The following is a 57,671-nucleotide window of genomic DNA, read 5'->3' as shown; positions in this document are numbered from 1 at the left end:
GATTATCGTTCCGTCGAACGAACTAGGTGGATTTTTACATACATCGCAATTTCCACAATCTTCTTCCAGATGCTCTCCAAAATAGCTTAAAAGTATTTTTCTGCGACAATTCTGCGCATCACAAAATTGCTGTATCCGCTCCAGCTTAGCCTGCGACACCTCCTTCAGCGCTGATTCTTCAATAAATCGCTGATGAACAATCACGTCGGAATAGCTATAAAATAACAATGTGTCGGCTTTAGCACCATCTCTTCCTGCCCTTCCAATCTCCTGATAATAGGACTCGATATTACGTGGTAAATTGTAATGGATTACCCATCGAACATTAGATTTGTCTATTCCCATTCCAAAGGCTATGGTTGCACAGATAATAGGAACTTCATCAGTAATGAAATCCTCCTGGCGTTTGGCTCGTTCCTCTGCACTTAATCCTGCATGATAATATGCAGCATTTACACCGGCATTCTTCAATTTTTCGGATAAGCCTTCGGTGGCTTTTCTGCTCAAACAATAGATAATACCCGATTGATGTGGTCGCTGGCGGATAAAGCCTAATATACTTTTAAATTTATCTTTTCCAGGAGCTACATTCAAACTAAGATTTGGACGATCGAAGGAAGATATAAACACTTTAGGTTCTACCAAACCCAACTGATTCACAATATCTTTTTGGGTTAGTTTATCAGCAGTGGCGGTTAATGCAATTACCGGAACATGAGGAAACTGTTTTTTGAGGTAAGCCATTTTGGTGTATTCCGGACGAAAATCATGTCCCCAAACCGAAATACAATGTGCCTCATCAATGGCAAAAAGATTGATCTTTAATTGCAAAAGCAGATAATAAAATTCCTGACTGAGCAGCTTTTCCGGTGATACATAAAGCAAATTTATCTCTCCCTGATTGATTCTTTCGAGAACAGCAGCCTGTTGTTTTTGACTTTGAGAACTATTTAGATATTCAGCTTCAACTCCATTGGCATGCAAGCCTTCCACCTGATCTTTCATCAATGCAATTAATGGGGATACCACAATTGCTAAACCATCCATTATCAATGCCGGAATTTGGTAGCAAATGGATTTTCCTCCACCAGTTGGCATGATAACAATAGCATCTTCTCCTTGCAAAACACTTTGTATTACCTGATCCTGCAAAGGACGAAACTGATCGTATCCAAAATACCTTTTTAGTGCTTTTTTTGCTGCCGACATGAATAAAAATTAATTGGGAAGACAAAGCTAGCACAATTGCCCGAAAGATTAAAGAAGTTTTTGAGAACAAGGATTTCTTCTCTCTTCTATCCGTCCTAAAATGCACCTAAATAAAAACATGTATTTGAAACATGTTAAAGTGAACTTAAAACTGATAAATATCATAAAAATACATGCTTGTGTAAGCCAACAATATTCTACATTTGCTGCGATTTTAAACAACAAAATACAATCGAATAAAATGAATGCAATCAAGTCAATAAAAGAGACTGATTTTCTGAAGAAAAGAAGATACGAGGCAGTAATGTTCCTGCTTACCTTTTTTGGTGTTTTTGGATATATAGGACACACGATGGGTGTCGCAAATATGCTGAATACAATCATGAATACGGCATGGGATTTATTAATGAATACCGTCTTTTATATCATGGGAATCACCGTTCTGTCAGGAGCTTTGGGAAAGCTTTTGATAGAATTTGGAGTAGTGCGATTATTGGAGAAAATTCTGGCTCCTTTAATGAAACCACTATTTAATTTACCTGGTGTAGGAGCTTTGGCTGGTGTATTAACTTTTTTATCAGATAATCCTGCTATCATCAGTCTTGCCAATGATAAAAATTTCAGTAAATATTTTAAAAATTACCAACTGGTATCCCTAACTAATTTCGGAACTGCCTTTGGAATGGGACTAATTGTATTGACTTTTATGTCGACCCTAACAATTCCAGGTAGTAGCGAGAATCTATTTATTCCGGCACTGATTGGATTAGCTGGCGCTTTAATGGGAGCCATTGTTTCTACTCGTTTGATGCAGCGGTTGATAAAAGGACATATTCCTATACGAAAAGATAATGATTTTGATGGCGCTACGGAGAAAATCAGTTTCAAATCGGAAGGTGGTATTTTTCTTCGTTTTCTGAATTCTATTTTAGATGGAGGAAAATCAGGTGTTGACTTGGGTTTAGCAATAATCCCCGGAGTTTTGATTATTTCAACCATGGTAATGATGCTAACCTTTGGACCAAAAGATATTGCTTTAGGTTATCAGGGACTTCCGTATGAAGGAGTTCCAATCTTACCAAAGCTGGCAGGTTATATTTGGTGGTTGTTCGAAGGATTATTCGGATTTAAATATCCGGAGCTAATTGCTTTTCCTGTAACTTCGTTAGGAGCTGTTGGTGCAGCCTTATCGCTGGTAAAAGCATTTATTGCAAAAGGAATTATAGATGGAAATGTAATTGCAGTTTTTACCGCTATGGGTATGTGCTGGAGTGGTTATTTAAGCACACATACAGCTATGCTGGATACGCTTAATTACCGCGAATTAACTTCTAAAGCATTACTATCTCATACTATTGGGGGTATTGTTGCCGGTACTTTTGCCCACTATCTGTATCTGCTCCTGAGTAACTTTCTCTAGATATAAATTACACCTATTCTTAAAATGCCATCTGTAAAAGGATGGTATTTTTTTATGCCAAATCTGTAAAACAAATTAATAATTTTCACCTCCTTGTTAATTATTAATTAATCGACACATTAATGCTTCCTACCTATATTTACTTCTTTCACCATCTTATTCTACAAACAAATGACAATTCTAAAAAAGCTAATTTTTGTGATGATGCTCTCCTTCCTTTTCGGATGTAATAATGGAGAATCCGGAAATACTAATCCTTCGGATGAAAAACCAACAACTCCTCTGAAAGACAAATATTCTGCAATTTTTGGTGGAGGCCCTTTTTATTCCGGCGGCATGGAGGTAATCGATGATTTAAAAAATTCGGGATTTACTACCGTGATATTATGGACTATCCACATTGGAGAAGATGGGAGCATGAATTTTAATGATAAGACCATAATTGATGCACAGGGAAATTATATTGGTGATGTGGAATGGGAAACCCGACTTTCGGCACTCCTGCAATCCCCAACATCGGTTGACCGAATTGAGATAGGAGTTGGTGCCTGGGGTGCAAAATCATGGGATAATATCAAAACATTAATAGCCAAAGAGGGAACTGGAGAACAGACAAAACTTTATAAGGCTTTTCAATTATTGATGGAAATAACCGGAGCTACAGCCATTAACTTCGACGATGAAGTAACCTATGATGTAGCGTCAACGGTACAGTTTAGTTTGATGTTAGCTGATATGGGGTATAAAATCAGCTTGTGTCCGTTCAACGAGGCGGACTATTGGAAAGCTGTTTACAATCAGGTAGAATCTGCCCAAGCCGGAACCATCGACAGAGTATACCTTCAATGCTACGGCGGTGGTTATGCAAATAAAACCTATCAGTGGAATGCACTCTTCGGAGATTTGAAGGTTTCGAAAGGTTTGTGGTGCAGGAATGGTAGCAACTGTAATAATGGCAATAGTCCTTCGGATATTGAAACAAACCTTACGAAGGAAGCCAATAATATCTCAGGGGGTTTCATCTGGTTGTACGATGATATTCAAAAATGTGCTGCATACGGCAATACTGCTTCCTATGCCAAGGCAATTTCGAAGGGATTACAATAGTTTTTCACAAGAAACATGCATCGCCGCCAGAAAAATTTACTTTTATTTTCGATAAAGCTTGCTCTCCAATGGTGTTGCTTATTTTATCAAGGTTAAAATGAGTAAGTCCAACGACTTGCTCGTTTTACCAAGGCTAAAAACGGGAAACTTCGACAACTTACTCGTTTTACTAAGACTAAAAACGGGGAAGTCCAACGACTTACTCATTTTACAAGACAAAAAACGGGGAACCCCAACGACTTACTCGTTTTACTAAGGCTGAAAACGAAGAACACCAACGGTTTACTAGTTTTTCGAAAGCCAAAAACGAAGAACACCAACGGTTCTGCATATTTCTAATATTCTATAATGAAGACCTCCGAGAGTAGTATTCATTTTTAAATTAGTAAAACGATCAACACCAGTAGTCTTACTCGTTTTATCAAAAAAACATATCGGAAGTTGCTTCAAGCAAGGAATTTTTCAAATTCCCCTACTCCATACGAACCACCGTAATGCCGGAACCTCCCATTTGAATCTTTTCATCGCGGAAGGATTGTACCAAGTCAACGGTTTGCAAATAATCGCGTATCAACTGACGCAGGATTCCATGACCTGTGCCGTGCAATATTCTAAATTCTCTAACTTCCAGCATTATTGCTTCATCCACATGATCCATTACCAGTTGCAAAGCTTCATCGCCCCGCATGCCTCGCACATCAATATCGGGTCTGAAATTCAATTTGCGTTTGGAAATTCGCTCCTGCACCAAAGCGGAAGTCTGATTGTAGGTTTTCTCCTGCTTTTTAAGTTGCGACTTGCTGGCTTTTGATAATCGAGCCGTTTTCACGGATGTGAGAATACTTCCGAAGGCTACTACAGCGGTTTTTTTATTGATTTCGATTACCTCACCAATAGCATTCTGATTGTCCAAACGAACCATATCACCTTTAGTAATTTCAGCACTTTCTTCTTTTTTTGCCGGCTGTTCTTGCTTGTTATCTAAACCTGATTTATCGATAGATATCTGCTCTTCTTTACTCCTTTTTCCTATTCGATTCTGTCTATTCTTGAGTTTTTGAATTTTCCGATTAATTCGCTCCTCTTCTTCCAGTTCCGATTGCGTTAACTTCTCCTTTGTTTGCTCAAATTGCTTACGAGCACTTCGGGTTTTTTCTTTATCAGCTTTGCTTTCCTTTATTTCCCGTATGGTTCGTTCAATAGTTCTATTGGCATTTTTTAATAATTGCTGTGCTTCTTCTTGTGCTTTAGCAATAATATCCTTGCGTAATTTGCTAGCCTCCTTCAACTCCTGATCATACTGCTCCACCAAATGATCTAGCTTCTTCTCATTTTTTCTGATTTTATCGCGCTTGGTTTCCCAATATCGCTTATCGCGAACAATATCACGCAAGTGTTTGTCGAAATTAATATGATCTGTCCCTATTTTTTCGGTTGCCGCTTTAAGTATTTCTTCAGGTAATCCTATTTTACGGGCAATCTCAAATGCAAACGAAGAACCGGGCTTTCCTACCTGAAGCTGAAACAATGGCTGCATCTGATGCGAATCGTATAACATCGCTCCATTCTCAACCCCCTCGGCTTCCGAAGCAAAGTGCTTTAAACCGGAATAGTGCGTTGTAATTACTCCTCGTACCTTTTTACGATTTAATTTATCTAATATCGATTCGGCAATTGCTCCCCCCAAAGCGGGTTCTGTTCCTGTTCCAAACTCATCAATTAAAATAAGTGTTTCGGGATTCGACTGTCGCAAGAAATGCTTCATGTTCATCAAGTGAGAACTGTAAGTACTCAAATCGTTCTCAATAGATTGCTCGTCGCCTATATCAATAAAAATGCGATCGAAAATTCCAATTTTTGATTCTTCTTCCATCGAAACCAACATACCGCACTGAAACATATATTGCAGCAAACCTACCGTTTGAAGACAAACAGATTTTCCTCCGGCATTCGGACCCGAAATCAATATGATTCTCTGTTCCTCTTTTACTTCCAGACTTAAGGGAATTACTTTTCGACCTTCGTTTTGCAAGCTCAAAAACAACAAAGGATGTACTGCTTTCTCCCAAAGCAAGCTTGCTGTTTTCTCCATTTTTGGCAATACAGCGTTTACATGAATGGCAAACATGGCTTTCGCCCGGATAAAATCGATCTTGGCCAAAAATTCATAAGCCAAAAACAAATCATCAATGTAGGGGCGTATTTGAGCAGTAAACTCCTGAAGAATATGTATAATCTCGCGGCGTTCCGCATACTCCAGTTCCCTTATTTCATTATTGGTCTCGACAATTTCCGCTGGTTCAATATAACTGGTCTTCCCGGTAGCTGATTCATCGTGTACAATACCATTGATTTTACGCTTATAAGCCGATGTCACAGGAATCACAATTCTTCCATCGCGAACCGACAAAGCCACATCCTGATCTACCCAACCCTCTTTTTGTGCAGCACGCATTAAAGACTGCATGCGTTTTGAGATGGTGGATTGCTTTTGAATTAAACTACTTCTGATTTGCTGTAACTCGGGAGAGGCGTTATCTTTTATCCTTCCATTCTTAGTAATAATTCCATTAATGCGATCGAAAATGTACGGATACATCTTTACATTACCGGTCAATTTCATCAGATAAGGATAATCTTCTGGTTCCTGTTTTTGAAAAAAGCGTAAGATTGCGGAAACAGATTCTAAAGAGCGTTTCAAATTATACAGTTCTTCCAACTCCAGATAAGTTCCCTCCACCCGCACTTTGTGAAGGCTTTCCCGAACATCAATAAAATATCCTAAGGGAAAATTCTCTTCTTCCATGCAAATGGTTTTAAATTCGTTGGTCTCATTCACCATCCTATTTACGGTTTTATAGGAATTCGAAAAACGAATGGCATCTACCAAATCGCGTCCCAACGAACTTAAACATTGTTTCTTAACCAGTTCTCTTACTTTATCGAACCGTAGCTTTGTTTCAAAATTTTCAGGATATATCACTTGCTAATTTTCAATCTTTGTTTATGCTGCAAAATTAGTAAAAGAGATGAAGTGGCAAAAGGACTGCGAAAGAGGAAAACTTTATTCTTAATAAAAGATAAGCTCGTATCCTCTCCGAAACAATCGCATTTATGAAATATGAATAAGACAAATTTCTAGTCTCATTTAAAAATTATCCTTTATATTAGAGAGATTTTCAAAAAAACACAGATTAACCCTTTATTACAAAGCCCTATTTTATGCACAGAATAAATGATTTTTTAGCTGGTATCGAAATCTATTTAGGGGGTAGCCTTTGGTTTACCCTCTTGTTATTAGGAACAGGTATTTTCTTCACCCTTTACCTGGGATTCCCTCAATTTAGATTCTTCGGGCATGCACTAAAAGTGGTAACCGGGAAATACGATAAACCCGGAGAAAAAGGAGATGCTTCCCATTTTCAAGCTTTAACAACTGCCCTTTCGGGAACTGTAGGAACTGGTAATATTGCAGGTGTTGCTTTTGCAATCTTTCTGGGTGGTCCTGCCGCTCTATTCTGGATGTTGGTGACTGCCTTTTTGGGAATGACAACGAAATTTGTCGAGGTAACCCTTTCACACAAGTATCGCGAAACAGATGAAAAAGGATTTATATCCGGAGGACCGATGTATTACATGAAGAACAAGTTACACATGCCTTGGCTTGCTGCTACTTTTGCTGCCATGACTATATTCTCCTCATTTGGAACCGGTAGCCTTCCACAAATAAATTCCATATCCAGCTCCTTATACTCTACTTTTGGGGTGGATAAAATGCTTTCGGGAGGTATCTTAACCGTCCTGCTCGCCTTTGTGATTTTAGGTGGTATTAAAAGAATAGCGAAAGTAACCGAAAAACTGGTGCCTGCTATGGCAATCATTTATTTTGTAGGTGCCTTATCTGTAATCCTATATAATTACGAAAATATCATTCCCTCTTTTATCTCCATCTTCTCGAATGTATTTACAGGTACAGCTGCAACAGGTGGTTTTTTAGGCGCCGGTTTTGCATATGCCTTTAATCGCGGAGTAAACAGAGGCTTATTTAGTAATGAAGCCGGACAAGGATCTGCTCCTATTGCCCATGCTGCTGCTCGTACCGAAGAGCCAGTTTCAGAAGGCATGGTAGCTATACTCGAACCTTTTGTGGATACTATTATTATCTGTTCCCTTACCGGATTAGTGATTCTATCCTCCGGAGTATGGAAGGAAAAATTACCCAATCGATTTCAGGATACCGATATGACCATACTTACCGGCACATATAATGATACGGTAAAAGCAGATCAATCGAAGCTATTTAATTTTTTGAGCGGTAAAAGTGAAATCCCTTTATTCTCTGGCAATTTGCAAGTAAAGGAAGGTATGATTCAAAACAAGGTATCGGTTATAAATGCCCGATCGCTTGCCGAAGATGTAAAAGTTTACGATGAAGAAGGAAAGCTATTCACAGGAATAGTGGCGGTAGAAAATGGAAAGAATGAAGATGAAAATGGAGTTTATTTTAAGGGAGAATCCTTGATGCACTCCGCTCCACTAACTGCGGAAGCATTCACACGTAGCTTTTTAGGTGACTGGGGACGATGGATTGTATCGATTGGATTATTACTTTTCGCATTTTCTACTGCAATAGCCTGGGCTTATTATGGCGATAGATCGGTAACCTATCTGTTTGGAGCAAAAGGCGTATTGCCGTATCGTATTATTTATTGTATTGCTTTTTTTATTGCCTCCTTTGCGGATACGACAATTATATGGACTCTTTCCGGAATTACCATCGTACTCATGGCTTTACCAAACCTTTTGGGTATTCTGATGCTACACAAGGATATGAAAACAACGCTTAACACCTATTGGGATAAATTTAAAAAAGAACATCCGAAAAAAGCATAAGCTCTTACGTTAAAGAAAGGCTGTCTTTTTCAAACAAGACAGCCTTTCTTTTTTTATTCTATATCAATATTATACCGATCCAGTAATCCGGCAATATCTGTTAAGGAAAATTTTGCTTTTCGAATATAATTGGTTTCGGGATGAATGGAATAATTTCCCGAAGTTCTAAAATCTGCCTGCTCCAATTTAGTATGATCAAAAACAGCTCCGCTTAACTCACATTGTTCCCAAATTGATCGACTAAAATCAGCTTCGGCAAAATCGACTTCCTGTAGATTGCAATTCTTAAACTTTGTGCCCTTCAGCTGTAATTGATAGAACGAAGCCAAATTCATCTGACAATTCTCAAAATCGAAACTTAACAGCAAGTGATTACAATCCTGAAATGCAAGTCCCAATAATTTACAATTCTTAAATATTACTTCCCGAAAGGTAGTATTATGAAGCTTTGTCATGCTTAAATCACATTGTTCAAACTCACATGCTATAAAAATACTCCCCGACAAATCAGCATTTGCAAAAGAACAATTAACGAATTTACAATCCTCATATTCTCCCTTAGACAATGGCTTCGCATTAAAATCTAACTTTTTAAAGGTCTGATTCTCTATATATTCTTTCGACATTCTTAGCTTTCTTTATTGTTACAATCTGTAATAACAATTTTTTTTATTTACTGGCATTTAAAGCATATATCGCAAAAGTTCCCAGCCAATGACTTCCTTCATAGGAATCTCCTATCACATTAGGTAATGAGTACTGAATATGCTTATCAGCAATCGGCAACAAGTGCTGATATTCGGGTAATGTATGGGCAATTCCGTACAAACACCATGCTCGGCTAAAATTCAAACCATCTAAATGTACTAAATGCCCGTCCTTACGATCGCTCACTACTCCGAGCTGCAATGTAAATGCAGGATTGGACAATTGAGGCAAAAACTGCTTTAACCATTTGGCAAACTCTTCTTTTGACAATGCTTTACGCATGATATCCACTTCCTCAAAGCAAGGCGATAAAAAATCTGTTCCATTAGGTTCCCAACTCAATGGCCCATTCTCATCATTTAAAAAGTAATCTTTTGCTCTGTTTACAATTACAGTTTTTAATTCCGAGTTAGCCACAGTATTTGCATAATCAAGCGCAAAAGACATTCCAAATGCCGTATTCACATGTGTTCCCACTCGGATTGGATAATGTAATTTCGGCAAAAATGTTTCAAATCGCTCCACAACAAGATTAGTGAGTGGCTGCAAATTAACTTCCAATTTTCTGGCTAAAGGAGAATCCCAGGTATGTAATTCTTCCGCCAACTTCAGTAACCAAGCCCAACCATAGGTTCGCTCAAAGGAGCTTTCCTGTTCCAGCTTAAAATACTTTACTTCCGTCAGAATATTTTCTTTGGACAAATGTTCCAGAAGAGCATATTCTATTGTTTCAGACTCCTTCAAACCAGGGAATTCTTTCAATAATTTCACCAAAGACCAATGCCCGTGAACTGCGGAATGCCAGTCAAAACATCCGTAAAAAGCAGGATGTAATTCTTTAGGAGTTTTTAAATCTGTATCAGCAGTTAATACTTGTCCCAATTTATTGGGATATTCCGTATCAATCCCATGCAAGGGTAAGCGTACCAATTTCTCCGCTTGCAGTAAACTTAATTCAGGAATAGTCCTCCTTTTATTGGTTATTGATTCATTAGCTTTTCCATTATTGGAGTTAGGTGTACAAGCCAATAAAAATATAAGAAGTAGATATAGATTTCGCATATGTAATTGGATTCTTAGTGTTCGTTTTATTTCTGATCAGAATTAGGCAGGAAAATTTCTCCAACGCTATAAGTTATTGCTTGTCCTGCTATAGAAACCCGTTCTCCTTCATCTTTACAATACAAAACTCCCTTTCTTTCTGACACTTGAAAGGCGAGTTGTTCTTTTTTACCATTCTTTTTACTCCAAAATGGAATCAAACTACAATGTGCCGATCCTGTTACCGGATCTTCAAAAATACTTGCCCCAGGAGTAAAAAAACGAGATATAAAATCCGATTTAGTTCCAGCTGCTGTGCAAATAATTCCACCATGTCCCAAATCAATTTGTTTCAACTTATTTTCATCCAATTTTAAAGTCGAAATTTCTTCTTCCGACTCATAAAGCAACACATAATCACGAGAGAGAAAAACCTCACTCGGTTGAATATTAAGACTTTCTTTAATTATCTGTGGCAGTTCTGCCTTTACTGGTATTCTCGAAGGAAAATCCAATACATATTTATCACCTTCGAAACTAACCTGTAAATCTCCACTTGCCGATTGGAAATAAATAATATCCTTCTTATAATGTAAATGTTCACGAATAACATGAGCACTCGCCAGACTTGCGTGTCCGCATAAATCCATCTCTACTTCGGGAGTGAACCAGCGGATATGAAATCCATCATCAATAGGAATAAAAAAAGCCGTTTCAGCCAGATTATTCTCTTTGGTAATTTGGAATAAAATGTCATCTGGCAGCCATTTCTGCAAAGGAATTACACACGCAGGGTTTCCTCCAAAAAGGCGATCCGTAAAAGCATCAACATGATATTTTTGAATTTTCATCTTTGTTATGATTTAAGTATTACTCCTTTATTCTACGATAGCTAGATTCCATATACAACTCCAGTACTTTTCCATTTTTCAAATTTGCAATCTGATATTTATAGGTATCCTCATCCTCAAAAATCCAACTCTCCCGAAGTTGCTCCTGATGATAATTGTATTCATAAATCAGATTTTTATCTTTAAAATAACACACTCCGGATGTAATTCCTCCAAAAACATCGAACTCCCAGAATTGAATCACGGAATCCTTCATATTCCAGGCTCTCATGCCTTTGTTTCTTAAGCCATATTCATTCGTTTTCCTATTAATTGTGCCATAGGTTTTCACCTCAACCAATTTGTGGTTCAAATTCCAGCTAAACTGCACTTCTTGTTTAAAAGGATTTCCATTAGACCACTTTCCTTCTGTCAACCATTTTCCTTGAACAAAACGATCAAATGCTTCCAATGGGGATTGCTGTTGTGCGCTCAACAAACCTGAGAAAAGGAGACAGAGTAATATTAAATATCTTATATATTTCATTTTCTCTGAATTAATGTGCTTTTACCAATAATACTTTCAATTTCAGGTTTAGAATATAAATCAGACTTAATTACCTTTCCATCATGTCGGTATAATGGATTCCCATTTTCATCTAATTTACTCATATTACTTCTATGTACTTCCTTGAAAATTTCGGCATATAAATCCTTCAATCCAAATTCCAGTACAGTCCCCATTAATACATAGTGAATATCAGCTAATGCATCAGCTACCTCAATCAGATCTCCTGACTCCCATGCATTTTTAAGTTCATTCACTTCTTCCTGCAAAATATTTTGTCTTAGCTCACATCTGGTAGCAGATGGGATTATTGGATTTTCTTCTACCGGAACACCAAATGCCCGATGAAATGCTTTCACTTTATCTAATTCTATCATCTTAAATATCTTTTAAAAGTAGGATTCTTCCAATCAGAATTAGAAGAAATTTAAATATCACCAAATCTTTTGAAACAGCAGAGAAGAAAGCATAAAAAAAGACTGCCAATAGCAGCCTTTTCAACGAATCCATTCGAACCAATTACAAACTTACTGCAAAGGTTAAAAATAAGCGTTCTGTTGCAGGATTTACAGTTATTCCTACGCAAACCGACAGACTAAATTTATCGGTTATATTAAGCTGATCGTACATACTCATATTTACATTTATGACATTCAGATGATCGTCATAAAATCCTTTATAGGGAGTAATTCCTACTACCCATGAAAACTTTTTCCCTCCAATAAAACGAGAATAACCAAATTCTATATAACTGGAATATTGCGGATTCTGATCTTCATCCCAATCCATTTGACCGTGAAAAAGAACTGATGCCATTATTGATATTGGAAACTTATCATTGACTTTAAACTTTACCAATGCGTCAAATAAATATACACTGCGTTGACTATCAAGATTGAAAAATCTGGAATTACTAAAATCTGTGGTAGAACAATAAAAATCATATAATGCAAACTGAAAAAAAGGTGTATTGTATTGTAAATACAAATCAACTTCCTGCTAACTCTCATCTATAGAATAGGCACCCCAGGTTCCTATGGTAAATTTGCCTGATTGAATCTCAAGAGTTGATCCCAGAGTTGGTTCTGTTCCACTATTATATCCGCGCCAAAGATGCCTACTCACAATATCAAGACTTGTATTTACGCTAGTTTTTGAAAGAAGGTTTTCCGCCTGAGCACCAATGCTAATAAAGATTATTCCAATCCAAAAGATTGATCTCTTTAGGTTCATTTGTAAAAAGGTTTTAAGCGTTGTCGTTTTTCGTATGAGTTAACAAAACTGAATTATGTATTTAGATAACTAACTCCTTTTCTAAATCGCAGCAAGAATAGACGAAAAGCATTCATTAAAACCTGATAAGTATTAATATTTGATCTGTTCTAAAACACAAAAAACAAGCTCTGATTATAGTATTTATTTCTCTTTTATTATGGATATAAAAAAAAGGAGAAAACTTGGTTTTCTCCTTTTTATGCAATATTGTAATCGACTCTTAATAATCAAGATAATCTGGCATTACCATCCAAAGTACAAGATAAACTAATAAGCCTGGGAAACCAGCACTGAATATAGATAATAGTACATATATCACCCGAACTGCAGTTATATCCCAACCCAAATATTCTGCGATTCCCGCGCATACACCAGCAATCATCTTATCTGATGATCTTTTTAATCTTCTTGCCATGATTCAATTTTTTACATCAGTAATGAAAACAACTTATAATTAGTTGTTTCAGTTGATGTTCAAACTTTAATTTAATCGTCGAATTCTTCGTCGTAAAGGTCTTCTTGATTTTCTAACTCGTCATTGAAGAAAGTCTCCGCTTCATCCAATATATCTTCAACCAAATTTTGATCATCTGGAGTTCTATCTAACCAATAAACTGTTTGGTTCGAATTAAAATCCTCTACATCACATTCGATAATACATTTTGGGCTACGAGTATGAACGATGAATATCGTGTCTGGTAATTCTTGCGAATTGTCTGCTAATAAAAACTTTGGGAGCATGTTTTTTAATTTAATAATGTGGTGTAAATATAGGAAGAGATTGAACTATCACCAACAAAATTTGTCTTAACCATTCAATTTTTTATAAAAATAAGTTAATCAATGGCTGAATACCCTTTTTATGTCTCCTCCATATTTTCCTCCTCTTCTAAATGCAGGCTATAATCATAGTCCATATCCACCTTTACCAGGCAGTTACAATCATCAGTTGTTAAAGGGAATGCATAAATAGTTTTATCATGGCCTAATAAATATCTTTTGATATCATCCTCAAATCCGAAAGGGTAATCTTCATTAATTTTTCTAACTAATTCAGTATCTAACTTTCTCAAGTTGACAATTCTATTTTTCTTTGACATGACCTTGTCTTATTATTTCATTTTCAAGTAAAATAAGTCGAATCACTATTTTGAAATTTACCTCCCCCTATTTATTTTTATTTCCAAATAATTCCCTTGCTGTAATTATACACATTTTCATACTTGCAAAAATCGCCACAGATATGATTTTTTCGAAACCTTAGCTTATTTTTTATTAGTTTTAGTCTAAGTAAATGCAAACGTTTGTTTGTCGGCAAACCATATTCATCCAGAAAACTTTTCCAATCAGAAGGTTGCATTAATCAATTTATCTTTCTAAACTTGTATCTGATTAACAGATCTATTTATCTGTTATAAAAAAAACAAACAATGAACAGTTTCTTTCTTCACAAAATGATGTCTTATAATGCATTTACAACTTGTTGTATGTGTATGAATGATATTGCCCAGCAAGAAGGAACTGAATAGAAGAAAATAAATTCGATTCAAGATAGATAAGCCTTTTTGCACTAGCATTAAGGCTTTTTTTTATCTGTATCATGAGCTATTTAAACCAGAAGAATAATATTACATCAAGTGTTTATTATAAAAAAAACCAAGAATATACACATCCAAGTTTTATTCAACAATTCACTTTGTTGTTGTATGTGCATGTTGTTAAAACCTCCCTGGTAGAATTTGTGATATACCTGACTAATACAGCATATCGAGTCTTTCTGCAAAGCAGAAAGACTCTTTTTTTTATTTGTAAGTGAACTGAAATGAATGATAAAACCTACAGAAGCATAGTAAAACCCATTTCGTGGAGAACAGTAGGAACCATTGATACTGTTTTAATTTCCTGGTTGGTAATCGGCGATCTTAAATGGGCAATGTCAATTGGCGGAGTGGAACTATTTACAAAAATGGGACTCTATTTTGTCCATGAGAGAACATGGAATAAAATCAAATTTGGAAAGGAAGATCAACATCCAATTGACTATCACATTTAAACACAAGCATCATGTCGAAACAGAAAAAACAATTTTTACCTATAGCTATAGATATCGCGGAGAAGAAAATACTAATTATCGGAGGCGGAGAAGACGCTTATAAAAAACTGAAAATATTACAGAGAAGCACCAATTTAATAGAGGTATTAGCTCCTAAAATTATCAACTGGATAAAAAATACTGGAATTGTCTTTCACGAAAAAGCCTATCATAAGAATTTGTTGAAAGACTATTATTTGATTTATAGTTGTGTAGATGATCCTGTATTTGTACAGCAACTCATACAGGATAGTAAAGCGGCAAATGTCTTACTCAATATTCACGACCAACCCGATTTTTGTGAATTTGTATCTCCTGCAATCTACAAAAGCAACAATATCAGCATCGCGGTGAGTTCAAATGGCGAAGATGTTTACAAATCAATTAAAATTAGAAACCAACTTAAGGATTACTTTGAGAATTACAGACTTCAAAAACAGTTAATCGCAAACTAAAAAATGGAAAATATATCACCTTTATCGCAAGACCAACTGTCCAATCTTAATCAATTGATTGATACCTTACAGGTAGATCAGTTAATTTGGGCAAACGCCTACCTATCTGGCGTTATTTATAGAAACAAGGAATTGGTCACACCGGAATTAAGTATCCCCAAAGAGAATTCTAGTGAGAAATTTACGATACTCTACGGAACTCATACAGGTCACAGCAAGAATATCGCCCTTGACCTTTACGATCAAATTAAAGCTTTGGGATTCGTTGTAAATCTTTCCGCTTTGGACGAATACAAAAAAAATGATTTGAAAAAAGAAAAAAATCTCTTTCTCATTGTTAGTACTCATGGTGAAGGAGAACCTCCTCTTCAAGCGGAAGCATTTCACAAATATCTATTGAGGAAAAGAGCTCCAAAGCTAGCAGACACAAAATATGCAGTTTTAGCATTAGGCGATAAATCCTACAAACACTTTTGTAAGACGGGAATTGATTTCGATGGTGCTTTTGAAAATCAAGGAGCTACTCGCCTACTTCCTTTACAAAAAAGTGATGTTGCTTATGAAGAAATAGCAGATCAATGGATTTCTTCAATTATCGAAAAACTGAAAAAAATTAAAACCAAAAGTTCTCCTTCCAATGGGAAGATCCCAAATACTACTATTCGTAAAAAATTCAGCAGGAGCAATCCATATTATGCCGAAATTTTGGAGAAAACACAAATCACCTCCACCGATTCAGAGAAAGAAATCTATCATGTTGAAATTTCGTTGGAAGACTCAGGTATCCAGTACGAAGCTGGTGATAGTATTGGAATCTTACCTTCCAACCCTGTAGAATTGGTGGATCTTCTCATCAATCACTTTGAAGATGATCCGGAGCGAATAGTTAGAATTGGTGGTAAAGATTTATCCTTATTTAGAGCATTACAACACAAATTGGAAATTACTGTTTTAAATCGGGAATTAATTAGCGCATACAATACATTCATTAAAAATGAAACTCTAACACAACTAATTAATAATGAGGAAGATTTAGAAAAATATTTATATGGAACTGATGTTAAAGATTTGCTGGAAGATTATCCAGGAAATATTGAAATGGATCAGCTTTTGAATATCCTTAGGGTTTTATATGCTCGCCTCTACTCCATCTCCTCCGGACCAAGTGCCAATGCTGATGAAGTGCATATAACAGTTGCCTCTGTTCGCTATCAGAACAAAGACAGAGATAGAAATGGTGCATGTTCTACCTATCTAAACGATCAAATAAATATTGGAGACTATATTCCCATTTACATTGAGAAAAATGAGGCGTTCCGTCTTCCTAAAACAGATAAAAAAACATTAATAATGGTTGGTGCTGGAACTGGAGTGGCTCCATATCGCAGTTTCTTGCAAGAATTAGAACAAAAAAGCGAGAAGGTAAACAGTTGGCTATTTTTTGGAAATCAGCATTTCAAGAAAGATTTTCTTTATCAGATTGAATGGCAAAAATTTCTCCAAAAAGGAATTCTTGCAAAAATGAATGTTGCCTTCTCCAGAGATCAAAAAGAAAAAGAATACGTTCAACATCAGTTAAAAGAAAACGGAAAAGAAGTTTTTCAATGGCTTGAAAAGGGTGCTCATTTTTATATCTGTGGAGACAAGCAAAACATGGCAAAAGATGTTCAAAATACTTTGCTTGAAATAATTCAAACAGAAGGCGGCATAACCCTAGAGAAATCAAAAGAATATCTAAAAGATTTAAAACGCAAACGACGATTGCTTCTTGATGTTTACTAAAAGAATGAAGTAATTAATAAGGTGTTAAAGAAATTCTAATTCTGAAACCTAACACATTGCAAATTTACCGATTAAATCAAACAAAATGTCAGACAATATAAATTGGGCAGAATTGTCCGAAGTAGAAAGAATAAAAAGTGAAAGTAATTATTTGCACGGAAGGCTTAAGGAAAGTCTTGCAAATCGATTGACTGATGCCATCGCTGTGGATGACCGCCAAATATCTAAATTTCATGGAATCTATCAACAATTCGATCGCGATACCGAGCGCGACAGAAAGAGGAGAAGACTGGAACCAGATTATTCATTTCTGATTCGTGTGCGCGTTCCGGGAGGGATAGTCAATGCCGATCAGTGGTTGCAAATGAATCAAATTTCTGAAGAATATGCTAATGGAACAATTAAATTAACTACCAGACAAGCATTTCAGTTTCATGGCGTGTTGAAAGGAAATTTGAAACCCAGTATGAAGGCCATCAATAAGGCACTTTTAGATACCATTGCCGCCTGTGGTGATGTAAATCGAAATGTTATGGCTAGTCCGCATCCGTATAGTTCATCTGTATTTGATCAAGTGCAGGAATTAGCTGGGAAACTTAGCGATCATCTAACGCCTAGAACTCCGGCCTATTACGAAATATGGCTCGATCAGAAAAAAGTAGCCCACGCAAGTACAGGAGAAGTGGAGCCTTTATATGGACCAGTCTATCTTCCCCGAAAATTTAAAATTGGATTTACCATTCCCCCTTTTAATGATATTGATGTATTCACACAAGATTTGGGATTCATCGCTATTGAAAACAATGGAAAATTAGAAGGTTTTAATGTTGCAATTGGCGGTGGAATGGGAACAACTTTTGGAGAAATATCGACTTATCCTCGTTTGGGAAATGTCATTGGTTTTATACAAACAGATAAGGTGATAGATTTTGCCGAAAAAATTGTACTTCTACAAAAAGAACTTGGGAATAGAAAAGAAAGAAAAAATGCCAGATTAAAATATACCATTGATCAACTGGGATTAGAGAATTTCAAGCAGCTTTTGATTAATCGGTTAGGCTATCAGCCGGAACCAGAACGCGCCTATACATTAGTGAGAAATAGTGATAAATTCGGTTGGCATTTAGCAAAGGATAAACATTGGTATTTGGGGTTATTTATTGAAGGCGGACGAATAAAAAATCAGGACAATAGCCTATTGAAATCAGCATTGAAAGAAATTGCAAACCTTCATATCTCCGATTTCCGTCTTACGGGAAATCAAAATCTGGTATTAGGAAAAATCAAAGAACACGACAAAACCAAGATCAATCAAATATTGAAAAATAACGGGCTCCTTCCTCAAAGTATTTCAGGAGCAAGAACTAATTCTATTGCTTGTGTGGCATTGAATACTTGTAGCTTGGCATTTGCAGAAGCCGAGCGCTATCTTCCTTCTCTTATGAATAAATTGGAAGTAAGTCTTAGTGAATTTGGATTATTCCGTGATGAAATTGTAATTCGAATGACCGGATGTCCGAATGGTTGCGGAAGACCATATGTGGCGGAAATTGGTTTCATAGGAAAAGGACCTGGTAGATATAACCTCTATTTAGGAGGTAATTTTGAAGGAACTCGTTTGAACAGACTCTATCGTGAAAATATGAATGAAGAAGAGATTTTAGAAAGCCTGACTCCTCTTTTCCAAGATTATTCGGAACACCGTAATAATGGAGAGTCTTTTGGTGATTTTGTAATTCGAAAAGATTACGTGGCTCCAATCCTAAACCCGAAAGATTTTAAACACTAATCCCTTAGAAGAATTTCATAAAATCACTTATAAATAGCATTCTCTTAAATCTGGAAATCTCTCTTATAAAAAGTAATACCATGCAAAAAGGAAAAATATGGATTGTTGGTGCTGGTCCCGGTGGTGCTGATCTGCTTACAATCAAAGCACTAAAAACCATTCAGCAAGCTGATGTGATCCTCAGTGATGCTCTGATTACAGATGAAATAAGATCTCTCTTCCCCGAAAATTCAATTGTAATTGACGTCGGAAAAAGAGCCGGGGATGGAAAAAACCCAATGCGACGCCAAGAATACATTAATGATCAAATGTTAATGTATTATCTATTAGGCAGCCAGGTGGTACGTCTTAAATCAGGTGATCCTATGATTTATGGAAGAGGTGTGGAAGAGATTCGATTTTTATTAGCATCAGGTTTGAATTTTGAATTAATTCCTGACATTAGCGCTGGAATTGCAGCTGCCAATGAATTTTGGATTCCATTAACAGAGCGTGGTAAAGCGTCGGGTATACATTTTCATTCCGCCATAAAGATGGGGGGATCAAAAAATAATTTACATGAAATCATCAGAGAAATAGAAAAAGGCGATACCGTAGTTATTTATATGGGCTTGGAGAAACTTAAAGAAGTGTCCTCGGAATTAAAACAAAGACTTTCGAAAGAAACTAACATTAACGTGGTGTCGAAAGTGTCTTATAAGAAAAGCAAAGTTTTGAGCGGAAATACAAAATTCTTTAGCAGAATCGAAACGGTAGATTTACCGGATTCTCCAGCAGTTATCATTATCGGAAATCATACAAAAATTCCGGAAAATAAGATGTTGGAGAATAAGATCGCAGCTACCTTTTCCCACAGGCTAAAAAGTTTGGTTCGTCAACCATTTTTAAATTTTCTTTAATTCAATAAAATTTGCTATTTCTCTTATTTCTCAAGAGTTATTAATGCAAGGAAGATTCCTCTTCTTTGCATTTTTTTTATCCTAAATGTAACTTCATTTCAACTCGAAGCGTCTTATTACTGATTAACATTTTCACTAAACTTGATTCATATCGATTTTTTTATTCTGAAATACAATTTAAAATGCATTCCAGACGACAAAATGATATGACTCCTTTAAATCAAAAAATTCATGAAACATTTATTTCAAAAATCCAGCTTGCTTATAGTGGGTATTGCCTTTTTATTTTCGGGATGTGTCAACGCACAATTCTGGGGCACAAAAGGGAACGGTAACGTACAAAAAGAAAATCGTGAAGTTGCTTCCTTCAATTCTATTTCTGCCAGTAGCGGACTAAACGTGTATATTAATCAAGGAGATAAAGAAGCGGTAAGTGTAGAAGCCGACGATAACTTATTAAAATTGATTGTCACCAAAGTAAAAGGCAATGAATTAATTCTAAAAACCACCGAAAATATTCGACGTGCTGAAAAGCTAGATGTTTATGTAACTCTGGTAAATGTAAACGAAATTCATGTTTCCAGCGGCTGTGACCTGGAATCACAAGGATTGATTAAAGCGGATCATTTGGACATGTCGGTTAGTAGTGGAGCAGATGCCAAATTGCAGATTGAAGGGAATGAAATCTCTTGTTCAGTGAGTTCCGGAGCCGATGCTATTCTATCTGGCAAAGCTAATTTTTTCTATGGCAAATCAAGTAGCGGTAGCGATTTACGAGCCAAAGAATTAATTGCTACAAACTGTAAAGCAAAAGCTTCCAGCGGTGGTGATGTTAGTGTTTATGCTAAAGAATCTATTGAAGCTAACGCTAGTTCCGGTGGTGATGTTAGCTATTATGGAAACCCCACAAAAGTAGATGTAAGTAGTTCAAGCGGTGGTGATGTTAATCAACGCTAATAACGAAAGAGGCTTTTTCGAAATCGAAAAGCCTCTTTTTTTTGCTGTTAACTATCTAGCATTTGATAACGCCTAAATAAAACACTCCATATCCTCGATTTATAAAATTTCAATTACACGGGATGCATTGGTAATTACTTTCTCTTTTTTAGGAAGCTGAACGAACAAAATACCATTCTTATAATTCGCCACAATACTCTTGCTATCCACCTTATTCATTGGTAACTGGAAAGACCGTTGAAAACTTTGATAGGAAAATTCCTTGCGAGAATAATGTGCATCTTTCGTTTCCTTCTCTTCTTTTTTCTGAGATGATATGCTAAGCTGATCGTTCTCGAGATTAATTTTAAAATCCTCTTTGCTCATTCCCGGTGCAGCTAACTCAATCACAAACTCCTTTTTATTTTCCCTAACATTTATTGCTGGTAGTGTTGTATTTAAGCTTGAATAGTTTGAGTTTGTCCAATCCATCCAATCTCTAGAGAAGAAATTGTCGAATAAGGATGGAAAAATGTTTTCTGAATTTTTTCTAACTAGTGTCATGATAAATCCTCCTTAAATTTTTAATTAATTATTCATAAAGTTTGCAACTTTAAGTCTATTCGAATCTCTCTAAAATAGAATCTTAATTCACCAACGAATAATCAAATAAAATGCCAAGAGAATCCTCTTCGTATTACAATAAATCATTTATCTCAATAAAAACGGTATCTACAGAGACATACACAATAAACAAACAGAAAATTCAGACTCAAAATGAAAATGTCATTATGTCCTTTTTATTGATTTTCACAATGCCATTTTGTCATTTAGTAGTAATTCTGACACTATTATGATTAAATAATGCCCCAATAACAAATAGCATTAAGTGTTTTGCTGTTCATGACAAGCGACAAACAATTAAATCTCTATTTTTTCTTTCTTTTTTCCTCTACTTCTTTCATGTACTCATCTAATCCCTCAAAAGGCATATATGTTTTTGGTATTCCCAGCCTTGCAGATGGATCATTTGCTGCCAAATCAACCTTTTTATTACAAGCCGGACATGTTGCTATTTGATGATTAGTAATCTCCAAGATCTTTACTACCATCTCTCCCTTACAATGCGGGCAATCTATTATTACTTCCTGATCGTTAAAATTCATACCTTTTTATTTATTGCATATCCATGACAAAAATATCATAAATAAATTATTTCTAGCTTGACTAAACTTTCGGACTAACCAATCAATAAGCCAATATTTCTGATGAGATGCAAGAACTTCCAATTATCTCCTAAAAACTTCTGGTAAATTGCAAAAGTGACAAAAAAAAGTTTCTCCTTACTAATGCGAGCGAATTATGATCTTTAAATAAGTATTACTGCTCGCAATCTTTCATCGAAAATTGAATCCGTTTACGAGCAACATCCACTTCAATAACCTTCACCTGAACATGCTGATGTAATTGAACCACCTCAGCAGGATTCGACACAAAACGATTTGCCAATTGTGATATGTGCACCAAACCATCCTGTTTTACGCCAACATCTACAAAAGCACCAAAATTGGTTATATTGGTCACAATCCCAGGCATTTCCATCCCTACTTCTAATTGCTCCATCTTATAAATACCTTCCTTAAACTGAAAGACTTTGATGATGGTTCTGGGATCGCGCCCCGGCTTTTCCAACTCCTCCTGAATATCTTTTAGGGTAGGCAAACCAACCTCCTCACTTACATATTTATTCAAATCAATTTGCTTGTGCAGATTGGCATCGGCAATTAAATTGGCAATCGTACAATTTAAGTCTTTAGCCATGTTTTTCACAGTACCGTACGATTCGGGATGTACTGCCGAATTATCCAAAGGATCATCGGAATTGGGTATCCGAAGGAATCCGGCACATTGTTCAAAAGCCTTTGCTCCCATTCGTTTCACTTTCATAATCTCCTTACGGGATGTAAAAGCACCGTTCTCGCTACGATAATCCACAATATTTTGTGCCAACTGCGGACCTAATCCCGACACATAATTTAATAAATGCTTGCTTGCCGTATTTAAATTAACTCCTACCTTGTTTACACAGGATTCTACTACCTGATCGAGACTTTGTTTTAATAAATTCTGATCAACATCGTGCTGATATTGTCCCACGCCAATAGATTTAGCATCAATCTTCACCAATTCGGCAAGCGGATCCATCAATCTCCTACCAATTGAAACTGCACCACGAACCGTTATATCGTATTCCGGGAATTCCTCTCTTGCCACTTTTGAAGCCGAGTAAATAGAGGCTCCCGCTTCGCTCACCACAAACACCTGCACTTTTCTGTCGTAATGCAAATTAGTAACAAAGCGTTCTGTTTCACGGCTAGCCGTTCCGTTACCAATAGCAATGGCTTGAATATCGTAGGTTTCTACCATATTCGTTATTTTCTTAGCTGCCATTTTAGCTTGATTTTGCGGCGGATGCGGATAAATGGTTTCATTGTGCACGAGATTTCCCTGTGCATCCAAGCATACCACTTTACACCCACTCCGAAAACCTGGATCTAAAGCCAAAACGCGTTTCTGTCCCAGCGGAGATGATAAAAGCAGCTGCCTCAGATTCTCGGAGAAAACCCGAATAGCTTCCTTATCGGCTGTTTCTTTCGATAGTTTAGCAAATTCCGTTTCGATGGAACTTCCCAACAATCTTTTATAGGCATCCTTTATAGCCAATTCCACTTGCCGGGAGGATTCAGTATTTCCTTTCACAAAAATACGTTCCAAACGCTCCAGCACTTCCTCCTGATCTGGTGCAATCTCGATACGTAATATTCCTTCTGCTTCTCCCCTGCGCAATGCCAGCATCCGATGTGAAGCACATCGTTTCAATGATTCTTCCGAATCAAAATAATCTTTGAATTTTATTCCTTCCGTTTCTTTTCCCTTGATGACTTTAGAACGAATAACTGCTTGTCGCTGAAAACTGGCACGAACAGCATTCCTTGCCAGTTCGTTCTCATTTACCCACTCTGCAATAATATCACGAGCTCCTTGCAAAGCTTCCTCTGCATTGCTTACTTCGTCGGATAAAAACTGACTGGCACAGGTTTCCACATCGCACTCTACTTGTTTCATCAGAATTTTTGCCAATGGCTCCAAACCTTTTTCTCTGGCCTTTACCGCCCGGGTTTTTCGCTTTTGCTTATAAGGCAGATACAAATCCTCTAACTGATTCATCTCTTTGCAATCCATCAGCCTGCTTCGGAGTTCATCGGTGAGTTTTCCTTGTTTATCAATATTTTCGATAATGCCCTCACGACGTTTATCCAGATCTGTTAGCCGAGTCCATTCCTCCTTAATATTTGCAATCTGCACCTCGTCCATGCTGCCAGTCATCTCCTTCCGATAACGGGCAATAAAAGGCAAAGTAGCTCCTTCGCTCAGAAGTTGCATGGTATTTTCAACCTGAAAAGCCTGCAAATGCAAGCTTTTCTGTATTAATTCAATATATTTTTTCATCTGATTATAATTTTCTTGTTAAGGCCATATAGAAGCCGCAAGTAAATTTAAACCTTCCACCGGGTGTAGTTTTAACAATTAAATTTACATGCTCGTTTCATCTGATTATAATTCTCTTGTTAAGGCCACATGGAAGCCGTGGGCATGTTTATGCTCTATTCCAATATCTTTTATTTGGTATTCTTCAAGTATCTTTCATATTCATCATTCGATCGCTCCACACAGTCTTCTAATGACAAGCCATTAAAATAATTCCCAGTAAGATATATTCCGCATTCTTCCGCCATGCTTTTAATATCTTTTATTCTTTCCTTATGCCCTAATGCCAACAAAGGCAAGCTATGTCGGGCTTCCACCGTTGTGCCCAAATCCGCAAGTTTAATTTGCAGCATGTTGGCCATAAAAGCTTCCTGTTCTTCCTTTGAAATTTGCTGATCGACAAAATGAAAAACAAATCCTCTTGTATCTCCATCGGTCATCACATCTCTGGTAACCATAGCAAAACATGGCCCCTGTAATGGAATGATGAACGAAACAGGTCCTATCGCGATTTTTTTCCTGGCAATAGTAAATCCTCTCGAAATAATATTTTGTATCGGAAACTCCTTTAATCTTTCTGATAATTGAGGATGAATCGATACTAATAACTTGCTGTTTACAGCAGAAGATGCAGCAAATGCAATATCTTTTCCATGAAAGACCCCTCCTGATTTCGTTTTCACCCGAAAGCCTTCTTCTTTTTCTATGGCTACAACTTCCTGATTAATGAGTACTTCAAGATTAGACTCCTTTGTCAAAGTCTGAATAAAACTTTGCATTCCCTTTTTCAGAATAAAACTCTTTGGGTGATGTTTACTCTTGGTATTTCTGCGCTTCAAGAAAAATTCAGCGGAAAATTCATCAGCTTTTTGCACAATTACCGCACTAAACATGCGATTGAATACCTTTTTGTAATTCTTTTTTCCTACAATCTTACCAAAATATTCCTTTACGGTTTTTCCTTCTCGTTTCGAAAAGAAAAAATTGGGTGCAGCAATTAATAGTTCCCATTTACTTACCCTGGAAAATATCTTCTCTACCTTATCAGTAAATACTTTCATTCCCACTTTTTGCCTAGCCACAATCTCTGGTTCCATTCCACTTTGTTGAAGTAAACCTATTAAATTGGTGTAACTGGCATAAAAAGTATGTGCTCCCATTTCTACCCAAAAATCGTGGTCGTGCTGATAATGCGTATGCAAACAACCTCCTATCCTATCCATTGCTTCTACAAGCAAAACACTCTTTCCGGTTTTAGCAATTCGATAAGCCAGGCTCAATCCACTGATTCCCGCGCCTACCACGATCATATCGTAAGTTATACTTTTAGTCATTTAGGGGAATATTTTGGGTTTATAAGTAAAGTAAATAATTATTTGCCCCTGTTATTTTTAAAATTTTTCTTTTTAAAGAACTTCCTCTTGCCTTTAGATTTAGAATAAGTTCGGGGATTATAGGTAGGAGCTTCTCCCAATTCCTCAGGAACCGGAATCTTATACACCTCCGATTCAATCAAATCTTCAATTTTTTTAAAATCGTTCTGATCTTTAGGTGTAATAAAGGTTAGTGCCACTCCCTCCGATTCTGCTCTAGCTGTTCGGCCCACTCTATGCACGTAATCCTCGGCATCATTTGGCACATTAAAATTGATAACCAAATCGATGGAATCAATATCAATACCGCGCGCAATAATATCGGTTGCTACCAATATTTGATGTTTTCGATTCCGGAATTCTCTTAATACATCCTCTCGTTCTTTTTGTTCCAAATCGGATTGAATGCCTGCAGCTTTAAATTTCTGTTTTTTCAACTCTTTGGTGATTACTTTTACATTCGATTTGGTTGAAGAAAAGATAAGTATACTTTTTAAATCTTTCCCTTGTAAAAGAGTATTGATTAATGGAATTTTTTGCTCCTCATAAACCATATAAGCAGCCTGCAAAACACCTTCCGCTGGTTTAGATATCGCAATATTAATGCTTTCAGGTTCTACCAAAATACTCTCGGCCAATTCTCTGATCTTGGGTGGCATGGTTGCCGAAAACATCAGATTTTGTCTTTCTTTAGGTAAATATCCAACGATCTGCATTAAATCCTCGAAGAATCCCATATCCAACATGCGGTCGGCTTCATCTAAAATCAAATGTTTTAATTTGGAGATATTCACATATCCCAAGTTCAGATGAGAAATCATCCTTCCCGGAGTAGCAATCACTACATCAGCCCCGTCTATTAAGCCTTTTTTTTGCTGATCCCAAACAGAAGAATCGCCACCTCCATACACCGATAGAGACGTAACAGAAACAAAATATCCAAACCCTTCCATTTGCTGGTCGATTTGCATGGCAAGTTCACGTGTTGGAACCAAAATAAGGGTACTAAACCCTTCGATATGATTTTTTTGTATTTTGTCCATCACCGGCAATAAATAGGCAGCCGTTTTTCCTGTCCCCGTTTGGGCACAGACAATCATATCTTTATTTTGGATTATTTCGGGTATTGCAAGTTCCTGAACCGGAGATGGGGTTTCAAAGCCCATAGCTTCCAAACCATCCATTATTTCAGGGGAAAAATCAAATTCTGAGAATTTCAAGTAGTTTCAATTTAGTTGTTAATATTATTTGGATCGTTTGATTTAAAATAAAAACCATTTATATGATTTTCCAAAGCTTAGCTTTCTAAAATTTAACAATCTATTGTATAAGAGGAAAATAAATTTCATCCCCATTATTTAAGCGATTGGAAGATACAAAAAACTATCTATTCTACATATAATACCAATCCTTTCAAATACTCTCCCTCTGGATGAAATATATTCACCGGATGATCTGCAGGCTGGGTTAATTGATGTAATACACGAACAGTTCTCCCTGCATTAGCTGCAGCCACAAAAACTGCCTGACGAAAATCTTCCTTACTAACTGCCTGTGAACATGAAAAGGTAAATAAAATACCACCAGACTTTATATGCTGGAAACCTTTCAAATTTAATCGTTTGTATCCTTTTAAAGCATTATCCAAAACTTTTTTATGCTTGGCGAATGCCGGTGGATCCAACACAATCAGATCATATTTCTGAGAAGATTGATCTAAAAATTTAAAAGCGTCTTCGGAATATGCTTCATGTCTTTTATCCTCCGGAAAATTTAAGGCTATATTTTCTTTCGTGATGTCAATGGCTCGTGAAGAACTATCTACTGAATGCACTAATTTAGCTCCACCTCGCATAGCATAAAACGAAAAACCTCCGGTATAACAAAACATATTTAACACCGATCGTCCTTTGGAATAATACTCTAATAATTTTCTATTCTCTCGCTGATCAATAAAAAATCCGGTCTTCTGACCTTTCAGCCAATCTACCTTGAATTTCAAACCATTTTCGAGCGCTATAAATGCTTCCGTTTCCCCAAGTAGATATCCATTTTTTGGCTGAATACCAGATTTGTAGGGTATGGTTCCTTCTGATTTATCATACACCGCAGTTAGATCTGCTCCTAATATTTTTTCCAAAGCTTCGGTTATTTCTTCACGATGCAAATACATGCCAACAGTGTGACATTGAATCACGGCTGTTCTTGCATAATAATCAATAATTAATCCTGGTAAGCCATCGCCTTCGCCATGAACTAAACGAAAAACATTATTATTTTTATCTCCATAAACAGATATTGCTTTACGTAGCGAACAAGCCGAAGAAATGCGTTCTATCCAAAAATCCAAATTGATTTCTCTCTCCTCAAAAGAAAGAATGCGAACAACAATTGATCCGATGGAAATATGACCTATGGCTAAGAATTCTGATTGCGAGCTATATACTGCTACCAAATCCCCTTCTTGTAATCCTTCATCAACTCTACTTACAGCTCCTGAAAAAATCCATGGATGAAATCGTTTGATGGAATGTTCTTTTCCGTTTTTCAGGTAAACTTTTGGATAATTAATCATTTAAAAATTTCTTTTATGCAGTTTCATTTTGTAACACCATTCATCTCTGAAATCCCAAAAGCAAGGAATAGTTCAAAAGATTTTTGAGAACAAATAATTCAGTGGTTACTATAAAGGTGAGACTTGATTTTAAACAGTTTGCTTTATTCCTGCAGGTTTGATTTTAATGTCTCAAATATTTTTAAAGAAACCCAGGCATCCGTTGCAGCATATCTTAATTGTCCCGGGCTTAATATTTCAGCTTCCCAATTAGAAACCTGCTGACGTTTTGAGATTCTAAACTTTAGAACAATAGCAGATAATTTTTTAAGAGAAAAACTTTCAATTCCAAATTTAGAAACATACTGCTGTAACTCCAAGAATCCATTTGCATCGAAATCATTAATTTTTTGCAAACCTCGAATATCATCTTTAATGGCAGCTCCCACTTTTAGAATATCAGGATTACCTAGTAAGTCGGTTAACTCGACTGGAAGTCCAATTTTATTTAAGCGAAATAAGAATGTTTTGGAATTTGCAGCCAATTGAAGCAAAGCAACATCATTCATTTTTCCTTTTTTGAACGACGGTCGTGTTTCAGTATCGAATCCAAGTATTGGATATTTTTTCAAATACTGAATTGCCTCATACAGCTCTTCATATTGATCCACCATTATGATTTCTCCATCGAAAGCCTGTAGCGGCATTTTATTGACCTCTTCCTTTGTAATTGACTTTTGAAATGTTAACATTCATTATGCTTTTTGGTCAGGAAATTACCAATTCCCCATTTATTCATTATCATTTCCCCATTCTCTTTGTCGCTGGGCAAAAATAGAATTACTCATATCGATATCTGCTATATTCGGTTGAGATGGATAATCTTCCTCCACCAATTCATCAATTTGCGATATCAAATGATGAATGGCACGTAAAGAATTAACAACACTCTGCCCCCAGTACTGATTGAAATTATTATTCAAATTCCATAACGCATCGTTCATTACTTCAATTGTTCCAATCTTATAGGAAGTTATGAAATCTTTTAAATCCTGATAAATATCAGCAAAACATTCCGAAATAGATGCAACCAATGGAGTTTCGCTATATTCCATATTCTCCTCGAAAACTTCTAAAAATTCATCATGGGAACCCATTCTGGCTTTTACTGAGGAATGAATAAACGCCCAATCAGCCTCGGCAACAAATTTCTCTACTTCCTGCTCTAATTCAGCCTGATTTCTTGGTAATAAACTAGCCTTTAAATATAGTAATGGTAATATTTTTTGAGTTGTTTTGATAAACTCAATCTTCGCTACCTTACTACAACTCTCCATTAAAAGGCAAAACTCATTTGCAACCGTAACAAACTCGATTACATTCTTAGAATAAACTACATGTTCAAACTTATCTTCCATCTTCAAATTATTCTATAATCATGCAAAAATATAAAGATTTTGCTAATATTGGTTAGAATTCGATTAAGTTGCTGATAATATCCAATTTAAAACATACCAGAAATCCACAACAGTTCTCCATCGGTTAATAGGGAATTTTAAATTAATCCGATTTTATCACTTTAGAGAAATCCATTTAATTCTATTTCCTTCCAACGTCTCCACCTCCTCGTTATCTTTCAAAAAGCGAATCACTTCCAAAACCTTTTCTTCCTCATGTGAGGATTGATTCACCAAATCATTAATGGTTAATTTTTGCTGCCCCAGTAAGACACAAATTTCCTTATAAATGTCCTCAAACTCCTTTTTCCGCATTCCTTCGGCTTCTGCTTCCTTACAAATATCACAAACTCCACAAGCAGGAGCGTATCCCTGACCAAAATACTCTAACAGGAATTTCGATCTGCAAATGGTCTTCGTTTCGGCATAATCGATAACAGACTGAATCTTATTTTCCAGATTTGATTTTCGATCCTGATACACTTCTTTTTCTAATTTCAGAATTTTCTGAGGCAATCTTTCCTGAGAGTATATGATGAATGGAGTCTTTTTTCTTGGTATATATCGAATAATCCTATACCGTGACAATTCTTTCAAATAATCTCTAATCAACTCTGGTTTAACTTTACTTCGTTTAGCAAGCAGATCAATATTTATCGGCACAAAATCTGTGAACAAACCAGTAAAAGAACGAAGTAAAAGCTTTATAAAAGCATCAAAATCCTTATTCGCAATCTGGAATTTATACAAATCATCCCTCTGAACCACAAAATGAATCCTGGATTCATGCTCCATATCATCAGTAAACTCAAGATATCCTGCTCGTTCCAGTATCTTTAAAGCATTAAATGCCTGCAATACATTAAACTTGAAATTATGACAAAACAATCCAAGATCAAAATCAAAAATGGCATTCTTTCCTGCTCCTTCGGCTACTTGCAAAAAATTCCCAAGAGCTTGATAAATCCTATAAATAAACTCTTTTTCGGGAAAAGCTATCCGCGCTCTTTTCAATAATTGTACCCTATCCGGATTTGCATATAATAAAACCGCATATGCTTTCTTACCATCACGACCAGCCCTTCCTGCTTCTTGAAAATAAGCCTCCAAAGAATCTGGCAAGTCCATATGAATTACTGTACGAACATCCGGTTTATCAATTCCCATACCAAAAGCATTTGTTGCAACCATCACCTGAACCACACCTTTTCTCCAACGCTCCTGACGAAAATCCTTTACCTCATTCTGTAGACCTGCATGATAATACTCTGCTTTTATACCGTTTGTCTTAAGGAATTCTGTTAATTCCTTACATTTTTTTCGACTTCGAACATATACTACTGAACTTCCCTTCTGCCTGATTAATATTTTAAGTAAATATCTTCTTTTGTCTTCGATTTCGCGAACTAAATAAACCAGATTTCTCCGCTCAAAACTCTTACGAAATACATTTTTCTCCGAAAACCCAAGTTTATCCTGAATATCATCAACAACATCTTTTGTTGCTGTTGCTGTTAGTGCCAAAACCGGTACTTTTGGCAAGAGTTCCCGTAATTCTAATATTCTCAGATAAGATGGCCGAAAGTCATATCCCCACTGAGATATACAGTGCGATTCATCCACAGCAATTATACATACCTTCATCTGCACCACTTTCTTTCGAAAGATAGCAGAACCTATACGCTCCGGTGATATGTAGAGAAATTTCACATTTCCAAACAAACATTTACTTAGAATAATATCAATTTCATCTCGGGTAAGCCCCGAATACAATAATTCAGCCTTTATTTCTTTTTCTTTCAAATGATGCACCTGATCTTTCATTAAAGCAATCAGAGGAGACACGACAATACATATTCCTTCCATTCTCATTGCAGGAACTTGAAAGGTTAAGGATTTTCCGCCTCCTGTTGGCATCAAGCCTAAGGTGTCCTTTCCTTGAAAAACGGAACGAATAATATCATCCTGTAGTGGACGAAAGTTAGAGTAACCCCAATATTTTTTCAGTATATCATTAAATTGATCCATTTTACTAATTAACAAATGTTTTGACTTAATTAAGCTAATTATTACAGAATAAAAACAAATTAAAAATAGTAACTTTTCAATGGAATTGACTCATTAACACTTTTTAGATTTTTAATCAAGCCCTGTTCCACTATTTTTTTGTAATTTCGCATGCAATTTAAATCTAAAATTATTGCATAATGTCATTCGTATCTGATAAAATTATTTCTGACGGTTTAACGTTTGATGACGTTCTATTGGTTCCGGCCTATTCAGAGGTTTTGCCTAGAAACGTAAATTTAAAAACCAGATTTTCCCGTTCTATCACCTTAAACACACCAATTGTCTCTGCAGCAATGGATACCGTAACGGAATCTGCTCTTGCAATTTCAATCGCACGTGAAGGTGGAATCGGAGTTATTCACAAAAACATGAGTATTAATGCTCAGGCCAAACAAGTTCTAACTGTGAAAAGGGCTGAAAATGGAATGATCTATGATCCAATTACCATTCAGCCTTACAAAACAGTAAAAGATGCCTTGGCCATAATGAAGGAGTTTAAAATTGGTGGAATTCCTGTTGTGGATACAGACAAATCTCTTACTGGGATTGTAACCAATCGAGATTTACGTTTCGAATTGGATATGGATCGCCCTATTTCAGAAGTGATGACCAAAGAAAATTTGGTGACCACATCTGTATCAACCGATTTGGAAAAAGCTGCAGCAATTCTACAAGCTTATAAAATCGAAAAACTACCGGTTGTCGATGCTAATAATAAACTTATTGGATTGGTTACCTATAAAGACATTACGAAAGCTAAGGATAAACCACTGGCTTGCAAGGATGAAAAAGGTAGATTGCGTGTTGCTGCTGCTGTTGGTGTAACTGGTGATACTTTAGAAAGAATTGAAGCGTTAGTTCAAGCAAATGCTGATGCAATTATCATTGATACTGCTCATGGTCACTCTAAAGGTGTTGTGGGAATTCTAAAAACTGCGAAGAAGAAATTTCCTGACATGCAATTTATTGTTGGAAATATTGCAACTCCCGAAGCAGCATTACTCCTGGCTGAAGCTGGAGCAGATGCTGTTAAGGTCGGAATTGGTCCAGGTTCCATTTGTACCACTCGTGTGATAGCAGGTGTTGGTGTTCCCCAACTAACCGCTATTTATGAAGTATCAAAAGCTCTTACAGGTACTGGTGTTCCAGTTATTGCAGATGGAGGATTGCGCTATTCCGGGGATATTGTAAAGGCAATTGCTGCTGGTGCTGATTGTATCATGGCCGGTTCTCTTTTTGCCGGAGTTGAAGAATCTCCTGGAGAAACCATTATTTATAATGGACGTAAATTTAAATCCTACCGAGGTATGGGATCTATTGAAGCGATGCAAAAAGGTTCAAAGGATCGTTACTTTCAGGATGCTGAGGATGATATTAAAAAGTTGGTTCCCGAAGGAATCGTAGCTCGTGTACCATATAAAGGAACACTTTACGAAGTAATCTATCAATTGGTAGGTGGATTAAGAGCAGGTATGGGGTATTGTGGTGCCGCTAATATAGAAAAGCTTCACGATGCCAAATTTGTTAAAATCACATCCTCAGGTATGGCCGAAAGTCATCCTCATGATGTAGCAATCACACGTGAAGCTCCTAACTACAGCAGATAAGTTAAAAATATAAAAACAGGTAACCTGTATAGAACAGGTTACCTATTTTTTATATACCCGATGACAAAACCTATATTACTGAATGAGAGGAGTATTTCTTTACCTGACACTATTGTTTACTTGCTCAACAACAAGTTTTGGACAAACTAATCCAAAAGATACTCTTTTCACTATTGACAATACTGTTTTTTCCTCAGAAACATTTCTTAAACTATATAGAAACAAACAATTTCTTGATCAAAACAAGCAGCTGCTCTCTCTTCATTCTGCACTCAATCAATATATTAACTATCAATTAAAATTAGCCGAAGCCAATCATTTACGATTAGACACTCTTCCCGCCGTTAAAAAAGAAATTAATAAATATCAAAACCTTGCCTTCGAGCCATATTTATATCCTATCCATATTTCTGAAGATCAAATTTTAGAAGCCTTTAAAAGGATTCAATACTTCTTACGAATTAGACATATTTTAATAAAAATAAAACGAAGAAAAACACCCAAGGATACACTGGAAGCCTATAATATAGCAACCAATATTTACACACAACTAAAAAATGGTAAAAGGTTTGAAAAACTAGCAAAGCAGCATTCTGATGATCTTTCAGTTCGTATAAATAATGGTGAAATTGGTTATTTAACAGCATTTGACATGGATTATTCTTTTGAAAATGCTGCTTATAATTTGCAGGTTGGAGAAATTTCAAAGCCTGTAAGAACTCAATTCGGCTATCATATAATTCAAGTATTGGAAAGGGTTCCAAATCCCGGGCAAAGAAAAATTGAGAGAATTATACTAAAATATCCAAAAAAAGCAGATCGTTCTCAGCGAACACAAATACAACACAAAGCAGATTCCCTTTTCAAACAGTTGAAAAACGGGGCAAATTTCAAGAATATCTCACTTCAATATTCTACTGAGAAAAATCCCCCTCAAACACTCCGTTGGTTTGGTTTGTATGAAATGTCTCCTGAAATAGAACATGCAGCATTTCAATTAAAACAAAAAAAAGAAATATCCTCTCCCATAAAAACAGAAATGGGTTATCAAATATTACAACTTGTTGATAAAAAAGACTATTCTGACATTGATGCCTGTAGAGATGAACTCATAAAAAATCTATTAAAGGATAGCAGATCCAGACCTTCGAGAGCAGAATTAATTTCCAGAATCAAAAAAGAATATCACTATACAGAAAATAAAAATTTACTCTCGAACTTTTATTCCATATTAGATTATGCATATGCAGATCTTTGGGAACCTATATTTAGCATAGACAGCATAAAATACACACAAGAAGATTTCGCTAAATTTCTTAGTCTTCAGGCATCTAAAGATATTTATGAAAATTTTAAAGAATACATTAATCGATTATTCATTAATTTTTCAAACAATAGTATCTTAGCCTTCTACAAGAATAAAATAAGTGAAAGGGAACCAAGATTAAGAAAATTAATAACAAATTATAAAAATGGAGTTTTAGTATATTTTATAAATAAACAATATATTTGGGATCTTTCTAAAAATAAGGAAGAGGAAATAAAACACTATTATCTCCAGAACCAGAAAAAATATGGAAACACAGTTGATTACAACCAAATAAAAAATCAGATAGCCTCGGATTACCGCAGAAATGTGGAAAAAAATTGGATGAGCAAATTAAAATCCAGATACGTGTTGAAAATCAACCAAGCAACACTTCATAAAATAGCAATAAAAAACAATGATTAAATATTCCATTCTCTTACTTTTTTCACTTGCCCTGTTGGCTTGTAATTCGAATCATGACATTAATCAAAAAGCGATTGCCAAGGTGGGTGACAAGTTTCTTTACTTGAATGAAATAATGGATGTAATTCCCAATAGTACTAGCAAAGAAGATAGTATTCTTATTAGTGCCAATTACATACATCAGTGGGTTAAAAAACAGTTAATAATTTCGAAGGCTGAACTCAACCTTCCTGAAGAAGATAAAGATGTTAACAAAATGGTGGAAGATTATCGTTCTTCACTCATTATTTATAAATATAAACAGAAGCTAATCGAACAAAAATTAGACACCTTGGTTACGCATTCTGAAATAGACAATTACTATAGGAAGAACTCTAACAACTTCACCCTTAACCACAATATTATCAAGGCATTATTTATTAAAATACCAAAACCTGTTCCAAATTTCAAAAAAATACAAAAATTATATCGTTCGAAAAAGGAGAAAGATTGGGATGAATTAGAGGATTACTGTTTTCAGAATGCCACAAAATTTGATAATTTTAGCGGGCAATGGATATCTGCAAAAACACTCTTTGATCAAATCCCTAAAAAAATTGACAATTTAGGTAGATTATTGAAGTCCAGAAATCATTTTGAAGTAGAGGATTCTACACATCAATACTTTATAAAAATACAAAACGTTGAATTTAAAAATAACTTAGCCCCTCTTTCTTATGTGAGAGATGATGTTAAGAAAATAATAATCAATAAAAGGAAAATTGAATTTATTAAAAATCTCGAAGAAAGTATTTATCGGGATGCAGAATCAAAAAACAAATTCAAAATATATTAAAGCATTAAATATGAGTCACATTTTTAAAAAAGTTTCCACAGTTCTTGTTTTGCTTTTGGTTGGCATTATCTCAAGCAATGCTCAAGACAATATGGTAGATAAAATAATTGCTGTAGTTGGAAATCAGGTTATACTTAAATCAGATGTTGAAAATAAGTTTATAGGTTTACAAGCTCAGGGTTATACTTCTGGTAGTGTAGATTTGAAAACGGAAATTTTCGAAGATTTACTGATTCAAAAACTAATGATTGCTCAGGCACAAGTTGATAGTGTTGAAGTTACTGATCAGGAGGTGGAAAAAGAATTGGATCGTAAATTAGATATGTATATCCAGCGTATTGGTTCTAAAGAAAAACTGGAACAATATTTCAATAAAACCCTTTTGGAGATGAAAAATGATCTCCGTGATGATACGAGAGATGAGAGAATTAAAGAAAAAATGCAGGCTGAAATTACAAAAAACATACATATCACTCCTGCTGAAGTTCGTGAATTCTATAGTAGCATACCAAGTGATAGCTTGCCCATTATTCCTGGAGAAATTGAAGTTCAGCAAATTGTAAAATACCCACAAATATCTGCTGCAGAAAAAGATCGTATTCGAACTAAATTAAGAGGATTTAGGGATAGAGTTGCCAAAGGGGAAAGTTTTGCTACTCTTGCTGTATTATATTCTGAAGATCCTGGAAGTGCGCAGCGTGGTGGAGAATTGGGACTTACACCTAGAGCGAACCTTGTTCCAGAGTTTGCTAATGTTGCTTTTAATTTAAAAACAGATAAAGTATCAAAGATTGTTCAAACAGAATATGGTTTTCACATCATTCAATTGATTGATAGAAAAGGGGAAAGAATTAACGTTCGCCATATTTTGCTTAAACCAAAAATTGAAGAAGAAAAAAGACAGGAGGCAATTAAACAACTAGATAGTATCGCTGATTTGGTTCGTAATAAAAAAATGGAATTCGAAGAAGCAGCCTTCTATTTCTCAGGAGACAAAGATACTCGAAACAATGGTGGATTGATTGTAAATCCATATACTGCATCTTCAAAATTTGAGAAAGACAACTTACCACCAGAAATTGCAAAACAAGCAAATAATTTAAAAACTAACGAAATATCTAGTGCATTTTTAGATGTTTCAGGAGGTAAAGAGTCCTATAAAATCATTAAGATTAAGTCGGAAACTAAAGCCCATAAAGCTAACTTAGCGGAAGATTGGAATCAATTTGAAAACATGTTGAAAGCTAAAAAGCAACAAAAAATACTGAATAAATGGATTAAGGAAAAGCAAATCAACACCTATGTTCACATGGATGATTCCTTTAAAAATGCAAAATTCCGTTTTAAGGGATGGGTTAAATAAGACTTATCTAATAATATTCTTCAGACACGGCAATTGCTGTGTCTGATTTTTTCGGAGTAATTAATAAACCGTGATCCAATGAATTTTAAAACAGAAGTTGACGCTGCAAATGCCCTGCACCAAGATTATCAGAACTTACTCCGTGAGATCAAAAAGAAAATCTATGGACAGGATGACATCATCAAGAAAGTTTTGATTTCCATTTTCAGCAATGGACATTGTTTATTGGTAGGTGTACCTGGTTTGGCAAAAACATTACTGGTAAATACAATATCTCAGGTGTTGGATTTAAAATATCAACGTATTCAGTTCACACCCGACCTAATGCCTTCTGATATAATTGGCACGGAGATTTTAAATAATGAGCGTAAATTTCATTTCATTCAAGGTCCTTTATTTGCAAATATTATCCTTGCTGATGAAATCAACAGAACCCCTCCTAAAACCCAATCTGCGCTACTTGAAGCTATGCAGGAGAAAATGATCACAGTAAGTGGTAAATCGTATCAGCTGCAAGAGCCATTTTTTGTTTTGGCTACACAAAACCCTATTGAACAGGAAGGAACCTATCCATTACCCGAAGCACAGCTGGATAGATTCATGTTTAGTATTTATCTCGACTACCCTAATTTGAAAGATGAAATAGCTATTGTCGAAAATACGACTTCTGGCAAAGAAATTGTGTTGGATAAAATCCTATCGGGAGATCAAATTTTGTATTATCAAAAATTAATACAAAAAGTGCCAATTAATAATAATGTGCTGCAATACGCAGTTAACCTGGCAGCCAAAACAAGACCTGGTACAATACATGCTCACCCACTGGCAACAAAATATATCAATTGGGGAGCTGGCCCAAGAGCCTCTCAGTATTTGGCAGTTGGGGCAAAAACAAATGCTTTGCTTTCCGGAAAATACTCCCCGGATATTGAAGATGTAAAAGAGGTAGCTTTTGCTATTCTTCGTCACCGGATTATGAAAAATTATAAGGCTGAAGCCGAAGGAATCAGCATTGAGGATATAATTACAGAATTATTAAAGTAGAGAAAAATGCTTTGTATAGCAAAACGATATAAATTGGTTTTATTAATAGCAGTATTTACTGCCTTGTTAAATTTGAATTCCTTCGCACAGAAAAAGTCTAAAGTGCTGATAAAAAATTCTGATCAACTCGAATTCCACAGGAATGCAATTCCACCGGTTAATGTATTTTGGGGACATGTATATATCATTCATGACAATATTAAAATGTATTGTGATAGTGTTAATCAATATGAATCAGAAAACAGAATTGAAGCCTTTGGCAAAGTTCATATAATCAATGCTGATACAGTGCATATCTATGGCGATTATTTGAACTATAACGGCAATACCAAACTTGCCGAAATGAGAAAAAATGTGAAGCTGAAGAATAAATCAGTAACCATAAGCACTCAATTTCTGGATTTTGATATGAACCAAAATATGGGCTACTACTACAATGGTGGCCAAATTATTGATTCCACAAATATCCTTACCAGTGATATAGGCAGATATTACACTCGGGAAGATCTTTTGTTTTTTAAGGATAGCGTAAAAGTGATAAGTAATGATTACATCTTATATTCAGATACACTAAAATACAATACAGTAAGTAAAACAGCATTTATCCTGGGACCTACAAACATCGTGGGCAAAAAAGAGACCTTATATTCTGAGGATGGTTGGTATAATACCGAAACCAATATCTCTCAATTCTTTAAAAACACAACGCTTAACAGTAAAGCATATCAAATTAAAGGTGATAGCATTTACCTGAATAGAAATGAAGAACTTGCCAAAATATACAATAATGTAGAGATGCGGGATACCGTTAATGATTTGATCATCAAGGGCAATTTTGTAGAAACTTTTAAAAACCAGGAAGAAGCTTTGGTTACAGATTCCGCTCTTTTTATTCAGATTAGTGGGTTAGATTCCTTATATCTGCATGCTGACACCTTGCACTTTAATAAAGACAGCTTAGGTTTTGACAGGATTAAAGCCTTTCATCATGTAAAAATATTCAGAACCGACCTTCAGGCCAAATGCGATTCTCTTGTTTATACAACCCAGGATTCCACATTTAGATTATTTAAAGACCCGATTCTTTGGGCTCAGGAAAACCAAATGGTGGCAGATACAATAAAGCTGGAAACCCAAAATAATGCACTAAAATATATTCGCTTTCGAGGATCCTCCTTTATCACCTCCAAGCAAGACAGTAACTTATACAACCAAATTAAAGGCAAAAACATGTTGGGGCATGTAAAAGATAATAAACTTTTCAAATTGGATATTGACGGTAATGGAGAAACCCTATACTATCCTAAGGACAACGGAATTATCATGGGAATGAATGTGGCTAAAAGTAGTGATATTACTATATTAATGAAGGATAATAAAATTGATCAGATCATCTTTATTAAAAAACCTGATGGCCATATGTATCCATTATTTGAGGTCAAAAAAGAAATGCTTTTCTTAAAAGATTTTAAATGGATGGAGGATTATCAACCAAAAACTAAGGAAGATATATTTAATTGGGAGGAACACGTACCCATCACTTCGCAAATGATTTTAAAAAAATAAAGACATAAAAAATGGGATTTAAATTAAATCCCATTTTTTATTTTTAGTATTCATCTTCGTTGAATAAAAAATCTCCTTTACTTGGATAATCAGGCCAAATATCTTCGATACTTTCAAATACTTCACCCTCTTCTTCAATTTCCTGCAAATTCTCTATTACTTCCAATGGTGCTCCAGAGCGGATTGCAAAATCAATCAATTCATCCTTACTGGCTGGCCAGGGAGCATCTTCAAGTTTAGTGGCTAATTCTAGTGTCCAATACATATGTTCAAAAAATTTTAGGTTCTTTTAATATCCTGCGAATATAATTTTTTTTTCCGAATTTACAAGTCTGACTCCCATTTTATTTCAGAAGCCCCTACATCCAGTAAAACCTTACGTGACAGCACAAATAAATAATCAGAAAGACGATTTAAATACTTGAGTAATAATGGATTTATGTCAATATTTGCAGCTAGTTGATTCGCACGACGTTCGGCCCTTCGACAAACGGTTCTGGCAATATGACAAAATCCATTTACCACGCTTCCTCCTGGCAGGACAAAATTATTTAGTTCCGGCAATGCTTCATCCATGCGATCCATTTCTTTTTCTAGTAGTAATATATCTTCTTCCTGAATGATTAATTTCTCTTTTAAATCTGATTTGCTATCGTCGGTAGCTAAATGCGATCCTATTAAAAAAAGCTTATTCTGAATCACATTCAATATTTCTTTAGATCTTTCTTCAATTTCATGAGAACGAATTACCCCGATATAGGAATTTAACTCATCAACAGTCCCATAAGCCTCTAATCTTAGATGATGTTTTGGGACTCGAGTACCTCCAATCAGTCCTGTAGTTCCTTTATCTCCGGTTTTCGTATAAACTTTAAACTTATTCATTGTTTGTATATTTTGAGCCGATACTGATTACTAAAATCTAACCAGATATTTAAGCTATAACAAAGATAAAATTTTGTGATAATTTTCAAAGAGTTAAAAGCGATATTTTATAACATAATCATTCTTTCGCATTCCTCTTCTGGCAATCAAAATTCCAAGCTCAAATAAATCCAGACTTATAGCAAAATGCTTCCATTGAATGCATTCCGCCCAAAGTTTACTCATTCTTTCATTTTTATGAATGTTTTTTATTATCATGAAGGAATTTTCTGCTAAAATATTTGCTGGGTTTTGCACCAATTCTTCGATTAATTCAGGAGAACAGGAATCAGACAAGACAATAAAATCGATTTCTTTTAATTCATTTATTTCGGTAATAGATACAAAAACAATATTATCCACAAACCACTTATTCAAAATAATATCCTGAAAAAGAGTCAAAGGCACATCATTTCCAATCCATTGTAGCGGTATTTCAGCATCTACTTTTGCCATATACCCAGCTGTAAAGCCTAATTCAGAACCCATAAATACCGGACGTTTTGGATGACTAAAATTCATCACCCTAAATATAAGTCGGTCTAATGCCTCTTCCTTTTTTATTCGTTCAATTTCCTTTTCAAGTTTTCCGCTAACATCAGTTCCAAAGCTATCCTTCTGCAATTCATTTTTCAGGAAATCAATTGTCTGCTTTCGAATAGCATGCATATTATCCAAGGCCGGATAATTTAGCTTTGCACTAATTACATTCGTAACCAAATGGAAAACAAATGGCGAATGAATACCAAAACCTCTCCTTCTACGAATAGATTTTAATCGATACAAACGTTTTTTTAATTGATATTTTGCTTTGCTCATAGAAGTATTAGACGTTGAATGGCGAATTTAATTGTTAATTCGTATTTCATCAAATTCTGAAGGATAATATATAAGCTTCCTTAATGTTGATTTTTTTTATTATATATGCACGAAGACATTGTCTTTCCAAAAAAAATTATTTGATTCGTATAATCAAATTGAAGTATTTTTTTCTTCTATTAATCCATCAATGTAAAGCATGTCGGAATTAGCGGGACTTGACATTAAATTTTTATCAGGAGTAGGTTCCAAAAGAGCCTCCCTTTTAAACCAGGAACTTTCTATTTATAGTTATGAAGATCTCCTTTATCATTTTCCTTATAAATATATTGATAGAACCAAATACTATAAAATAAGCGAAATCCATTCCAAATTACCATACATACAAGTAAAGGGCGAAATTACCTCCATTGAGGTGATTGGTGAGAAAAGACAGCAAAGATTGGTTGCTTATTTCACGGATGGGAACGGGATGATGGAATTGGTTTGGTTCAAGGGAATTAAGTACATCCAAAAAAGTCTAAAGCCAAATACAGAATATATCGTCTTTGGAAAACCTTCAGAATTCAACCGCAAAGTAAATGTAGTACATCCCGAACTGGAATTGGTAGAAGAGAAAAAATCCAAGATAAATGCTTCCTTACAGGCCTTTTATCTTACTACCGAAAAAATGAAGAACCATTACCTGAATTCTAAAGCAATTCAGAAGCTTCAGGAAAATGTTCTTCAATCGCTAAATGGCAAAATACCGGAAACATTACCCGCTCTGTTACTAAAAAAACTAGGATTAATAAATCTTCACGAGGCCTTACTTCAAATTCATTTTCCACAAAACACAGATATCCTTAAAAAGGCTCAATATCGCCTAAAGTTCGAGGAGTTGTTTTATATACAGCTCAACATACTTAAGATGAAGATGAAGCGAAAAGTGCTTTATCAGGGACATGTGTTTGAAAAGATAGGGGAAAACTTCAATTTGTTTTATCAGAATAATCTGCCATTTGAATTAACCAATGCCCAAAAAAAAGTAATTAAGGAGATTAGGAAAGATGTTGGTTCGGGAAAACAAATGAGTCGATTGCTGCAGGGTGATGTAGGAAGTGGCAAAACACTAGTAGGATTGATGTGCATGCTGATGGCATTGGACAATAACTGTCAGGCTTGTTTGATGGCGCCAACCGAGATTTTGGCTACGCAACACCTGGAAACCATTCGTGAATTTCTAAAAGGCATCAATATTAATGTGGCATTGCTCACCGGATCCACCAAGCAAAAAGATCGAAAAAAGATACATGAAGATCTCTTGAGTGGAAAGCTTCAAATATTAATAGGCACACATGCCTTACTCGAAAATATCGTACAATTCAAAAATCTGGGACTCGTAATTATCGACGAACAGCATCGTTTTGGGGTAGCTCAACGTGCACGTCTCTGGAAAAAAAACCACCTTCCACCACATGTGCTAGTGATGACTGCAACTCCTATTCCCAGAACTCTGGCAATGACGTTGTATGGTGACTTGGAAGTATCAGTAATTGATGAATTGCCTCCCGGACGAAAACCAATTCAGACTGTGCATTATTTTGAAAAGAGAAGAAAGCAGGTTTACGAATTCATGAAAAAACAGATCGATTTGGGAAGACAAATCTATATGGTTTACCCAATGATTAAAGAATCGGAGAAAATGGATTACAAGAATCTGGAGGAAGGCTACGAAAATGTAACTCAGTTTTTTCCAAAAGAGAAATATGGAATCAGCATGGTTCATGGCAAAATGAAAGCAGCCGAAAAAGAGGAGGAAATGCAGCGATTTGCCAGCGGGGAAACACAAATATTAGTCGCCACAACAGTAATTGAAGTGGGCATGAATGTTCCCAATGCATCGGTTATGGTGATTGAAAGTACCGAAAGATTCGGTCTCTCGCAGTTGCATCAGCTGCGCGGCCGTGTTGGACGTGGTGCCGATCAATCATATTGTATATTGATGTCGTCGTACAAGATTTCAAACGAATCACGAAAGCGTATCGAAACCATGGTACGTACTAATGATGGATTTGAAATTGCCGAGGTAGATTTAAAACTACGCGGACCAGGAGATATTGAAGGAACTCAGCAAAGTGGAATTTCTTACGATCTTAAAATTGCCAACTTAGGAAAAGATGGGCAGCTTTTACAATATGCAAGAGATGTTGCCCAGGAAATCCTGGACGAGGATCCGCTACTTGAAAAACAAGAAAATTTCACACTTGCAAAACAGGTGAAACGTCTAAACAAAGCAAAAATCAACTGGAGTGTGATTAGTTAAGCTTTTAACTTCAAAACATTTACCAAATACACTAAAAAAACTGTACCTACAAATATAGGGTAATCCTGCATGTTTTCGGATTACCTATATCTTAATCTATAAACAAACTAATGAAAAAACTACAAAATCTCCTCGGCCTAATTCTTTTGATCTTTTTTCTTTTTACAGGAAATGCAAATGCTCAAAACGATAATTCTTATCCCGGATTAGACAACTCATTTACCAATCTAAGCAGTAACGATTCGATTAGCCTGTTCACAGGTGCCTTTGCGTTTGCACGTATTGGTGGTGAAAACTACGCAGGATTGCGACTTCAACCGGAATTGAATTTTGGTAAAGTAGGATTAGGTTTCGATATTCCCGTCTACTTTAACCTCCAATCTGGTGAACTATACAGCGATGAATTTAAGAATGGTACTGGCGTTCTAAGATTAATAAGCTATGTGAGACTTGGAAGAAAAAAGAAAGATCCTGTTTACCTTAAACTGGGACAATTACAAGGAGAATCTATCGGATTTGGTAGTCTGCTGAATAACTACAGCAACTCCCCCAGCTTCGAAAAACGTAAAGTAGGATTGAGCTATGACATCTGCGTGAAGAAGATAGTTGGTATCGAAGGAATGTACAGCGATTTCAACACGGCATCCTTTAATCTTTTTGCCATCAGACCTTATGTACGCCCTATGGGTGCTAGTGGCATTCCTGTTTTGAAGACTTTAGAATTAGGTATGACCTATATTACCGATCAGGATCAAACGATTCGTTTTGATTCAGAAAGTGGAAAAAATGAATTTCTTTCCGATGGTATCAAAGCTTATGGTTTGGATATGGGAATTCGTTTGATCAACTCCAGAATTATCAACCTAACTGCTTACACCCATTTCAGTAAATTGGCAAAAGTTAAATCAGATTCACTAGCAGCTTATCAGCAAATGAATGCCCCTAGCCAAAACTATGGAGCCGGAAAAGGAATGGGCTTTGGTTTAAATGCCAATATGAATGTTATCGGTAATTTATTCCGCTTAAACTCCAGAATCGAACGCTTGTGGTATACCGATAATTACCTTCCTCAATTTTTCGATGCGATATACGAAGTGAATAAAGATGCTAAAATCCTTGCTCTAGGAGATGCTTCCAGCAAACAAGGTATTTACGGTTCGATTACTGCTTCTATCCTCGATAAGATAGTGGTTGGTGGTAATTTGTTATTGCCCGATAATGTTACCGAGGCTACTCCTGCTACCCTGCAATTAAATTTGCGCACCAAAGATTTATTCGATAAAATCATTATTGAAGGATACTATACCAAAGCTAACTTGGTTGACTTTGGAGATACTTTCCATTTCGATAATAACTCGCTGGCAATGCTTCGTTTTGCCTACAAAATCACACCTGTTTTGATTACCGGAATGGATTATCGCTGGACTTGGAATCAACAAAACGACGGTTCCTATAAGGCTGATAATTCGGTTATGCCATATGTGGCCTTGCGATTTAAATTTTAAACAGAATAACTGATATTAAAGTATCGCAAGATTCTGAACTGCACTCCAAATGTTAGACACAACATTTGGAGTTTTTTATTATGAAGAAAAAGAAGAGAAATAAGTTTTGTATCGATGATCGGGAACGATCATTAATTCAAACCTATTAGCTTCACTGAATTTGATTAGAGAACAAAAATCCTTTAGAAGTCTTATGAAATAAGTATCGTATAATATGCAAAGCCTTATTTTAGTTCCTAAGTTCAAACTCCAATTTAATCTGAAACCTCTTCCCTGTTCATTTTTCCCCGATTGTACGAAAAATATATCCCGGCAACACTTATTAGTGAGAAACTAATAAAACTCCATTTCATAGCCTTCATAAATATAGAATTTGGCACCACTTCAATAGCCTGATTGACAAACATTGCAGCAAAGAAAAGAGTAGCAATAGTCATACTTATAATTTGGCCAATCACCCGCATTGTGGCAGCTGATCCCGAAGCAAGACCGTACTGGTTTTTATTTACAGAACTCATGATAGTGTTCATGTTTGGGGAAGAGAAAAATGCAAATCCGAGTCCAACCCATATCAAAATAAATACGATACCCCAAACAGGAGTTGTTGGAGAAAGAAATACAAAACTGACTAGCCCCAGTGTACACATAGCCATTCCCAAAGTAGCAAGATACCTTGACTGTATTCGATCAGAAAGTCGGCCTGCCAGCGGCGAAAACAGAGCCATCACGATAGGTTGAGCAATTAATACCATCCCTGCATCTTGTGGCGACAGTTCCTGTATCTTTTGCAGGTATAAGCTTAGTAAAAAAATAATAGCGAAGGTAGCGCTGTAATTGATAAGTGCAGCAAGGTTTGAATAGGCAAACAAGCGATTACGGGTAAACAACTTTGTTTCTATTACTGGCATTGTCGACTTGTTTTCCAGTATCCAGAAAATTATAAGAGCTGCTATGCCACCCACAAGCATAAACCATCCCGATACTGAGGGAATGAATGAAGATCCATAAACCAATGCCACAAGTCCAAGCATATAAAAGAAGGTTCCTTTTAAATCTGTTTTTTTGTCTTTAGCTTCAGAAATTTCATCTTTCCCCAGGAAAAGAAATGCCATTACAGTGGTTACGACTCCCATTGCGAATGCTACAAAAAATATGTATCTCCATCCAAGAAACTCAGTCAAAAAACCACCTGCAAAAGGACCAAATGCAAGCCCCAAATAAACAGAAGAAACCGCAATACCTAATACCTGTCCCCTATTTTGTGGCAAAAACGCCAATACCAGAATAGCTGGCCCTGTGGTGGTGCTAAGTGCGGAACCAATCCCCTGTATATAACGAAAAAAGATAAGCCAAAAGCCCGATCCGGATAATCCGCATGCTAAGGAAGACAGTGTGAATAGGATCACGCCCAATTTAAAAAGTCGTCGAATACCTTTAAGATCCCCCCAACGGCCTATGGGTAATAAAAACATGGCTGTTGCAAGTAGAAAAACAGTTACCACCCAACTAAGTTCCACCGCATCCAAACCGAAACTTTTTTCAATAGCAGGCAAAGCGATGCTTACCGATGATATGAGAAAAGTTCCCATAAAGGAAGTAACGGCCACTATGGCCATTATTGATATTTTCGATTTAGTCCAATGCATTATTTATTCCAAATGAAAATTTGAACTTTCCGTGATCCTATAATCAAATCTACCATAAGAAATTTTTGTAATCTCATCATAGGAAGCATTTACTGAAAATCCAAATGTCCCGGATAGTATCAAACTGGATGATGCTTCATTTATAATCACACTCTTAAAATAAATCTGTCCAATTCCTTTGTCAGTATAAATTGAGGAATCAAAATTATTGATATAATAAGCAACATTTTTGAATCCATCCATTTGTATCTTTCTGCCTTTTAGCTGGAGCAAATCTTCAAACTTGTTTATATCTAAGCCAGTCAAATGAAATTCAATGTTGGCTCTTTCACTAGAAGTATTTCCATAGAACCTAATAACAAGACTATCACTTACCCGATAAGCAGCAAACGATGGTGCATCGTGTTGTCCATTAGGAAAACCAATGCTCACAACAGATTCCCAGGTGTTATCATTAATAAAAGCACCCGCTACATTATTTCCTTCCTCTGTGTATTTTGGAAGTCTGGGGTCAATTGGGTCAGGTATAAACTCACCACTGCAGGAGTTCATTATTAGCACTACAAATATCAGTAATGATTTAATGATGGAAGTGTATTTTTTCATTTGATATCGCAAATTTGATTCCTATACTTAAGCAAATATTCTTCAAGTCGTGTATTTCTCCTGTGAAATTTCCCATTTCATCAATAGCATAATAGTCCAGCATCGGAGTTAAGCCATAAGTAACTCTCGAATAAAAACTCACACTTCGTCCCGCAAAAGCACTTAATCCCAAAACTAATCCCAGGTCGAAATGGTTATAGGTTTTTTTCCCTTGCTCTACATTGGTTGATATTAGTTTACTCATTTCAACACCACCTTGCACCGAAAAGTGTTTTAAGGGAGAATAGTTTATTAAAACAGGAACTGCCAGATAATTAAACCGGAAGGTGAAGTTTTCACCCAAATCTTGTTGGTATCCTTTTTGACTGAAATTCAGCTCATTTATAAAAGATACATTTTCAATTTGTTTGAATGGATAATATTGAACAGATATCCCAAAATTATATCCGGTAATTGGTTTTGTATTTTCAAGAGATAAGTTGCTCCTAATGTTTGAATAATTACCTCCGGCAGTAATGGCAATCTGAGCATTAGATTTTATACCAAATATTAAAACCAAACTGATAATAAAAACGGTTTGAAAAACAAGTGGTAGAAGATGTGTGTTGATTTTAGGTTTACTCATTTATAAAATTGTTTACTCATTTGTTAATTCTTATTCCGCGTTCGTTTGTCATGCTTTAAAAACCAGTTATATAGTTCCTGTTTAGGATATACCGACCAGTACATCCCATGATCTGCATCAGGATCTGCTGTAAATTTTAAATCTTTATTTTTTCCTTCTAATTTATTAAAAATCCATTCAGTATCCTCAAATTCAACTACTTTATCTATTTTTCCATGAAAAGCCCAAATAGGAATATTGATTAAATTATCAGTATTTCTCATAATGAAATCCATATGGCGTGTAAATCCACTCATAGGTGCAATGGCTGCAAATTTTTCGGGATATTTTATCGCCAAGTACCATGTACCTGAACCACCTAAACTTACTCCCGTCAGATAAACTTTATTTGTATCTACTCTGTATTTGGTCGTTATTTCTTTATAAAAGTTCTCAAACCAATTGTCAGTAGACCATCTTTGGTTAATTGGACATTGTGGTGCAACAATAATAAATGGGAATTCACGCTTTCTCCAAATTTGGTCGGGAATACCACAACAATAAAGCTTAAGCGTATCTGTACCTCTACTTGACCCCCCGTGTAGATAAATTATTAACGGCCATTTTTTTAATGTGTCGGCATTATATTCTTTGGGCGTGTATGCTATATAATGGTAATTTGTGTCTTTTTGATTTTGATTTAATCCCTTTTTGAAAATCAATTCCTGTTGTACTGAACCATCCTTGTTCCACCAGATACATTTTCCATTTTTTTGACCATTTGAATAATTCTGTATTGATTCTCTTCTACCATTCGAATACCAATATTCATGAAGTCCATCCCTTAATCCCATTGAGTAATTGGCTTTGCGTTCAATTTGTCCATTTTTATACCAAGCTTTAAATTCACCTTCTTTTGTATTTGTATGATAATTACACCAGAGACTTTCTTTGATACTCTTATCAAAAGAACTATAGGTTCCTTCCATTTGAATTTGACCACTTGGATAGTAATCTCGGACATGATATAGACTATCGTTCTTATCAAATTGAATAATCCGTTTGTAAATTATCGTATCATTTTTAGAAATTGGAAGATGCAAATAATACGTAACCATCTCCTGAGCTTTAATTGGGCTAATATATAAAACCAGTGATAGTATTAATATAATATTCTTCATTTTAATGGGCTATAAGGGTAAATTATCTAAAAATACATCAGACTAACGGTTTAGGATTTAAATATAGCTGTTTTAAGGATGCATAAAAATTGAAAATGCTTTTATTTAAAAATAGAATTAAGGCTCTTATTTGCACTATTTTTAACTCTAACAGCTTCATTATTCAGGAAAAGAAGATTGGAATTACGTTATATGTGGATGAGTATGAGCGAAACAATAAGCGTGTCCGAAGTAAATTAGGTCGCTACATGAAAGGCAAGCGACAATCTACTGTTGAACCTGTTTTCGGAACCTTAACCCAGTTTATGGGACTTAGAAAAATCAACACCATTGGTATTCGCCAGGCAAACAAGGTAATGCTCATGTCTGCCTGTGCCTATAATCTGAAAAAACTACTAAAATTTGTTAGTAAAAACACGGAAACAATGGTAAATGAAGCCATTGTTTATTTTTCTACTGCAATGAACTCATTTGGCTCATTTAATTCCTTTTTAAGCGTTCAATAATTTAAAATTTCGGGATTGTTAACCTAAAAAAGGAAGCTTTAAAAGCTCGCTAATTAGCAAACTTTTAAAGCTTCCTTCTTATTTATTAGAAATATTAATCGGTTGTGCAACGGTTACTTGTGTTAGCAAACGTTTAGTTCTTATTCATTGCAAAAACAATAACAGAATTTGCTTGAATAACAATTTCTTTTTTCAATTCATGTGCTTTTTTAGGCAAAACACCTTGATGCCTAAGCCACCAAAAATTGTCTAGTACCAAATCTTTTTCAATCGTAAGTACTAAATATTCTGTATGCAATTCTGACTTATAATGGTAATTAATTCCATTTACCACCATATCACTGGCGCCATCATGAGTGCCAATTTTAAAAACTCCAGAAGACAATTCAATTGATAGTTTATTTGCATCAGCATAAGTAGAATATAATATTTTAGTTTTTCCACTTGTAGTCCAACCTAAATATTCCTTAATACTTACATCATACATTTCTGTTGAGTCTTTGACTACATTCAATTCTGATTTACCAGCTTGAAAGTCAAGAATTATCTCCTTGTCTTGTGAATCCTTTATAAATAAAACCCCATTCACCGTTCCTGTGAATTTCCCTTTCTCAAGATTCTGAAAAACTGAATTGAAACTTTCTCCAATCTTATATTTTCCATATTCCTGTGAATAGGCACTTATCATTAGAAAGTTCAATAGGAAAACTACAATTATTCTATTCATGCTTATAAATGTTTGCCAACGGCAGTCTATCTAAAAACTCAACATACTACCCAATTAGGATTTAAATATAGCAGTTTTAAGGATGCATAAAATTTGAAAATGCTTTTATTTAAAAATAGAATTGAGGCTCTTATTTGCACCATTTTTAACCCTAACAGCTTCATTAATTCAGGAAAAGAAGATAATTGCTGTATTGCCTATTCTATGAGGGTTTTAAGCCAATAATATTTATTAAACGGCGATAGGTTAAAGGGGGAACTCCCTCGAATACGTTCGCCAAGTCGCCCTATTCGCCAATTGATTTATGCCTTTTTACAATAATTTGGATTTTCCCATTTCAATCTTCATTCTCATGAAGACTAGATTTGTACGCCCTAATCTCTAGGTTTTCATCGCTTTACACACGGGATGTAGTTCAACATGTACTCATCGCTGGGTCTTGCAGACCGCTCATAGTTCTATTTATTAGCCACTATTTTTAATACTTTATCCTTTCTTTCAATTCTTCAGGTAAAATTGGCAATTCTGAATTTTCTGATTGAACTTTATTATATAATTCAAGGAAATAATATGCTCCTTTTGAAAGGCTTTTTTGAATAGCTTGTTCTCCATATTCTTTTTCAATATGGTATACCATAAATTTACCTGCAATTGCACCAAATTTATCCCAATATCTTCCTGAATTTGATTTCATTAAAATATTGTCTTTTTCTTGATTGCTCAATTCAGGATTTAATAGTTGTTTAACAGCAATATCTAATTGTTTAAATGCTTCTACTTCGTGTTCTTTAAGTTCATTTGAAGTATTATAGTTTTTAATTAGATTTTGCTTTTGATTATGACTTATGTAATGAGCAATGCCTTCATTTTGGACTATTTCAACTAACTGTCCGATTTTTGTAGTATCACTGTTGTTTTTCCAAGAGGAAGATACACTTTGATAATTTGCAAATACTAAGTGAAATAACTCATGTGTTATAGTTTGAGAAATATTATCGTTTAAAAGTGTATCTATATCGTCACCATAAAGATTTGTAATAATTGAAAGATTAACAATAATAATCGGTTCTCCTTGTTCCATAACTCTATAATAATCATCTGTTTTTGTGATTTTACGAACCATAGCATCGCCCCATTCCCAACCAGTTAATACAAAATACACATTACTTGTAATCTCTAAAGGATAATCAGTAGGGATATAGGGTCTTATTCTTTCTGCTATTTCTCCTTGAAAATTGTATTCCTTGATTTTATCTAGCAACAATGAAGATTCATCCCTTTGAAACCATGCCAACCTTAAACCGTAAGGGTCTGGTTTTAAAGAGTCATTGACAGAAAAATTTTCTAATTCATTAAAAAATTTTGGTAATTTACTTTGAGACAAAGTGTTTTCAACTATTCCCGCCATAATTTGTGTGCCAGGTTGTTTTGCTTTGATTACATGAATAAATTCCAGTTAATACAATTATTGCAACTAAAATTAATAAGTTTTTTGATGTTTTTATTATTCTAATATTTTTCATAAATTTTCCTTTTTATTAAATTTTTATAATTTTCAACTCCAAGGACTCTACTATTTTTAAAATGTTGCACTAGATTATTGAATTCTCATGTCATCTTGAAATTGTGGCTAACGGTCTTGTGTCGAGTAGGCAAAGGGAACTTCCCCCTAAGCCTCTCACAGAACCGTACGTGATAGTTTATTCACGAGTATTTTCTAGAATGGTGTTCATGATTACTTCGTAATGCCCATCATACGGCTCTTGTCGTATATAAATCGTGTTAGAAGTTAAATAGAAAAATGCAGCCAATGATAAAATAAATACGGAAACTGCTTCTTTATCCGTTTAAGCCACTCATAAGCACGGCAAATACTTGTCTTGTAACGTTTGTACTTTCGTCGTGCCCATCGAACCAAGCCACTGTGCAATAATCGGAATACATGATGCATTGGATTTTCCCATTGCAATCTGCCTTCTCATGAAGACTAGATTTGTACGCCCTAATCTCTCGGTTTTCATCGCTTTACACACGGGATGTAGTTCAACATGTACTCATCGCTGGGTCTTGCAGACCACTCATAGTTCTATTTATTAGGGTGCGTATTTAATTAAATTTCTTTTTTCTTATTTGACTTACAATTATCCCTCCCAATATTCCAATTACCATTGTATAAAGAGCAACCTTGTCCATAAAGCCATCTTCAGGTTTTAGAATAAATGAAGCAGTTAAACTAATAATCGAGAGGCCAACGAAAAACCATTCAACTCTACTGTATGTAACCACAGAATCTGCTTTTAGCCAATTCACATATAGCTTGTTATTTGGAAACCTTTTTACTAGAGTCTTGAAATCAAGCTTTGCTTTTATTTTATTATTGAGTTTGTAATTAACGAAACCTCTATTGAAGATTAATACTTCATACATTGGTTTTATCCATAAGTCGGAATTGGTCTCCTCGGTTTCGAACCATTGAATTGCTTTTTCAATAAATGGATAAGCTTTTTTATAATGGCCTTCTTTTGCAAGGCATATTCCATAATCTGCAACTACTCTGGCCAGCTTCGGGTTACTTGAATAATCTTGTAAATCTATTTCGGTTAAATCATTTTTGATGAGCTGAATGAATGTCTTAGGATTCTTCGTTGGTCCTTCTGAATATAATTTATCGTACAAATTTTCTAACTCTTCATTCATATTAATTTATTTATGTCTCTTAAATAAAAAACTCCTGATAAGAAGTGGCTATGCACCCTAACGGCAGTCTGTCTAAAAACTCAACATACTACCCAATTAGGGTTTAAATATAGCTGTTTTAAGGATGCATAAAAATTGAAAATACTATTTATTTAAAAATAGAATTAAGACTCTTATTTGCACCGTTTTTAACCCTAATAGCTTCATTAATTCAGGAAAAGAAGATTGGAATTACGTTATATGTGGATGAGTATGAGCGAAACAATAAGCGTGTCCGAAGTAAATTAGGCCGCTACATGAAAGGCAAGCGACAATCTACTGTTGAACCTGTTTTCGGAACCTTAACCCGGTTTATGGGACTTAGAAAAATCAACACCATTGGCATTCGCCAGGCAAACAAGGTAATACACATGTCTGCCTGTGCCTATAATCTGAAAAAACTACTGAAATTTGTTAGTAAAAAACACGGAAACAATGGTAAATGAAGCCATTGTTTGTTTTTCTATTATAACAAGTCAATTTCGCTTCGATAGGCTTCTTTTAAAACAGACGAAAATTGAAAACTAAAATCGATACGTTTGAAAAATAGAATCTTAAAAGTCAAATAAATCAACTGTTTGGCAAGCTTAAATCTTGATTCTTGAAATATTAGAGGGATGTGCAACAGTTACTTTTGTTAGGCACAGTAATTCACTTTTCAGAACGTTTTTTGGACTTCTTATTTCTCCTGAAAATTTTCACCCAATACAAAATTCCTTCTTCATTAAAACTAAAATCGATTTTTGGAGAATCATAGCTAAGAAAACTTTCATTTTCCCAATCTTCAGATGGTTTGCCATAAATCTTTATTACATCTTCATATTTCGATTTTCCAATACCAATCCCATTCTTTAAGTAAGCGTTTGGAGTATTCACAAGACTAATATTTACGAACTCCAACTTAAAAGTGTCTGGATTTTCAACGCATGGAGTTGAAAACGTAAATGTTATTCCCAAATTATCAAATGTATATTTTTTCCAATTGTCATAACATGAAAAATCATATCCATCTGCATGACCTGTACCTTCTCTAACGCTATAATACAACCCTTTATAATTAAATATATCTTCTGGTTCGGAATGTTCAAATGAAATATCATCGATTCCTATGCCAGGTTTAATTCGAATTCTATTCGGATCATGACAATTTGTAAACGAAATGATCAAAACGAGACATGATATGTATATTAAGTCTTTCATTTTTATTGTGCCTAACGGCAGTCTGTCTAAAAACTCAACATACTACCCAATTAGGATTTAAATATAGCTGTTTTAAGGATGCATAAAAATTGAAAATGCTTTTATTTAAAAATAGAATTGAGGCTCTTATTTGGTCCATTTTTAACCCTAGTAGCTTCATTAATTCAGTAAAAGAAGATAATTGCTGTATTGCCTATTCCATGAGGGTTATTAAGCCAATAATATTGATTAAACGGCGTAGGCTATAGGGGAACTCCCTCGAATACGTTCGCCCAGTCGCCCTATTCGCCAATTGATTTATGCCTTTTTACAATAATCCGAATTTCCCCATTTCAATCTTCATTCTTATGAAGACTGGATTTGTACGCCCTAATCTCTCGGTTTTTATCGCTTTTTGCACAGTACAGCCTGTTGAAAATCCATAAATTAGGAAGATTGATGCAGCAAATTAATACAAACTCCCCCTCTGAATACTTCAGAATACAAGAAAAATCGTCGATAAAAGCATAGAAACTCCAAAGCAACACGGAATGTAGTTCAACATGTACTCATCGCTGAGTCTTGCAGACCGCTCATAGTTCTATTTATTAGCCAACGTAATTTCCTTCTTTATTAATCTTTTACACAACGTATTGCATAACCATGATTCATATGATTTAGTACGCGAACACAATCGCCTCTGGGTGAATTAACAAATAGTATAATCCATGCATATCCATCATCCCCTTGAGTACTACTCCAATAAATACCTTTGCCTCCCATACAACAGAAGTTTCCATCACTTGGACTCCTTAATCCACTTGGTAAAATTGTCATACCAGATTCGTTTGTTGCATATTCACCAAAACCATACCAATGATATTCTCCAATTTCTTTAAATTTGAATGCTGCAACATCTTCACCACCAAGATTAAGAGTTAATAATTCCCAGTCCGTATTTGTCGCCACATGCCAACCCTCTGGAGCTAAATTGCGTGAATCTGATGTTGTGTACCAATTATATAATAGTCCGTAAGTTGCAATTGTATCTCTATTTTCTGTGTTGTTATAACTACAATAAGCTCCTGTTGTTATACTAACCCAGTCATTATTATTTGCTATTTTAGAAATATTATCCCCATTTCGATATTTTGTCGTACGAAGGTTTTCAGCCATCCATGTCTGTCCATTTACATGAATGGTTTTATATTCATTACCATCCTGATCTGTCATCGTTCCATATGTCAAATTTGGATTAAATATTGCACTTGTCCTTCCATTTGTTTGATTTATTGGACTATCATTATCTTTTTCGCAACCAGTTACAAAAAGTAAAAAAAGTGCAATGCTGATTGTTGAATAAATACAAGATCTGTTTTTCATTTCTCTCTATATTGGGGTTAAAATCAAAGTATTATACATTTTTATCTCTATCAACTGCTTCGTCTTAAAGTTTATGTTGGCTAACGGCAGTCTGTCTAAAAACTCAACATACTACCCAATTAGGATTTAAATATAGCAGTTTTAAGGATGCATAAAAATTGAAAATGCTTTTATTTAAAAATAGAATTGAGGCTCTTATTTGCACCATTTTTAACCCTAACAGCTTCATTAATTCAGGAAAAGAAGATAATTGCTGTATTGCCTATTCCATGAGGATTTTTAAGCCAATAATATTGATTAAACGGCGTAGGTTGTAGTGGAACTCCCTCGAATACGTTCGCCCAGTCGCCCTATTCGCCAATTGATGAACGCCTTTTTACAATAATTTGGATTTTCCCATTTCAATCTTCATTCTCGTGAAGACTGGATTTGTACGCCCTAATTTCTCGGTTTTCATCGCTTTACACACGGAATGTAGGTTAACATGTACTCATCGCTGGGTCTTGCAGACCACTCATAGTTCTATTTAGTAGCAACTGGTATTCCTACCTCTCTAATTCTTTATATTTCGTTGTCCCAAATAAAATGAATAATCCAATTGGGAAAAAGAATAAACATAGAATTGCAATTAGAATAAATTTTCGCTTTGTTAGGTTAATATTGAATTGCACATTTGTCAGACTTCGTCCAGCAATCCAACTACACATTAAAATTACCACTGAAGTAGGTGTATATGGAATCATTGCATCCAAAGCATTTACAAGCCCTTCAGTACTGCCAAAAAAATAAATAAATTGCGCAGAAATGAGTGAAAACCCCCAAAGCATTGATAAGGCAAAAATCAGTTTTGAATTTTCCTTTTCTTGTTTCATAATATTATTTTGCGTTTTACTTGTTACTAAGTTAGTCTGTCTAAAAACTCAACATACTACCCAATTAGGATTTAAATATAGCTGTTTTATGGATGCATAAAAATTGAAAATACTTTTATTTAAAAATAGAATTGAGGCTCTTATTTGCACCGTTTTTAACCCTAATAGCTTCATTAATTCAGGAAAAGAAGATTGGAATTACGTTATATGTGGATGTGTATGAGCGAAACAATAAGCGTGTCCGAAGTAAATTAGGTCGCTACATGAAAGGCAAGCGACAATCTACTGCTGAACCTGTTTTCGGAACCTTAACCCAGTTTATGGGACTTAGAAAAATCAACACCATTGGCATTCGCCAGGCAAACAAGGTAATGCACATGTCTGTCTGTGCCTATAATCTGAAAAAACTACTGAAATTTGTTAGTAAAAACACGGAAACAATGGTAAATGAAGCCATTGTTTGTTTTTCTACTGCAATGAACTCATTTGGCTCATTTAATTCCTTTTTAAGCGTTCAATAATTT

General features: G+C 35.4%; 54 protein-coding genes (1 of these 54 running past the window's edge). 20 read left to right on the top strand and 34 right to left on the bottom strand.

The features are described from left to right. Positions 1–1,209, bottom strand: partial view of a DNA helicase RecQ gene (gene recQ, locus DLK05_RS13205; protein WP_127344481.1) — the 5' portion only. 903 nt of this gene lie to the left of the window's left edge; only the first 1,209 of its 2,112 coding nucleotides appear in the window; the start codon lies at positions 1,207–1,209; the stop codon falls past the left edge of the window. A gap of 118 nt (positions 1,210–1,327) precedes the next feature. On the opposite strand from recQ, the gene DLK05_RS13200 reads away from it, so the two are divergent. Next, positions 1,328–2,629 carry a CD0519/CD1768 family membrane protein gene (locus DLK05_RS13200; RefSeq protein WP_235832004.1) on the top strand — a complete coding sequence of 434 codons (1,302 nt, stop codon included), beginning with the start codon at positions 1,328–1,330 and terminating at the stop codon, positions 2,627–2,629. Between the two features lie 171 nt (positions 2,630–2,800). Continuing rightward, positions 2,801–3,736 carry a lysyl endopeptidase gene (locus DLK05_RS13195; RefSeq protein WP_127344479.1) on the top strand — a complete coding sequence of 312 codons (936 nt, stop codon included), beginning with the start codon at positions 2,801–2,803 and terminating at the stop codon, positions 3,734–3,736. Positions 3,737–4,208: 472 nt separating this feature from the next. On the opposite strand, the gene DLK05_RS13190 is transcribed toward DLK05_RS13195, so the two are convergent. Then, positions 4,209–6,719 carry an endonuclease MutS2 gene (locus tag DLK05_RS13190; RefSeq protein ID WP_127344478.1) on the bottom strand — a complete coding sequence of 837 codons (2,511 nt, stop codon included), beginning with the start codon at positions 6,717–6,719 and terminating at the stop codon, positions 4,209–4,211. Positions 6,720–6,958: 239 nt separating this feature from the next. Between DLK05_RS13190 and DLK05_RS13185 the strand changes: the two genes are divergently transcribed. Further along, positions 6,959–8,629, top strand: coding sequence for an alanine/glycine:cation symporter family protein (locus DLK05_RS13185; protein WP_127344477.1), 1,671 nt, complete (start codon positions 6,959–6,961; stop codon positions 8,627–8,629). A gap of 53 nt (positions 8,630–8,682) precedes the next feature. Here the strand turns inward: DLK05_RS13185 and DLK05_RS13180 are convergent, their stop codons facing one another. From DLK05_RS13180 to DLK05_RS13135, 10 genes are all read right to left on the bottom strand, one after another. Further along, complete coding sequence (locus DLK05_RS13180) at positions 8,683–9,255, bottom strand: pentapeptide repeat-containing protein (protein WP_127344476.1); 573 nt, start codon at positions 9,253–9,255, stop codon at positions 8,683–8,685. A 43-nt stretch (positions 9,256–9,298) separates the two neighbouring features. Next, positions 9,299–10,399: a DUF2891 domain-containing protein gene (locus DLK05_RS13175; RefSeq protein ID WP_127344475.1), complete on the bottom strand. Its 1,101-nt coding sequence runs from the start codon at positions 10,397–10,399 to the stop codon at positions 9,299–9,301. Between the two features lie 26 nt (positions 10,400–10,425). Next, the gene (locus DLK05_RS13170) at positions 10,426–11,229 is read right to left on the bottom strand and encodes a PhzF family phenazine biosynthesis protein (protein WP_127344474.1); all 804 of its coding nucleotides are present in this window, start codon (positions 11,227–11,229) and stop codon (positions 10,426–10,428) included. 19 nt (positions 11,230–11,248) lie between these two features. Then, positions 11,249–11,755, bottom strand: coding sequence for a hypothetical protein (locus tag DLK05_RS13165; RefSeq protein WP_127344473.1), 507 nt, complete (start codon positions 11,753–11,755; stop codon positions 11,249–11,251). Then, positions 11,752–12,153: a pyrophosphohydrolase domain-containing protein gene (locus tag DLK05_RS13160; RefSeq protein WP_209319876.1), complete on the bottom strand. Its 402-nt coding sequence runs from the start codon at positions 12,151–12,153 to the stop codon at positions 11,752–11,754. Before DLK05_RS13160 ends, DLK05_RS13165 begins: the two co-directional genes overlap by 4 nt. A 142-nt stretch (positions 12,154–12,295) precedes the next feature. Continuing rightward, positions 12,296–12,592 (bottom strand): hypothetical protein, encoded by a 297-nt coding sequence (locus tag DLK05_RS13155; protein ID WP_127344471.1) that lies wholly within the window; start codon positions 12,590–12,592, stop codon positions 12,296–12,298. 183 nt (positions 12,593–12,775) lie between these two features. Continuing rightward, positions 12,776–13,009 carry a hypothetical protein gene (locus DLK05_RS13150; protein ID WP_127344470.1) on the bottom strand — a complete coding sequence of 78 codons (234 nt, stop codon included), beginning with the start codon at positions 13,007–13,009 and terminating at the stop codon, positions 12,776–12,778. Between the two features lie 262 nt (positions 13,010–13,271). Then, entirely contained in the window at positions 13,272–13,466 is a 195-nt protein-coding gene (locus DLK05_RS13145; protein ID WP_127344469.1) for a PspC domain-containing protein, read from the bottom strand. 71 nt (positions 13,467–13,537) lie between these two features. Continuing rightward, positions 13,538–13,792 carry a DUF8828 family protein gene (locus DLK05_RS13140; protein ID WP_127344468.1) on the bottom strand — a complete coding sequence of 85 codons (255 nt, stop codon included), beginning with the start codon at positions 13,790–13,792 and terminating at the stop codon, positions 13,538–13,540. Positions 13,793–13,911: 119 nt separating this feature from the next. Further along, entirely contained in the window at positions 13,912–14,151 is a 240-nt protein-coding gene (locus DLK05_RS13135) for a hypothetical protein (protein WP_127344467.1), read from the bottom strand. 722 nt (positions 14,152–14,873) lie between these two features. Between DLK05_RS13135 and DLK05_RS13130 the strand changes: the two genes are divergently transcribed. The 6 genes from DLK05_RS13130 (at position 14,874) to DLK05_RS13105 (ending at position 21,025) form a co-directional block, all read left to right on the top strand. Then, positions 14,874–15,104 carry a DUF2061 domain-containing protein gene (locus DLK05_RS13130; RefSeq protein WP_127344466.1) on the top strand — a complete coding sequence of 77 codons (231 nt, stop codon included), beginning with the start codon at positions 14,874–14,876 and terminating at the stop codon, positions 15,102–15,104. An 11-nt stretch (positions 15,105–15,115) separates the two neighbouring features. After that, the gene (locus DLK05_RS13125; protein WP_127344465.1) at positions 15,116–15,598 is read left to right on the top strand and encodes a precorrin-2 dehydrogenase/sirohydrochlorin ferrochelatase family protein; all 483 of its coding nucleotides are present in this window, start codon (positions 15,116–15,118) and stop codon (positions 15,596–15,598) included. Positions 15,599–15,601: 3 nt separating this feature from the next. Beyond that, the gene (locus DLK05_RS13120) at positions 15,602–17,380 is read left to right on the top strand and encodes an assimilatory sulfite reductase (NADPH) flavoprotein subunit (RefSeq protein WP_127344464.1); all 1,779 of its coding nucleotides are present in this window, start codon (positions 15,602–15,604) and stop codon (positions 17,378–17,380) included. 85 nt (positions 17,381–17,465) lie between these two features. Next, the gene (locus DLK05_RS13115; protein WP_127344463.1) at positions 17,466–19,169 is read left to right on the top strand and encodes an NADPH-dependent assimilatory sulfite reductase hemoprotein subunit; all 1,704 of its coding nucleotides are present in this window, start codon (positions 17,466–17,468) and stop codon (positions 19,167–19,169) included. Between the two features lie 80 nt (positions 19,170–19,249). Then, a complete protein-coding gene (cobA, locus tag DLK05_RS13110) occupies positions 19,250–20,068 on the top strand; it encodes a uroporphyrinogen-III C-methyltransferase (protein ID WP_127344462.1) in 819 nt (272 codons plus the stop codon). A 231-nt stretch (positions 20,069–20,299) separates the two neighbouring features. After that, positions 20,300–21,025: a head GIN domain-containing protein gene (locus tag DLK05_RS13105; protein WP_127344461.1), complete on the top strand. Its 726-nt coding sequence runs from the start codon at positions 20,300–20,302 to the stop codon at positions 21,023–21,025. A gap of 99 nt (positions 21,026–21,124) precedes the next feature. Here DLK05_RS13105 and DLK05_RS13100 read toward each other — a convergent pair whose 3' ends face one another. The 9 genes from DLK05_RS13100 to DLK05_RS13060 form a co-directional block, all read right to left on the bottom strand. After that, positions 21,125–21,568: an Hsp20/alpha crystallin family protein gene (locus DLK05_RS13100; RefSeq protein ID WP_127344460.1), complete on the bottom strand. Its 444-nt coding sequence runs from the start codon at positions 21,566–21,568 to the stop codon at positions 21,125–21,127. A 365-nt stretch (positions 21,569–21,933) separates the two neighbouring features. Next, positions 21,934–22,170, bottom strand: coding sequence for a hypothetical protein (locus DLK05_RS13095; protein ID WP_127344459.1), 237 nt, complete (start codon positions 22,168–22,170; stop codon positions 21,934–21,936). A gap of 214 nt (positions 22,171–22,384) precedes the next feature. Then, on the bottom strand, positions 22,385–24,514 hold the full coding sequence (locus DLK05_RS13090; RefSeq protein WP_127344458.1) for a Tex family protein: 2,130 nt from the start codon (positions 24,512–24,514) through the stop codon (positions 22,385–22,387). A gap of 170 nt (positions 24,515–24,684) precedes the next feature. After that, positions 24,685–25,887, bottom strand: a complete 1,203-nt coding sequence (locus DLK05_RS13085) for a protoporphyrinogen/coproporphyrinogen oxidase (protein ID WP_127344457.1) — start codon at positions 25,885–25,887, stop codon at positions 24,685–24,687. Between the two features lie 38 nt (positions 25,888–25,925). Further along, positions 25,926–27,146 carry a DEAD/DEAH box helicase gene (locus tag DLK05_RS13080; protein WP_127344456.1) on the bottom strand — a complete coding sequence of 407 codons (1,221 nt, stop codon included), beginning with the start codon at positions 27,144–27,146 and terminating at the stop codon, positions 25,926–25,928. A gap of 167 nt (positions 27,147–27,313) precedes the next feature. Beyond that, the gene (locus DLK05_RS13075; protein WP_127344455.1) at positions 27,314–28,501 is read right to left on the bottom strand and encodes a class I SAM-dependent rRNA methyltransferase; all 1,188 of its coding nucleotides are present in this window, start codon (positions 28,499–28,501) and stop codon (positions 27,314–27,316) included. Positions 28,502–28,644: 143 nt separating this feature from the next. After that, positions 28,645–29,232, bottom strand: coding sequence for a 3'-5' exonuclease (locus tag DLK05_RS13070; protein ID WP_127344454.1), 588 nt, complete (start codon positions 29,230–29,232; stop codon positions 28,645–28,647). 39 nt (positions 29,233–29,271) lie between these two features. After that, positions 29,272–29,898 carry a DUF5063 domain-containing protein gene (locus DLK05_RS13065; protein ID WP_127344453.1) on the bottom strand — a complete coding sequence of 209 codons (627 nt, stop codon included), beginning with the start codon at positions 29,896–29,898 and terminating at the stop codon, positions 29,272–29,274. A 156-nt stretch (positions 29,899–30,054) separates the two neighbouring features. After that, positions 30,055–31,965, bottom strand: a complete 1,911-nt coding sequence (locus tag DLK05_RS13060) for a RecQ family ATP-dependent DNA helicase (protein ID WP_127344452.1) — start codon at positions 31,963–31,965, stop codon at positions 30,055–30,057. A gap of 179 nt (positions 31,966–32,144) precedes the next feature. Between DLK05_RS13060 and guaB the strand changes: the two genes are divergently transcribed. From guaB to DLK05_RS13030, 6 genes are all read left to right on the top strand, one after another. Next, complete coding sequence (gene guaB / locus DLK05_RS13055; protein ID WP_127344451.1) at positions 32,145–33,614, top strand: IMP dehydrogenase; 1,470 nt, start codon at positions 32,145–32,147, stop codon at positions 33,612–33,614. 82 nt (positions 33,615–33,696) lie between these two features. Then, positions 33,697–35,346, top strand: a complete 1,650-nt coding sequence (locus DLK05_RS13050) for a peptidylprolyl isomerase (protein WP_127344450.1) — start codon at positions 33,697–33,699, stop codon at positions 35,344–35,346. Next, positions 35,339–36,181 (top strand): peptidyl-prolyl cis-trans isomerase, encoded by an 843-nt coding sequence (locus DLK05_RS13045; protein WP_127344449.1) that lies wholly within the window; start codon positions 35,339–35,341, stop codon positions 36,179–36,181. The genes DLK05_RS13050 and DLK05_RS13045 overlap by 8 nt, the downstream gene beginning before the upstream one ends. 10 nt (positions 36,182–36,191) lie before the next feature. Continuing rightward, on the top strand, positions 36,192–37,544 hold the full coding sequence (locus DLK05_RS13040; protein ID WP_127344448.1) for a peptidylprolyl isomerase: 1,353 nt from the start codon (positions 36,192–36,194) through the stop codon (positions 37,542–37,544). 78 nt (positions 37,545–37,622) lie between these two features. Next, positions 37,623–38,588 (top strand): AAA family ATPase, encoded by a 966-nt coding sequence (locus tag DLK05_RS13035; RefSeq protein ID WP_127344447.1) that lies wholly within the window; start codon positions 37,623–37,625, stop codon positions 38,586–38,588. Positions 38,589–38,594: 6 nt separating this feature from the next. After that, positions 38,595–40,154 carry an OstA-like protein gene (locus DLK05_RS13030; protein ID WP_127344446.1) on the top strand — a complete coding sequence of 520 codons (1,560 nt, stop codon included), beginning with the start codon at positions 38,595–38,597 and terminating at the stop codon, positions 40,152–40,154. A 43-nt stretch (positions 40,155–40,197) separates the two neighbouring features. On the opposite strand, the gene DLK05_RS13025 is transcribed toward DLK05_RS13030, so the two are convergent. The 3 genes from DLK05_RS13025 to DLK05_RS13015 all read right to left on the bottom strand — a co-directional run bounded on the left by DLK05_RS13025 (position 40,198) and on the right by DLK05_RS13015 (position 41,897). Next, positions 40,198–40,419 carry a DUF2795 domain-containing protein gene (locus tag DLK05_RS13025; protein WP_127344445.1) on the bottom strand — a complete coding sequence of 74 codons (222 nt, stop codon included), beginning with the start codon at positions 40,417–40,419 and terminating at the stop codon, positions 40,198–40,200. A gap of 59 nt (positions 40,420–40,478) precedes the next feature. Continuing rightward, the gene (locus DLK05_RS13020) at positions 40,479–41,039 is read right to left on the bottom strand and encodes a cob(I)yrinic acid a,c-diamide adenosyltransferase (RefSeq protein ID WP_127344444.1); all 561 of its coding nucleotides are present in this window, start codon (positions 41,037–41,039) and stop codon (positions 40,479–40,481) included. Positions 41,040–41,132: 93 nt separating this feature from the next. Continuing rightward, positions 41,133–41,897 (bottom strand): hypothetical protein, encoded by a 765-nt coding sequence (locus DLK05_RS13015; protein ID WP_127344443.1) that lies wholly within the window; start codon positions 41,895–41,897, stop codon positions 41,133–41,135. 199 nt (positions 41,898–42,096) lie between these two features. On the opposite strand from DLK05_RS13015, the gene recG reads away from it, so the two are divergent. Together recG and DLK05_RS13005 are read left to right on the top strand one after the other, a co-directional pair. Next, complete coding sequence (gene recG, locus DLK05_RS13010) at positions 42,097–44,202, top strand: ATP-dependent DNA helicase RecG (protein ID WP_127344442.1); 2,106 nt, start codon at positions 42,097–42,099, stop codon at positions 44,200–44,202. A 110-nt stretch (positions 44,203–44,312) separates the two neighbouring features. After that, complete coding sequence (locus DLK05_RS13005; protein ID WP_127344441.1) at positions 44,313–45,707, top strand: hypothetical protein; 1,395 nt, start codon at positions 44,313–44,315, stop codon at positions 45,705–45,707. 254 nt (positions 45,708–45,961) lie between these two features. On the opposite strand, the gene DLK05_RS13000 is transcribed toward DLK05_RS13005, so the two are convergent. Genes DLK05_RS13000 through DLK05_RS12985 form a run of 4 tightly spaced genes read right to left on the bottom strand, consistent with a single transcriptional unit; the run spans position 45,962 to position 49,744 of the window. After that, entirely contained in the window at positions 45,962–47,323 is a 1,362-nt protein-coding gene (locus DLK05_RS13000) for an MFS transporter (RefSeq protein WP_235832003.1), read from the bottom strand. Between the two features lie 33 nt (positions 47,324–47,356). Continuing rightward, on the bottom strand, positions 47,357–47,959 hold the full coding sequence (locus tag DLK05_RS12995) for a Riean_0653 family protein (protein WP_127344439.1): 603 nt from the start codon (positions 47,957–47,959) through the stop codon (positions 47,357–47,359). After that, the gene (locus DLK05_RS12990) at positions 47,934–48,584 is read right to left on the bottom strand and encodes an outer membrane beta-barrel protein (RefSeq protein ID WP_127344438.1); all 651 of its coding nucleotides are present in this window, start codon (positions 48,582–48,584) and stop codon (positions 47,934–47,936) included. Before DLK05_RS12990 ends, DLK05_RS12995 begins: the two co-directional genes overlap by 26 nt. A 23-nt stretch (positions 48,585–48,607) precedes the next feature. Then, entirely contained in the window at positions 48,608–49,744 is a 1,137-nt protein-coding gene (locus DLK05_RS12985) for an alpha/beta hydrolase-fold protein (RefSeq protein WP_127344437.1), read from the bottom strand. 95 nt (positions 49,745–49,839) lie between these two features. On the opposite strand from DLK05_RS12985, the gene DLK05_RS17550 reads away from it, so the two are divergent. After that, positions 49,840–50,250, top strand: coding sequence for a transposase (locus DLK05_RS17550; RefSeq protein ID WP_209319875.1), 411 nt, complete (start codon positions 49,840–49,842; stop codon positions 50,248–50,250). Between the two features lie 133 nt (positions 50,251–50,383). On the opposite strand, the gene DLK05_RS12975 is transcribed toward DLK05_RS17550, so the two are convergent. From DLK05_RS12975 to DLK05_RS12965, 3 genes are all read right to left on the bottom strand, one after another. Then, positions 50,384–50,977, bottom strand: a complete 594-nt coding sequence (locus tag DLK05_RS12975) for a hypothetical protein (RefSeq protein WP_127344436.1) — start codon at positions 50,975–50,977, stop codon at positions 50,384–50,386. A 478-nt stretch (positions 50,978–51,455) separates the two neighbouring features. Then, on the bottom strand, positions 51,456–52,385 hold the full coding sequence (locus DLK05_RS12970; RefSeq protein WP_127344435.1) for a DUF5700 domain-containing putative Zn-dependent protease: 930 nt from the start codon (positions 52,383–52,385) through the stop codon (positions 51,456–51,458). A gap of 698 nt (positions 52,386–53,083) precedes the next feature. Then, positions 53,084–53,674: a tetratricopeptide repeat protein gene (locus DLK05_RS12965; RefSeq protein WP_127344434.1), complete on the bottom strand. Its 591-nt coding sequence runs from the start codon at positions 53,672–53,674 to the stop codon at positions 53,084–53,086. A 242-nt stretch (positions 53,675–53,916) separates the two neighbouring features. Between DLK05_RS12965 and DLK05_RS12960 the strand changes: the two genes are divergently transcribed. Beyond that, the gene (locus DLK05_RS12960; RefSeq protein ID WP_127344433.1) at positions 53,917–54,159 is read left to right on the top strand and encodes a transposase; all 243 of its coding nucleotides are present in this window, start codon (positions 53,917–53,919) and stop codon (positions 54,157–54,159) included. Positions 54,160–54,364: 205 nt separating this feature from the next. On the opposite strand, the gene DLK05_RS12955 is transcribed toward DLK05_RS12960, so the two are convergent. The 3 genes from DLK05_RS12955 to DLK05_RS12945 all read right to left on the bottom strand — a co-directional run bounded on the left by DLK05_RS12955 (position 54,365) and on the right by DLK05_RS12945 (position 57,147). Beyond that, positions 54,365–54,913, bottom strand: coding sequence for a hypothetical protein (locus tag DLK05_RS12955; protein WP_127344432.1), 549 nt, complete (start codon positions 54,911–54,913; stop codon positions 54,365–54,367). 612 nt (positions 54,914–55,525) lie between these two features. Continuing rightward, complete coding sequence (locus DLK05_RS12950; RefSeq protein ID WP_127344431.1) at positions 55,526–56,275, bottom strand: fibrobacter succinogenes major paralogous domain-containing protein; 750 nt, start codon at positions 56,273–56,275, stop codon at positions 55,526–55,528. A 545-nt stretch (positions 56,276–56,820) separates the two neighbouring features. Beyond that, complete coding sequence (locus tag DLK05_RS12945; protein ID WP_127344430.1) at positions 56,821–57,147, bottom strand: hypothetical protein; 327 nt, start codon at positions 57,145–57,147, stop codon at positions 56,821–56,823. 131 nt (positions 57,148–57,278) lie between these two features. Between DLK05_RS12945 and DLK05_RS17545 the strand changes: the two genes are divergently transcribed. Continuing rightward, complete coding sequence (locus DLK05_RS17545) at positions 57,279–57,668, top strand: transposase (protein WP_209319874.1); 390 nt, start codon at positions 57,279–57,281, stop codon at positions 57,666–57,668. Positions 57,669–57,671 lie beyond the last annotated feature (3 nt).

It is taken from the genome of Ancylomarina longa (assembly GCF_003996985.1).
GTDB classification, from domain to species: domain Bacteria; phylum Bacteroidota; class Bacteroidia; order Bacteroidales; family Marinifilaceae; genus Ancylomarina_A; species Ancylomarina_A longa.
The sequence above is the reverse complement of the archived record's forward strand: the minus strand, read 5'-3'. Positions and strand labels throughout refer to the sequence as shown.

Bases quoted from the DNA above. Each gene is read 5' to 3' on its own strand.
- DLK05_RS13105 (WP_127344461.1), top strand. From the start codon at position 20,300: ATGAAACATTTATTTCAAAAATCCAGCTTGCTTATAGTGGGTATTGCC.
- DLK05_RS13060 (WP_127344452.1), bottom strand. From the start codon at position 31,965: ATGGATCAATTTAATGATATACTGAAAAAATATTGGGGTTACTCTAAC.
- DLK05_RS12975 (WP_127344436.1), bottom strand. From the start codon at position 50,977: ATGAATAGAATAATTGTAGTTTTCCTATTGAACTTTCTAATGATAAGT.
- DLK05_RS13100 (WP_127344460.1), bottom strand. From the start codon at position 21,568: ATGACACTAGTTAGAAAAAATTCAGAAAACATTTTTCCATCCTTATTC.
- DLK05_RS13050 (WP_127344450.1), top strand. From the start codon at position 33,697: ATGAGAGGAGTATTTCTTTACCTGACACTATTGTTTACTTGCTCAACA.
- DLK05_RS13125 (WP_127344465.1), top strand. From the start codon at position 15,116: ATGTCGAAACAGAAAAAACAATTTTTACCTATAGCTATAGATATCGCG.
- DLK05_RS13135 (WP_127344467.1), bottom strand. From the start codon at position 14,151: ATGTCAAAGAAAAATAGAATTGTCAACTTGAGAAAGTTAGATACTGAA.
- DLK05_RS13095 (WP_127344459.1), bottom strand. From the start codon at position 22,170: ATGAATTTTAACGATCAGGAAGTAATAATAGATTGCCCGCATTGTAAG.
- DLK05_RS13195 (WP_127344479.1), top strand. From the start codon at position 2,801: ATGACAATTCTAAAAAAGCTAATTTTTGTGATGATGCTCTCCTTCCTT.
- DLK05_RS13035 (WP_127344447.1), top strand. From the start codon at position 37,623: ATGAATTTTAAAACAGAAGTTGACGCTGCAAATGCCCTGCACCAAGAT.
- DLK05_RS13020 (WP_127344444.1), bottom strand. From the start codon at position 41,039: ATGAATAAGTTTAAAGTTTATACGAAAACCGGAGATAAAGGAACTACA.
- recG (WP_127344442.1), top strand. From the start codon at position 42,097: ATGTCGGAATTAGCGGGACTTGACATTAAATTTTTATCAGGAGTAGGT.
- DLK05_RS12965 (WP_127344434.1), bottom strand. From the start codon at position 53,674: ATGAATGAAGAGTTAGAAAATTTGTACGATAAATTATATTCAGAAGGA.
- DLK05_RS13145 (WP_127344469.1), bottom strand. From the start codon at position 13,466: ATGGCAAGAAGATTAAAAAGATCATCAGATAAGATGATTGCTGGTGTA.
- DLK05_RS12970 (WP_127344435.1), bottom strand. From the start codon at position 52,385: ATGGCGGGAATAGTTGAAAACACTTTGTCTCAAAGTAAATTACCAAAA.
- DLK05_RS13120 (WP_127344464.1), top strand. From the start codon at position 15,602: ATGGAAAATATATCACCTTTATCGCAAGACCAACTGTCCAATCTTAAT.
- DLK05_RS12945 (WP_127344430.1), bottom strand. From the start codon at position 57,147: ATGAAACAAGAAAAGGAAAATTCAAAACTGATTTTTGCCTTATCAATG.
- DLK05_RS13175 (WP_127344475.1), bottom strand. From the start codon at position 10,399: ATGCGAAATCTATATCTACTTCTTATATTTTTATTGGCTTGTACACCT.
- DLK05_RS17550 (WP_209319875.1), top strand. From the start codon at position 49,840: ATGCTTTTATTTAAAAATAGAATTAAGGCTCTTATTTGCACTATTTTT.
- DLK05_RS13045 (WP_127344449.1), top strand. From the start codon at position 35,339: ATGATTAAATATTCCATTCTCTTACTTTTTTCACTTGCCCTGTTGGCT.
- DLK05_RS13015 (WP_127344443.1), bottom strand. From the start codon at position 41,897: ATGAGCAAAGCAAAATATCAATTAAAAAAACGTTTGTATCGATTAAAA.
- DLK05_RS13065 (WP_127344453.1), bottom strand. From the start codon at position 29,898: ATGGAAGATAAGTTTGAACATGTAGTTTATTCTAAGAATGTAATCGAG.
- DLK05_RS13005 (WP_127344441.1), top strand. From the start codon at position 44,313: ATGAAAAAACTACAAAATCTCCTCGGCCTAATTCTTTTGATCTTTTTT.
- DLK05_RS13070 (WP_127344454.1), bottom strand. From the start codon at position 29,232: ATGTTAACATTTCAAAAGTCAATTACAAAGGAAGAGGTCAATAAAATG.
- DLK05_RS13075 (WP_127344455.1), bottom strand. From the start codon at position 28,501: ATGATTAATTATCCAAAAGTTTACCTGAAAAACGGAAAAGAACATTCC.
- DLK05_RS12990 (WP_127344438.1), bottom strand. From the start codon at position 48,584: ATGAGTAAACCTAAAATCAACACACATCTTCTACCACTTGTTTTTCAA.
- DLK05_RS13185 (WP_127344477.1), top strand. From the start codon at position 6,959: ATGCACAGAATAAATGATTTTTTAGCTGGTATCGAAATCTATTTAGGG.
- DLK05_RS13170 (WP_127344474.1), bottom strand. From the start codon at position 11,229: ATGAAAATTCAAAAATATCATGTTGATGCTTTTACGGATCGCCTTTTT.
- cobA (WP_127344462.1), top strand. From the start codon at position 19,250: ATGCAAAAAGGAAAAATATGGATTGTTGGTGCTGGTCCCGGTGGTGCT.
- DLK05_RS13000 (WP_235832003.1), bottom strand. From the start codon at position 47,323: ATGGCCATAGTGGCCGTTACTTCCTTTATGGGAACTTTTCTCATATCA.
- DLK05_RS13040 (WP_127344448.1), top strand. From the start codon at position 36,192: ATGAGTCACATTTTTAAAAAAGTTTCCACAGTTCTTGTTTTGCTTTTG.
- DLK05_RS13085 (WP_127344457.1), bottom strand. From the start codon at position 25,887: ATGACTAAAAGTATAACTTACGATATGATCGTGGTAGGCGCGGGAATC.
- DLK05_RS13150 (WP_127344470.1), bottom strand. From the start codon at position 13,009: ATGAACCTAAAGAGATCAATCTTTTGGATTGGAATAATCTTTATTAGC.
- DLK05_RS12985 (WP_127344437.1), bottom strand. From the start codon at position 49,744: ATGAAGAATATTATATTAATACTATCACTGGTTTTATATATTAGCCCA.
- DLK05_RS12995 (WP_127344439.1), bottom strand. From the start codon at position 47,959: ATGAAAAAATACACTTCCATCATTAAATCATTACTGATATTTGTAGTG.
- guaB (WP_127344451.1), top strand. From the start codon at position 32,145: ATGTCATTCGTATCTGATAAAATTATTTCTGACGGTTTAACGTTTGAT.
- DLK05_RS13180 (WP_127344476.1), bottom strand. From the start codon at position 9,255: ATGTCGAAAGAATATATAGAGAATCAGACCTTTAAAAAGTTAGATTTT.
- DLK05_RS13160 (WP_209319876.1), bottom strand. From the start codon at position 12,153: ATGATAGAATTAGATAAAGTGAAAGCATTTCATCGGGCATTTGGTGTT.
- DLK05_RS13115 (WP_127344463.1), top strand. From the start codon at position 17,466: ATGTCAGACAATATAAATTGGGCAGAATTGTCCGAAGTAGAAAGAATA.
- DLK05_RS12950 (WP_127344431.1), bottom strand. From the start codon at position 56,275: ATGAAAAACAGATCTTGTATTTATTCAACAATCAGCATTGCACTTTTT.
- DLK05_RS13130 (WP_127344466.1), top strand. From the start codon at position 14,874: ATGAATGATAAAACCTACAGAAGCATAGTAAAACCCATTTCGTGGAGA.
- DLK05_RS13030 (WP_127344446.1), top strand. From the start codon at position 38,595: ATGCTTTGTATAGCAAAACGATATAAATTGGTTTTATTAATAGCAGTA.
- DLK05_RS13025 (WP_127344445.1), bottom strand. From the start codon at position 40,419: ATGTATTGGACACTAGAATTAGCCACTAAACTTGAAGATGCTCCCTGG.
- DLK05_RS13140 (WP_127344468.1), bottom strand. From the start codon at position 13,792: ATGCTCCCAAAGTTTTTATTAGCAGACAATTCGCAAGAATTACCAGAC.
- DLK05_RS13090 (WP_127344458.1), bottom strand. From the start codon at position 24,514: ATGAAAAAATATATTGAATTAATACAGAAAAGCTTGCATTTGCAGGCT.
- DLK05_RS13200 (WP_235832004.1), top strand. From the start codon at position 1,328: ATGTATTTGAAACATGTTAAAGTGAACTTAAAACTGATAAATATCATA.
- DLK05_RS13165 (WP_127344473.1), bottom strand. From the start codon at position 11,755: ATGAAATATATAAGATATTTAATATTACTCTGTCTCCTTTTCTCAGGT.
- DLK05_RS12955 (WP_127344432.1), bottom strand. From the start codon at position 54,913: ATGAAAGACTTAATATACATATCATGTCTCGTTTTGATCATTTCGTTT.
- DLK05_RS13155 (WP_127344471.1), bottom strand. From the start codon at position 12,592: ATGGCATCAGTTCTTTTTCACGGTCAAATGGATTGGGATGAAGATCAG.